Source organism: Ruegeria sp. YTSC230, assembly GCF_059609665.1.
Genome location: NZ_JBXWMC010000013.1, coordinates 1 through 57,671 on the forward strand (window position 1 = coordinate 1; position 57,671 = coordinate 57,671).

Here is a 57,671-nt window from a genome sequence, read left to right on the forward strand (position 1 = left end):
GTTCCGGCGTAGCTCAGCGGTAGAGCAGTTGACTGTTAATCAATTGGTCGTAGGTTCGATCCCTACCGCCGGAGCCATTTCCAACAATATCAGGCGCTTAGCCGATCAAGGCACTCTCGAAGTCTGCGCGCAGGTTGCGCTTTAGGACCTTGCCGGTCGCGTTCAGTGGCAATGCATCCACAAATACTACCTTATCGGGCACCTGCCACTTGGCGATTTTACCGTCGAAGAAAGCTAGCAACTCCGCTTCACTCGGGTCCGCGCCTTCGGCTTTGACAGCCACCAACAAGGGGCGTTCGTCCCATTTGGGATGCGGCACACCAACAACGGCTGCAGTGGCAAGTTGCGGGTGGGCTACGGCGATGTTTTCCAACTCGACCGAGCTGATCCACTCGCCCCCGGATTTGATGATGTCCTTGGACCGGTCGCGGATAGTCATGTACCCGTCGGGGTCCAGCGTTGCCACGTCTCCGGTCGCGAACCATCCGTCCTGCAGTAGGTCTTCATCCTGCATTTGGAAATAGCTGTCCAACACCCAATGACCGCGCACCAGCAGATCGCCCTGCGTAACGCCGTCATGCGGCAGATCATTGCCGTCATCATCGACGATTTTCAACTCGACCCCATAGGGCGGACGACCCTGGCTTTCGCGCAGCTTGTGTTGTTCTTCAGGCGGAAGGTCCAGATGTTTGGCCAGTGGGTTGTTCGTGCTTCCCAGCGGGCTCATCTCGCTCATGCCCCAGGCGTGAACCGTATCGACACCATAGGTCTCGCGGAAAGTTTCGATCATCGAGGGCGGGCACGCAGCACCGCCAATCACAGTGCGGTTCAAGCTGGCCAGTTTGCTACCTGACTTCTCGGCATGTGCCAGCAAGCCTTGCCAGATCGTCGGAACCCCCATTGCCAGCGTCACGCCATATGTATCGACCAGATTCACCAGTGCTTCGCCATGTAGACCCGGCCCGGGCAGCACCATGCGTGAACCCGACATGGCGCAGGCATAGGGCGACCCCCAGGCGTTGACATGGAACATTGGAACCACCGGCATCACGACATCCATAGCAGAAAAGCCTATGACATCTCGCGTGTTCGATCCAAAACTGTGCAGGACTGTGGAACGATGGGAATACAGAACGCCTTTGGGATTGCCCGTCGTGCCCGAGGTGTAACACAGGCTGGACGCTGTGTTTTCATCGAAACTCGGCCACTGAAAATCGCCATCGCCAGTTTCGATCAGGTCATCATAGAACGCGACGCCAGGGATTTGGGCAACGGCGTCTTCATTCCGTGGGCCCATCAAAACGAAATGGCGCACTTCGGTCAGGTGTTCGTGCAGGGCCGCGACCAGAGGGATGAATGTCGCATCAAAGAACAGAACCCGGTCTTTGGCGTGGTTGATAATGTAAGTCAGCTGTTCCGGGAAAAGCCGGGGGTTCACCGTGTGGCACACAAAACCCGCGCCGGAGGTGGCATAGTAGATCTCCAGATGTCGCCGGTTGTTCCAGGCCAACGTGCCAATTCGATCCTGCGGCTCCAACCCCAGCTTGGTCAGCGCTGATCCCAGTTTTCGCGCGTTTTGCGCCACTTGCTCCCATGTGGTTTCGGTGACCGATCCATCGGTTTCGACCGAGTAGATCTCGGTCTGGCCATGATAGCGTTCGGCGTGATCAATCAGCGACGAAATCAGCAAAGGCTGCGTCATCATCTGTCCCAGCATGGACATCCTCCCATTATCAGCGTCGCCTCTATTGGGCAGTGCTGTCTGCTTGCCTGATGCCACTCGCCAGCGTGCGCAAAGCAAAGTGTTCAGGGCGTTCCCTAAGAACAGACCCTGCCAATCATTTAATTGTCTGACAATAAAAGAATGCAGCCTGCCTTCACGGCAGACTGCAAAAAACCGCGTTAATAATCGCGGTGGCGCATTGCATAGGCAACCAGGGCAGCGGTCGAGCCGTCCTTGCCAGTCGCGCTTTCTTCTCCGTCGACGATCGGGCCGAGAGATGTCGCAAGTTCCTTGCCCAGCTCAACGCCCCACTGGTCGAACGAGTTGATGTCCAATAGGACGCCCTCGACAAACACACGATGTTCGTAAAGCGCGATGATCTGGCCCAGAACAAACGGCGTGAGCATTGGATACATCAACGTTGTCGAAGGACGGTTGCCCGGAAAAACACGGTGACGGGCTTGCCGTTCCAGCTCGTCCCCTTCCAGCCCCTTCTCCGCCATCCGTTGCCGTGCTTCACCCAGCGACCGTCCGCGCATCAGAGCTTCGGACTGCGCAAGGCAATTGGCCAACAACAGGCGGTGATGCTGGGTCAATTCCGGTTCGTGCCCTTCGGCCGCAACCATGAACTCACAGGGGATCACGTCGGTGCCTTGGTGGATCAACTGATAGAATGCATGCTGCCCATTGGTGCCCGGCTCACCCCAAACGACGGGACCCGAGGGAATGGTCAGAGTGTTGCCGTCCATGGCAACAGATTTGCCGTTCGATTCCATCTCGAGCTGTTGAAAATACGCTGGCAATCGCAGCAGGCGTTGATCATAAGGCAGCACGGCCCGGCTAGCGTGGCCCAGAACTTGACGATGCCAAATGCCGACCAAAGCCAGCATAACGGGCATATTTTCGACCCAGTCGGCGGCGCGGAAGTGGACGTCCATCGCCTCTCCACCACGCAGGAACGCGTCGAACGCGTTCGATCCGACGGCGATCATTACCGGCAGGCCCACCGGGCCCCAGACCGAATAGCGCCCGCCGACCCAATCGGCAAAACCGAACACACGCTCTTCAGGGATGCCAAAGGCTTGGGTCTTGTCCAACGCACTGGACACGGCGGCAAACTGTCTGGCCGGGTCGCCGCCGCCATCTTCCATCCAAGCTCGCGCGGTTCGGGCATTGGTCATCGTCTCGATGGTCGTGAAAGTTTTGGAGGCAACAATCACCAGTGTCCGCGTTGGATCAAGCTGGCGCAGCGTATCGGCGATATGTGCGCCGTCCACATTCGAGACATAGTGCAGTCTTGGTCCATCATGATACGGGGACAGCGCATGCGTCGCCATCACTGGGCCCAAATCCGAACCACCGATCCCGATATTGACCACATCGGTAAAGGCGCCCCCTGCCCCGGTGACCGCGCCGCCACGCACCTCTTCTGCAAAGACGCGCATCCGTTGCAACGTGTCCAGAACGTCGGGCATGACGTCCAACCCATCAACTTCGACAGGACCACCGTCCAGATTGCGCAGCGCAGTGTGCAAAACCGCGCGACCTTCGGTTTCGTTGATCTTTTCCCCGTCAAACATCGCGGCGCGGCGCGAGGCCAGACCCGCCTCATCACACAACGCGATTAAGGCTTTTCGGACCTCATCTGTGATCTGAGTTTTAGAGTAATCAAACAACAGGTCGCCGGTCGATGCAGAAAAACTCTGCGCGCGGTTCGGATCGGTTTCAAACAGGCCCAGGATGGCTTCGTCCTGAGCATCGGATGCAAGGGTTTTGAGCGGGTTCAATTGCATCTGTGTCACTCCGCCCAATGAACCGTCATGCCGGTCAGCGCGGCGGCGATCGGGGCCTCTTCTGGTGGCAGCGACATGGCCTTTTCCAACGCGTCACGTTTGGCGGCGCCATAGATAATCAGGTGTTTGGACAGCGCGCCGTCCAGCACCGGGCCGGTCAGCGTAATCCGTGCCTCGGGCTGGGTTTCGGGACGGGCAACCGCAAGGATGGGCGCATGGCTGTCCAGCGCGGCCTCAAGCCCCTGCATCCCCGGAAACAGTGACGCGGTGTGCATATCCTCACCCATCCCCAATACCAGAACCGACAATGGCAAAACCGGCGCGATCAGGTTCTCGATTTCCGGCAGGACATCGTCGGGTTCCTTACCCTCAAGATACAGCGGCACATACTGCGCAACCGAGGCTCGGTTCGTCAGCAGGCGCTGCCGGATCAGCCGTTCGTTCGAACGGTCACTGTCACCCGGAACGCAACGTTCGTCGGTAGGCAGTACCCGCACCCGATCCCATGCCAAATCAGCCGCGCAAAGACCATCGAACACCGGCCCAGGGGTCGTACCGCCTGGCACGGCCATTGAGACCGTGTCGTGATGCAGCAAGGCGGCCTCCAACTCTCCGGCCAAGGCGTTTGCGACATCAATGGCCAGCATATCGCGATCAGCATATTCCTGAATCTTCATGGGTTTATTCCTTGCCATCGGCGACCATCTCGTTTCATCAACAGCTCGGCGTCGCCCGGGCCTGTGCTGCCGCTTTCATATGGTTTTGGTACGTCACCGCGCGCGTGCCAGCCCGCGATGATCGGGTCGGTCCAGGCCCATGCGGCCTCGACCTCATCCCCGCGCATGAACAGGGTCTGGTTGCCCCGGATCACGTCCATCACCAGCCGTTCATATGCATCCGGGGGGTCTTGGTTTCCTGACCCTAGCGCCTCGGCGAAACTCATGTCTAAGGGCACATCGACCAGACGCATACCGCCCGGCCCCGGCTCCTTGATCGTCACCTTCAGCGTTATTCCTTCGTTCGGCTGCAGCCGGATCGACAGGACATTCGCGTGGCGTCCAGCCTCTTCGCCGAAAATTGAATGCGGCGCGTCTTTAAACATCACATTGATCACCGATGACCGCGCAACCAGACGTTTGCCCGTGCGTAGATAGAACGGCGTGCCCGCCCAACGCCAATTGCTGATATGCGCCCGCAGCGCCACATAGCTTTCGGTGGTCGAACGTGGGTTGCCTACAATTTCGCGGTATCCTTTTCGGCCGCCGCGGCCATCGAACTGTCCACGCACGATGTGGTGCGGTTCAACTTGATCAAGGGCACGAATAACCTTGAGCTTTTCGTCCCGCACGGCATCCGGATCAAACTTCGCCGGCGGCTCCATCGCGATTAGGCACAGCAACTGCATCAGGTGATTCTGCATCATGTCGCGCATGGCACCTGCGCGCTCATAATACTCTTCCCGCCCGTCGATACCTACGGATTCGGCCACCGTGATCTGGATGTGATCGACGTACTGGCTGTTCCACAGCGGTTCGAACAGCATATTGCCAAAGCGGACGGCCATCAGGTTCTGGACGGTTTCCTTTCCCAGATAGTGATCGATCCGGTAGATCTGGCTTTCCCTAAAATGCTCAGCCAAGGTCGCGTTTAACGCCCGCGCACTCTCCAGATCGTGGCCAAAGGGTTTTTCAACGACGATCCGCGTGCTTGGCGTTGCAAGATCATGCGCTTTGATCCTTTCGGCCAAAGGCCCGAACAGGCGCGGACCGACCGAGAAATAGAACGCGCGCACCCGATCTTGGTTCAGCTTGTCAGAAAGCTGATCCCAGCCCTCATTCGAATATCCGTCGAGGGTCACATAATCGACGCGGTCCAGAAACGCGCGCAATGCGCCCTCGTCCCGGCATTGCGCAGTCGCATGGGTTCGCAGCGATTCGGCGACCATTGCCTGAAACCCCGCGCGGTCGTGGACCGTGCGCGCCGCGCCTATGATTTGCACACCTTCGGCCCACTGCCCTGAGCAAAAGCGCCGAAACAGGGCCGGTAGAATCTTACGTTGCGCCAAATCACCGGTCCCGCCAAAAATGACGAGATCGAACGGATCAACAGGTATGACGCGAGAAACCATGGTTTTTCCTTATCTTGCCCCGCCGGGCATGTCCAATGTTAGCGCAATCGGTCAGCGTAAATCCCCCATTATCAAAACTCTGTCAGGTCGCACTTGCTTGACTTAACTAATCCGAGTCGAGCAGCTACATCAGAAGTAACTTCAAAGAACCGGATACCGGAATGAAAGACAACGCGCCTCAGACCGCCAATATCGGCAAATTTCAGAACAAATTGGTGACAGCAGATGGGCAGACCCGCGCTTCCGTAGCGTTGAAAAACCCCGAGACGTTGTGGTTCAATACCGGCACTCTTTGCAACATCGAATGCGTCAACTGCTACATCGCCAGCAGTCCAACCAACGACGCGCTGATCTATATCACCACCGAAGAGGTGCGCGACTACTTGGACCAGATCGAAGAACGCGACTGGCCGGTGCGTGAGATTGGGTTCACCGGGGGCGAGCCTTTTATGAACCCCGAAATGATCGACATGACTCGTGTCGCGTTGGAACGCGGCTATGAGGTTTTGATCCTTACGAATGCGATGCTGCCGATGATGCGCCGCAAGATGCGCGAGGGGTTGCTGGATCTGAAGCGCAACTATGGAAACAAGCTGACACTTCGCGTTTCCGTGGACCACTATCGCCCCGAACTGCATGACGAGGAACGCGGCAAAGGCAGCTTTGACAAGACGATAACTGGCATGGAGTGGTTGCGCGACAACGGGTTCAATATCGCTATCGCAGGGCGCACGGTCTGGGGTGACAGCGACGCCGACAGCCGCGCCGGGTATGAGGCGTTTTTCAAGCAGCACAGCTTTGACATCAACGCACAGAATCCTAGCCAGACCGTTTTGTTCCCCGAGATGGACGAAACCGTCGAAGTTCCTGAAATCACAACCGCTTGCTGGGGCATTCTGGATAAAGCACCCGAGGCTGTTATGTGTTCGAATGCCCGCATGGTGGTCAAACGCAAAGGCGCAGAACGGCCTGCCGTTCTGGCCTGTACCCTACTGCCGTACGAGCCTGAGTTTGAAATGGGCACCACACTGGCCGAGGCGGAGGCCGACGTGCACCTCAACCACCCACATTGCGCAAAATTTTGCGTTCTGGGTGGAGCCAGCTGCTCGGGCTGATCAGTTCAGCTCGGGCGATTTCCAGTATTTTGTGCCGGACGCCCCAGCCGAGACGCGCCAGCCCTTTTTGCTGAGCACGAAAAACGACCGCCCGTCTGTGAACCTGAGCGTCTCATCGGTGCGCTCATCTCCATACATTGCGCCGGATTCCGCAGTCGCGTCGTAACCGTGCGTGATAAAACTGTCCAAATCCGTCTCCGTTTCAAACAGGATCACGAATTTGGTCTCGAACCCGCCGATGCCGATCGCCGCGCCCACGCCGCCGGTTCCCATATTCATATAGGTGTGCTGACCAGTGTCTTTGTTCACGGCAACACCGCGCCCGTACCCTGCGGACACCGGGAAAACTGTAACCTTGCGGGAATCGAAAACGGCATACCCTGCGCTGACATCATATAGCGCTTGTGCTTGGGGATTTTCGGCAAGCAACTGCGCCAACACATCGACGGCCATGACATCCAGCTTGGCGCGTGTCTCTTCGGGCGTCGCCTCGTTGGACAGCAAATCAGAGGTGGACGTGATGGTTTCGTCAACCGCGTTCGCCCCTTTTTCGAGTGTCTGCCCGACGGTTTCTGCCCCGCGTCCGACAGCATTAGCCGTATTTTCAGCGCCCTTCTTGATTTTATCAAGGACACCTTCGGCCGACACCGGCCCGGCTAGGCAGATGGCAACTGCAATCAATAAAACTCTGGGCATTCCGTGTTTCCGCTTGTGGCCAATGACTTCGCCGCCACGATACCGGATGCACCGGAAATGTATATGGGTTTGGGCCTGATGCGCCCCGGCGTCAATTCACTCGGAATTCGCCTACCACGTTGCGCCATTCCCCAGGCGCGATCATCTTGCGATGTGTAAACCGCACGGAATGCAGCGGTCCTTCAATCTCTCGCTGCCAGAATTCAATAAAATCGAATAGTTTGGGATGATCCGGCGCAAGGTCGTATTCCTGCCAGATAAATGTATTGAGCACGTGAATATAGTCGGGCATGTGATAAAAAAATTCGGCCGTCGTCAGCCCATACCCCTTGAGCATCAGTTCTGTTTCGCTTTGCTCCATGCAGACCTCCAAAATTGTTGCAAGGTCTCTTCAGCATAACACAGAAACCACCTAACCCTTGGTTAACAATATGTTACCCCAGTGTTACGGGTGTTTTTTGCCCAGATTGCGCTGCTTGCTTGCACCTTATGTGCCGGGTCTGATAAGGTACATCCACAAGATATAGACCCAGCACAATAAACGGGCAGGTTACGTGAGCGATACGCCAGAAACCCCAGAAAACATGGATGAAACACCGCCCCAGCGTCCCGTATATGACGGCCCGACGGTATCCATCGAATCCGAGATGCGCACGTCCTACCTGGACTATGCGATGTCGGTCATCGTGTCCCGCGCGATCCCCGATCTGCGGGATGGCTTGAAACCGGTGCACCGGCGCATCCTCTATGCCATGCACGAGACGGGCAACACCCACGACAAGTCATACCGCAAATCGGCCCGTCCGGTTGGCGATGTCATGGGTAAATACCACCCACATGGTGACAGCGCGATCTATGACGCGCTGGTGCGGATGGCGCAGGATTTCTCGATGTCGCTGCCGCTGCTGGATGGTCAGGGCAACTTTGGCTCGATGGATGGCGATAACCCGGCGGCCATGCGCTATACCGAAGTGCGGATGGACAAGCCGGCCGCATCTCTGTTGGCCGATATCGAAAAAGAGACAGTCGATTTTCAGGACAACTACGACGGCAAGGACCGTGAACCGACGGTTCTTCCCGCCCGTTTCCCGAACATGCTGGTCAACGGTGCCGGTGGTATCGCCGTCGGCATGGCAACCAACATCCCGCCGCACAACCTTGGCGAAGTCATCGATGCAACGCTGGCGCTGATCGATGAACCGGATCTGACATCTGAACAGCTGATCGAATATATCCCCGGCCCTGATTTCCCAACCGGTGGTGTGATGTTGGGCCGTTCCGGCGCGCGCAAAGCTTATCTGGAAGGGCGCGGCAGCGTCATAATCCGCTCCAAGACCCGCGTTGAGGAAATCCGCAAGGACCGCTATGCCATCGTCGTGGACGAGATCCCCTATCAGGTGAACAAGGCCTCGATGATCGAAAAGATCGCCGAAGCCGTTCGCGAAAAACGCATCGAAGGCGTCAGCCACGTTCAGGACGAATCCGACCGCAATGGGGTGCGTGTCGTGGTCGAACTCAAACGTGATGCGACGCCCGAAGTTGTTTTGAACCAGCTTTTCCGTTTCTCGCCGATGCAGACCTCGTTTGGCTGCAACATGTTGGCGCTGAATGGTGGCCGGCCCGAGCAGTTGACCCTGCGCCGGTTCCTGACCTCCTTTATTGACTTCCGTGAAGATGTCGTCGCCCGTCGCACTGCGTACGACCTGCGCAAAGCCCGCGAACGCAGCCACATCCTGTGTGGCCTGGCCGTGGCCGTGTCGAACGTTGATGAGGTCGTCGCCACAATCCGGTCATCCGCTGACGCGGCGCAAGCGCGAGAAAAGCTGATGACCCGCCGTTGGCCCGCGGCTGAGATCGAAAGTTATCTGCGCCTGATCGACGATCCTCTGTCCAAGATGAACGACGACGGCACCTATAACCTGACCGAAGTTCAGGCCCGCGCCATCCTCGACCTGCGTCTGCAGCGACTGACTCAGATCGGTGTCAAAGAGGTCACGGACGAACTGGAAGAACTGGCAGGTAAGATCCAAGAATACCTCGATATTCTGTCCTCGCGAGAGCGCATCATGTCGATCATCGGAGATGAGCTGCGCAGCGTTCGTGAACAGTTTGCCGTTCCCCGTCGCACCGAGATCGTCGATTGGTCCGGCGACATGGAAGATGAGGACCTGATCGAGCGTGAGGACATGGTCGTGACCGTCACGTCGGGCGGCTACATCAAGCGTACTCCGCTGGCCGATTTCCGCGCTCAAAAGCGCGGCGGCAAGGGCCTGTCGGGGATGCAGACCAAGGAAGAGGATGTTGTCACCAACCTCTTCGTGGCCAACACACACACGCAGCTGCTGTTCTTCACGACGGATGGCATGGTCTACAAGCTCAAGACCTGGCGTCTGCCGCAGTCGGGGCGCACAGGTAAGGGCAAGGCAATCGTCAACATCCTGCCGATCCCAACCGGTGTTTCCATCGCCGCGATCATGCCGGTGGATGTACCCGATGAAGAATGGGAAAACCTTCAAATCATCTTCGCCACCAGCGCGGGCGACGTGCGTCGTAACCGCTTGTCGGACTTCACCAATGTCCGACGCAACGGCAAGATCGCAATGAAACTGCCCGAAGATGTTGAGCTGGTGAACGCCCGCATCTGCTCGGAAGATGAAGATGTGATGCTGGTCACCAATTCGGGTCGTGCAATCCGCTTCCGCACCACCGATGTACGGGTGTTCAACTCGCGCGAATCCACCGGTGTGCGCGGTATCAGGCTGTCCAATGGAGACCGCGTGGTTTCGATGTCGGTGATCCGCCATTTCGAAGCGACCCCCGAAGATCGTGTGGCTTACCTCAAAATGCGCCGTGCGGTTGCAGGGCTTACCGAAGATGACGCTGGTGACGAAGAAGAAGCCGCGGCAAGCAGTGATTTCAACCAGGAAAAGTATGCCGAGATGTCGGCAGCCGAAAACCTGATCCTGACGATCACAGCAGGCGGCGCGGGCAAGCTGAGCTCCAGCCACGACTACCCAGTCCGCGGACGCGGCGGGATGGGTGTGGCCGCCATGGACAAGGCGATGCGTGGTGGCGAACTCGTCGCCTCGTTCCCGGTCGATATGGAAGATCAGATCATGCTGGCGACGTCCAAAGGCCAATCGATTCGGGTGCCGGTTGATGGGATTTCGTTCCGCTCCCGCTCGGCCGGTGGCGTGAAGGTCTTCAACACCGGCAAAGGCGAAGTGGTCGTCAGTGTTGCCTGGATCGCCGATCAGGGTGACGAGGACGAAGCGGAAGAGTAACCGACTGATCCATAACACTATTCAGGCGCTACACTTTCGGGTGTGGCGCCTTTTTTAAATCAAAAGGTCTTCAACAGCCCAAAGGCGATCCTGTCCCCAGACACTTTCCCCGGCGACGCGGAAACTTGGGACACCCCACAACCCGATCTCTTGCAGACGGTCCTGATTGACCGCTACCCGATCTCTCCAACGATCTGAGCTAACGTTCGGTTTCGCACTCTGCCAATCCAACCCCGCGTTTTTGACGATAATCCGAAGCCCCCGATCGGTTGCAGCATTCAGACCCTCTGACCAGACGCCGCGCAGGAAGGCGGAACAGAACTCAGGCAGTTTTTCCTGCGCTTCGGCGTAATCCAGTAAGGCATAACCACGCTCGATCCCTTTGCCTAAAGGATCACAGATACGCCCAAATGGGATCCCCAACCGCCGCGCTTCGCGCACGCAATCATAAAGGATGTAGGAGGACTTGGGTGGAGGGACGGGTAAGCCTCGCATCAACATAGGCAAAACCGGCCTCAGAACCATTCGTGCGTTGTAATGGCGTGCCAAATCGACAGCTCGGTCAAATGCCAGATACGAATAAGGGCTGCGGAAAGAAAAGAAGAACTCAATCTCCTGATCTTTAGACTTCTCTTGGTCCAGTTGCACTGAAGGCAAAGACACTATCGGTGACGATCCGCTTCCCAGACCCACGTGCAGCAACCGACTTTCGAGGTAATGAAGACGATCAACGCCCCAATACCATTCACCATCGTAGTGAAACGTTCCGCCGAGATAGTGACCCAAAGCTGAAAGTTGTTGGTCACCATCCTCGATCAGCGCAGCCGGTAAGGGGTGATCAGAAGACGAAAAGCCCTTTCCCGACCAAAGATCTTCGCTGATATCTCGGACATTTTTAACAAAGCTCTCATTCGTCAGTTCGGCTGCCATCTGTTTTTCCGCAATTGCAATGAAAGCCTCGTCAGGAACTGCGCCTTCAGGAGGGCTGAGACCAAGCTTTCGGGCCAGCCTTGCCGCATCTTTGATAGCATTTTGCCGATGTGCTGCCGGGTCCGGCAAAGCCTCGGCCGGAGGGCCCGAAATCAGATGCGGGCGTAGCTCGATATCATAGGTGTCTCGAAACTGCTGTAAGACCTGTGCGGAGAGGTGACAGTATGGGTCGGAAACATCATGGAAATAATGGACAACGCGCGGGCAGTTCAGCACGTGATGCTTTGCCTCCAGCACGCGCCTACGCGCCACCAGGCGCGTGTTGCTGGTCAGAATTGAGGCTAAGTGTGGTTTGACATGTGTTGCAAAGAACAAGGTGGTTCCTTTGGTAAAACCGTTCGAACCACCCTACCCTCATTCAAGTCAAAACCAATGCACCTACACGGCAACTTGACGAAACGTTTTCTGACCTCAGAGCCCGTATAATTCGCCAAATTTTTGTTCCAGATACCCAAGTAGCGGGTCAGGTCCGGGTTCCATACCGCTTGCACGCTGAATGGTCTCGCGCGGAGCGTAAAGCCCGCCATGTTGCTGCACATTCTCGTGCAGCCAATCGGTTGCGCCTGACGTGTCACCTGCTGCCAGTTGCGCATCCAGTTCCGGCACAGCGTTCCGCAACGCTTGGTAAAGGCATCCTGCATAGACATTGCCCAGCGAATAGGTTGGGAAATAACCAAACAGACCCACTGACCAGTGCACATCCTGCAGACATCCGTTCGAAGGTTTGTCGACCGCATATCCGAAATCCGCCTTGAAACGGTCGTTCCACGCGGCCTCAAGATCGTCCACTTGGAGGTCACCGGCCATCAGCGCGCGTTCCAGATCAAAGCGCAGCATGATGTGGAGGTTGTATTGCACCTCATCCGCCTCGGTGCGGATATAACCGTTGTGAACACCGTTGACCGTTGCATAGAACGTATCCGCGTCGGTGATGCCAAAATCGCCAAACGCGTCTTTCATTTGGCCAAACAGCCAACCGGTAAAGGCTCGGGATCGGCCCAGTTGGTTCTCGTAAATCCGGCTTTGGCTTTCATGCACACCCATCGACACACCCCGCCCCAAAGGCGTCAGGGCGTAGGCTGGATCAATCCCTTGTTCATAGGCGGCATGGCCGACCTCGTGAATCGTCGAATAGAAACAATTGAACGGATCGGTTTCACTGGTCCGGGTGGTGATCCGAACATCCGAGCCACTGCCCGAGCTGAACGGGTGAACAGCCTTGTCGATGCGGCCTGTATTCAGGTCATACCCGAAAGTGGTTGCCAGTTTTTCCGACAATTGCATCTGTTTCAGCTCATCGAAACTCCCCGTCAAAGCCTGAGGCGCAGATTTTTCCAGAACAGCGGCGCGCAGTGCTACCAGACGCGGGCGCATCTGGTCAAAGATTTCGGCGATTTGCGATCCGGTTGTGTAAGGCTCATAATCCTCGACCATCGCGTCGTAGATATTGCCACCCTGCGCCAGTGCAGCGCCTTCTTCACGCTTTAGCGCCACGACCTCGCCCAAAACGGGCAAGAAAGCGGCGACATCTTCGTCTGCGCGGGCCTGCGCCCAGGTTCCCTGTGCTGCTGACGTCACGCGCGCAATGGCCGTTGCCAAATCGGCAGGCACCTTGACCGTCCGTTCATAGGACCGGCGGATTTCGCGCAATTGCGCCTGACCGACCTGGTCCTGAGGGTCGGCTTGTTCCAGCCATTCAGCCACACGGGAATCGGATCGGCGCGCGTGCAAAACCGCTTCAATCGCTGCCATTTCCTCGGCCCGCTGCGACGCGGCCCCCCGGGGCATCACCGTTTCCTGATCCCAGCCCAAACGCCCGGCAATTTCGCCAAGAGCTGAGGTTTCGCGCTGAAATGCCGTCAAATCGTCATATGCACTCATGGAATTCAGGCTCCGCGCAAAGAGGTTGCTATTGGGTAAGCGGTCAGGAACCGCGCCCGCAGGATAAGGGTCCAGACGACGACGGCCATGAACTGGTGGAAGATGGCGATCTGCCACGGGGCTGCGTAGATCACGGTCGCGATCCCAATCACCACCTGCAGCGAAAGCGCTGCGAAGGCCGCGTTGAAGGCAAAGCGAGTTTGCGGATGTGCACTGGTGCTGCCGCGCCGCCAGACGACGATGCCGAAGATGAACAGCAGATAGCCCGCGCAACGGTGGATGAACTGAACCAGACCCGGGCTTTCAAAGAAGTTGCGCCACATCGGTTCCAGCATCGCCATGTCAGGCGGCAGAAGCTGACCACCGATCAGCGGCCAATCGGTATAAGACCGCCCGGCGTCGATCCCGGCGACAAGCGCACCAATGAGTATTTGCAAAAAGGCGAAATGCATCAACCCGGTGGATAGCGAGAACAATTTCGCCTCTTTCGCGCGTCGGGCCTGCATCAGGTCACGTTCGTCGCGGCCCAGCTCAAAGATGTACCATGCAAGGAAGCCGAGAATTACAAAAGCCAGCCCCAGATGAATCGCCAGACGATAGCTGGCCACAGCAATCATCCCCTCGCCCTGTGTCACGCCCGAGGCGACCATCCACCAACCGACTGCACCCTGAACACCGCCCAAAAGGCCCGGAATCAACAACTTACCGGTCCAGCCGGTTGGTATTTTCCGCGCGATAAGGAAGCCAAAGAAGCCAAGAGCCCAGACCAGCCCAATCACGCGCCCTAGCTGACGATGGCCCCATTCCCACCAGTAGATGGATTTGAAGTCACCCAGCTCCATCCATTGGTTCTGAATGCGCCACTGGTCGATTTGCTTGTATTTGTCGAACTCGGCTTGCCAGTCCGCCTCATTCATCGGCGGGATGGCCCCGGTAATCGGCCGCCACTCGGTGATCGACAACCCGCTGTCAGTCAGGCGGGTCAGCCCGCCCACAACGATCATGACGACCACCAGCGCAAACAGGATCATCAGCCAGGCGCGAATGGCCTTGCGCGCACCCCCGCGACCACGATCGATCATACCCGGTTGAACGGCTTGTTGTTTTTCAGTGTCTGAGACGTCTTCGAAGATGCTGCGCTTACCGCTCATGCTGTCCTCTTGTGCCTTGGATTTTGTCGCAAGCTAGGGTGAAGCGGAACATAGGTCCAGCCTCAGCCTTTGTCTTTCCAGCGGACCATCTGCCGCATGACCCCATGCAGCATCTGCACATCCGCCCGCGTCATGCACATCCGCGACCACAGGTTGCGCAGGTTGGTCTTCATACCCTCAGCCTTTTCGGGTGGATAAAAGAACCCCGCCTCTTCCAGCCGGTCTTCATAGTGTTCGACCAGCTTCTCGACCTCGATACCCGTGGCCCAGTCGCCCTTGCCCAGATCGGTGGCCTCATGAACCACATCGCCGGTTTGGCGCATCCATTCATAGGCGGTCAGAAGCACGCATTGGCCAAGATTCAGCGAGGCGTATTCCGGGTTCACCGGAACCGAGATGATCGCGTTTGCCTTAGCGATGTCTTCGTTTTCAAGCCCTGCGCGTTCCGGGCCAAACAGAACACAGACCTTTTCACCAGCAGCAACCTTTTCGGCAGCCAACTGCATTGCGCGTTCCGGGCTGTAGACCGGCTTGGTCAATCCACGCTGTCGCGCCGTGGTCGCAAAAACAAAAGTGCTGTCGGATAGCGCACCGGCCAGATCGTCGTATAGCTGCGCCTCATCCAACAGACGCCCGGCGCCGCTGGACATCGCCACAGCCTTGGGGTTCGGCCATCCGTCCCGAGGCGCCACAATGCGCATCCGATCCAGCCCGAAATTCCACATCGCCCGCGCGGCGGCACCGATGTTTTCACCCATCTGCGGGCGCACAAGCACGAATGAGGGCTGAGATTTATCGCTGGGCATGGCTGTCTCCGAAGGTTCCGCCTGCTCTAATCTGCGCGCACAGGCAGGGCAAGCCATCCGCGCCTTCATTTGGGCCGGAAACCAGCATAAAAGTTTGCTTCCCCGCCGCAATCCGCTAAACCGCGAAAAAGACTGAAAGCGAAGGACGCGCCAATGGACACCCCCGAGCAGCCGCAGATTTACTTGATTACGCCACCGACCATCGAACTGGGCACCTTTACGAACCGTTTGGCCAGCGTGTTGGACGGGGCAGAGATCGCTTGTATCCGATTGGCGCTGGCTGGTGGAGATGAAGACACGATCGCCCGCGCGGCGGATGCCTGCCGTGAGGTTGCGCATGCGCGCGATGTGGCGCTGGTGATCTCGAACCATGTTCTGCTGGCGCAGCGGTTGGGGCTGGACGGGGTGCATCTGGATGACGCCGCGCGCTCGGTCCGGTTTGCACGAAAGGAATTGGGCGCGGAAGCCATCGTTGGCAGCTTTTGCGGTGCGTCCAGCCATGACGGCATGTCGGCTGGCGAGGCCGGTGCGGACTATGTCGCCTTTGGACCAGTGGGCGCGTCAACGCTGGGTGATGGCACAATCGCCGAAATGGATCTGTTCCAGTGGTGGTCTGAGACGATCGAAGTTCCGGTCGTTGCCGAGGGTGGCCTGAACCCCGACCTGGTTCGCGATCTGACCCCCTGCACCGATTTTTTCGGTATCGGGGACGAGATCTGGTCACAGGATGACCCTCTGGCCGCGCTGAAGGGTCTGACCGACGCGATGCGCTGATCGGTGCGAGCGTTAACGCTTGCACCTACGCCGGGGCTGCGGCATGACGACGACATGACACAAAACAGCGACATCCTTTGTATCGGATCGGTTCTTTGGGACGTGATTGGCCGGTCCGCCAGCGCCATGCGGCAAGGCTCGGACGTGCCGGGACGGATCACCCGCCTACCGGGTGGCGTGGCCATGAACATCGCCATGACACTGGTGCGTTTTGGCATGACCCCCACCCTGCTGACCGCCATCGGGCGCGATCCTGAGGGCGATGAGTTGGCAAATGCCTGTTTCCGACTGGGCATGGTGACGGATCACATTTACCGTTCACAGGATTTGCCGACCGACCGTTACATGGCGGTCGAAGGGGCCAACGGCCTGATTGCGGCCATTGCCGACGCGCATTCGCTTGAGGCCGCGGGTGCCAAAATCCTGCGTCCACTGATGCACGGGCCGCTAGGATACGAAAACGAGCCGTTTGAAGGACCTATCGCGCTGGACGGCAATCTGACACTGAACTTGCTTGAGGAAATCGCCCAAAGCCCCGCCTTTGCGCGCGCCGATCTGCGTGTCGCACCGGCCTCGCCCGGTAAAGCCGAACGCTTGCTGCCGTTCCTGAAACATGCGCGTGCAACGCTGTATGTGAACCTCGAAGAAGCCGGCATCCTGTGTCAGCGTGAATTCAAGGATTCCGAAAGCGCCGCCAAAGGCCTGCTGGATCGCGGCGCGCTGCGGGTGTTGGTCACCGACGGCGGAAGCTCGGCCACGGTTGGTAATGCGGATGAAATCCTGACCCAAACACCCCCGTCCGTTCTGGTTACCCGCGTAACCGGCGCAGGCGACACTTTTATGGCGGCCCACATCGCCTCAGAATCCGACGGAGCATCCAGCGCCGAGGCCCTGACCCGCGCGCTGAACGCCGCCGCAACTTACGTATCCGGAGAAACCCCACTGTGATCGACATTCAATATTCCGCCGAGGTCCGCGCCGCCAAGGACGCAGGCCAGCCCATCGTTGCGCTGGAAAGCACCATCATCACCCACGGGATGCCCTACCCTCAGAACATCGAGGTTGCGGCACAGGTTGAACAGGATATCCGCGACGCGGGTGCAGTTCCAGCAACCATGGCCGTGATCAAAGGCAAACTGCATGTGGGCCTTGAGGCAGATGAGCTGAAAGCGTTGGGTCAGGCGCAGGGCGTCGCCAAGCTGTCCCGCGCAGATATGGCCGCCTGCATGGCAACCGGCGGCACTGGCGCGACCACAGTCGCTGCGACGATGATCGCCGCCCATTATGCCGGGATCGAAGTGTTTGCCACCGGTGGCATCGGCGGCGTGCATCAGGGTGCCGAGACGACCTTTGATATCTCAGCCGATCTGCATGAGCTGGCGCAATCCCCGGTTACGGTTGTCGCTGCAGGCGCAAAGGCCATCCTCGATCTGGCAAAAACGCTCGAGGTTCTGGAAACGCTGGGCGTTCCTGTCATCGCCTACGGGCAGGACGAATTCCCGGCCTTCTGGTCGGCCAAATCTCCTTATGCCGCGCCCCTGCGTATGGACAGCGCCGAAGACATCGCCACGGCCCACGCAACGCGCCGCGCGCTTGGCCTGCCTGGTGGTCAGTTGGTCGCCAACCCAATCCCGACCCCCGATCAGATCCCGGCCGAAGAACTGGCACCCATCATTGCATCGGCACAGGCCGACGCAGACGCGCACCGGATCAGCGGCAAGGGCGTCACGCCGTACCTGCTGCAACGGATTTACGAACAGACCGAAGGGCGTTCGCTGACGGCCAATATTGCCCTGGTTCGTAATAACGCGCGACTGGCGGCCGGAATTGCTCGGGCGCTGTCCGACCGAACCGATTGACATAAGCCTATTGTACCAAGGCACCCAGCTGCTTAACTAATTTGGCAGAAAACCGCTCAGGACCGCAATGAACACGCCATTTGACGAAGAACCACAACGCCGCCCGGGCCTGTTTTCGCGACTGCGCGCGTCTTTCCTGACGGGCATCGTCGTGATTGCGCCGGTTTGGCTGACCATCTGGCTGATCTGGTCCGTGGTCGGCTGGATCGACAGTGCGGTGCTACCCATAATTCCACAACGGTTCCAGCCGCAGGAATACGTGGGCATCAACCTGCGCGGCGTCGGCGTTGTCATCTTCCTGATCTTCACTGTTCTGGTCGGATGGATCGCCAAAGGTATTCTGGGCCGGTCCCTGATCCAAATTGCCGAAAGTCTTGTCAGCCGGATGCCCGTTGTCCGGTCTGTCTATTCCGGGATCAAGCAGATCTCGGAAACGGTTTTTGCGCAGACTGAACGGTCGTTCGAAAAAGCCTGCCTGATCCAATACCCGCGCCGCGGCATCTGGGCGATTGGTTTCGTCTCTACCGCGGCAAAAGGCGAAGTCAGCGAGCGGGCTGAAACCGGGGGTGAACTGCTAGGTGTCTTCGTCCCGACCACGCCCAACCCGACCTCTGGCTTCCTATTGTTCTTCCCGGCCGAGGATGTGATCCTGTTGGATATGACAATCGAGGACGCCGCAAAGCTGGTGATTTCCGCAGGCCTTGTTTATCCCAACGAAAAAGACCCGACGCAGCCGCCCGAGTGATCAGCCAAACATCTCGGGCAGGTCGACGGTGCTGCGTGCGCCAAGATCAGCTTTGTGATCGCCAATGAACCGATGTGCCGCCGCGCGCCCGGCGTCCTTCAGTTTATGCAGTATCACAGGGTTGGGAACCGTCTTGGTTGCCACGGACAAATCGTTCATCAATTCGTCATCCGCGATCATGTGAACAAATACGCGGCTCATCTCTCCGGCCGTCAGCTTGCCGTCCGCCAACAGACGCTGAACAAAATTGATCGCCCGCAGCTCGCGAAACAGGGATGAGTTAAAGCTGATCTCATTGATCCGGTTCTGGATCTGCTGCGGAGTTTTTGGCACCTCATCACGCTCAAGCGGGTTGATGTTCACGACCACGACGTCTTCAGGCAAATCACTGTTAAACAAAGGATAAAGCGCCGGGTTTCCAGTGTAACCACCATCCCAATATGCCTCGGTCCGGCCCGAGCTGGGGTCAAATATCTCGACGGCCTGAAACAGGCTCGGCAGGCAGGCCGAGGCCAAAATGGCATCCGTTGAAATCTCTTCCCCGGTGAACACCCGGATCTTACCGCTGCGTACACAGGTCGCGCAAACAAACAACTGGGGTCCTTGATCCGTGCAAATCTCATCAAAGTTGAACCGATCCACAACCGGTTCCAGAGGATTGCGGTAAAAAGGACCATAGGCATAAGGCGACACCATTCGCGACCAGGCGTCACCAACCGAGAATGGCAGTGAATACTCCATCGACTGGGCAATCTGCGCAGGCTCCAGCGCCTGCATCCAGTTGGCAAGGCGCATATCCCCCACCGCACCCATCCGTGCCCATAGCCCGTCCAGACAAGCCCGCGCGCCGTCGCGTCCGTTGTGCACCATCCCGGATTTGAACGCAGCGCCATTCAGCGCCCCGGCCGAGGTCCCAGTGATGGCTGCGACGTCGATATCCTCTTCGTCCAGCAGCCTGTCCAGAACGCCCCAGGTAAAGGCACCGTGCGCGCCGCCACCCTGCAAAGCCAGATTGATCCGTTTCACCGTCCTGCCCCTTCATCTTTTCCAAAATACTCCGGGGGTACGGGGGCAGCGCCCCCGTCAAAACTCACAACGCTGTCCAACCGCCATCGACCGAGATCGTGGTCCCGGTGATCTGCGCTGCCGCATCTGAGCATAGGAAGATCGCGGTGCCACCCAATTGCTCGACCGTTGCGAATTCTTTCGAAGGTTGCCGTTCAAGCATCACGTTCTTGATCACGTCCTCACGGCTCATGCCGTATTCCTTCATGGTGCCTGGGATCTGTGCCTCGACCAATGGTGTCAGGACGTATCCCGGGCAGATCGCGTTGCATGTGATTGGCTCCTGCGCGGTCTCCAGCGCCACGGTTTTGGTCATACCAACCACGCCGTGCTTTGCCGCGACATAGGCCGCCTTGAACGGAGACGCCGTTAACCCATGAGCCGAGGCGATATTCACAATACGTCCCCACCCGGCCTTGCGCATCATTGGCAAAGCGGCGGCCATCGTATGAAAAGTCGAGTTCATATTGATCGCGATGATCGCATCCCACTTTTCGACCGGAAATTGATCAACCGGCGCAACATGCTGAATGCCCGCGTTGTTCACCAGAATATCACATGCCCCCGCCTTTTCGATCAGCGCGCGGCATTCTTCACCCTTAGACATGTCCGCCTTGATATAGCGTGCGCTGGTCCCGGTCTCTTTCGAAATCTCAGCGGCCAGCGCATGATCTTCGTCGCGGTCGGTAAATGAATTCAGCACCACGTTAGCCCCGGCCTTCGCCAGCTCGCGCGCGACGCCTAATCCGATCCCTGAATTCGATCCGGTGATAATGGCTGTTTTTCCCGAAAGGCTCATGGCCGAACTCCCACAAAGTCAACTTTGGCGACACAGTGCCATGCTGCAGCTGCAAAGAAAACGGGGAAACATTCGGGCGACGCATCCTACGTCAGATCCGGACAAAAAAAACGCCCGCACGAAGCGGGCGTTAAGTTATTGAGGCAGGTTTCATACAGGCAAGAAACCTATCGAGCAGTGCATCCTTTATAAGCAATTTCTTGTGTTCGTCCAAGCTAAAAGTTTGAAAACAAGAAAAATCATAGCTACGATGAATCCCAACAAAATAAGGCCAGAGCAGGATTGTTTCCAAAATGAGCCCCGATTTTCTACGCCCCGTTCGCCCATTGATCGCGGGAATCACTGCACTTTTGAGCACGTCAATTGCTTATGCAGAATCGACCCATGGCATAGCTATGTATGGTGACCCCGCCTTACCACCGGATTTTGTGTCCCTGCCCTACGCAAATCCGGACGCGCCAAAAGGCGGAAAAGTCGTGTTCGGAAATACGGGCGGCTATAACAGTTTGAACCCGTTCGTGCAAAAAGGCAGCTCGCCCTGGCAATTGCGATTTTGGACCCATGAGGGCCTGATGGGTCGATCCTGGGACGAACCTTTCACTCTTTACGGGCTGTTAGCCGAATCAGTTGAGACAGCGCCGGACCGGTCCTGGGTCGAATTCACCCTGCGTGAGAACGCCGAATTCTCGGATGGTACACCAGTCACAGTGGATGATGTCATCTGGTCGTATGAGACTTTAGGCACCGAAGGCCACCTGCGATATCGCGGGTTGTGGGGCAAGATAGACAGTATCGAACAGACCGGTCCCCGCACGGTGCGCATCACCTTCAACGAGCCCGACCGCGAGCTTGCCCTGATTGCAGGCCTGCGCCCGATCCTGCAGAAAGCCCAGTGGGAAGGTAAAGATTTTGCCAATGCCGGGTTGCATGACATTCCGGTCGGAACCGGGCCCTACATCGTCGACAGCTATGAGGCCGGTAGATACGTGAACCTCAAGCGGAACCCGGATTATTGGGGCACTGATATTCCCTTCCGTAAAGGCACCATGAATTTGGACGAAATGCGGATCGAGTTTTACGGCGACGGCACAGTTCTGTTTGAGGCCTTCAAAGCCGGTGAACTGACTGCGGTACGTGAATTCAATGCCGACAAATGGGCGAACCAATACAATTTCCCGGCCGTCCAGCGTGGAGATGTGGTCAAGACCGAGATCCCACACGGCAAGCCTTCGGGCATGACCGGGTTTGTCATGAACACCCGCAAAGCGCCGTTTGCCGACTGGCGTGTCCGCGAGGCGCTGACACTGGCATTCAATTTCGAGTTCATCAACGACACGATTACCGGTAACGCGCAGCCGCGTATCTCATCCTATTTCTCGGGCTCGGACCTTGCGATGCAGCCCGGCCCGGCAAGTGATCGCGTCGAAGAGCTGCTATTGGAGTTCAAGGACGACCTGCCCCCCGGAACGCTTGAAGGCTATACCCTGCCGGAAAGTGACGGATCGGCCCGCAATCGTTCGAACATCCGCGCTGCAACCAAACTGTTGGCTGAGGCTGGTTGGACCATCCAGGACGGCGTGCTGCGTAACGAAAACGGCGATGCTTTTACGCTGACCGTATTGCTGCAACAGGGCGACACCGAAAGCGAAACAGCAATCGAGATCTACACGCGCGCGCTGGAACGTCTTGGCATCGCTGTGAACACCGAACAGGTCGACAGCGCCCAGTTTACAAGCCGAACGTCGGCGCTGGATTTCGACATGACCTATTTCCGTCGCGCATTGTCCCTGTCACCCGGTAACGAGCAGCGCCTGTATTGGGGCAGCGAAAACGCGGACACTCCAGGCACGCGCAACTTGATGGGGGTGGCTTCACCCGCTGTGGACGGAATGATTGACGCCATGTTGGCATCGGAAAGTCATGAGGATTTCGTCGCTGCAACGCGCGCGCTTGATCGTGTGTTGACCGCCGGGCGCTATGTCATTCCGATTTGGAACTTTGATGTAGGCCGGATCGCCCACGCCAAGGAACTCAAGCAGCCGGAAAACTTGCCGATCTATGGCGATGGGCCCGAGTACATGCCGCAGGTTTGGTGGTACGAAGAGTAACCGGTCACGCGCGGCTCCAAAAGGACGTAGGCGGAAAACGGCACACAGCCATATGGCACCGCATATTGCGGGTCGAATTTCCGCCGCGCCGACATGTTGCAACTGTCCCTACGTTAAGTGTTCCCTAAAAAAACTCACACAAAAAGCTTTACTGAACGGGCTTTGGCGATATAGCTTGTACATATACTGCAGTGCGCTGCACGAATTGATTATTGCTTTGAAATTCAAAACGTAACTCTTCGTCCGGTGCGCAGCACATCGAATCTACGGACCGGCCTCCACTCACTCAAAAATCAGGTCCGTCTGCCCGTTGCGGATAGGCTGCAACGGGCACTTTCGACCCCGCCAAAAATCTTTCCGCCATCCGACCCCGGGTGCGACATTTTGTCATGCCCGAACGCCCCCATCACATACGTACGCTGGTTCTGGGGACGAGCGGTTTGAAACCATGAATACGGAAAGCTGTCTAATGTTGAAATGGACCGATCTGACGCAAGACTGGAGTGCAATGTATACCCGCGCCAAACGGCGCTTTCCAAACCTGCGGGATCAGGACATGGTGCGGTTAAGCCAAGACCGCAAATGTTTCGAAGCGTATCTGGCTGAACGCCATCAACTGACCATGAACGAAGCCCACGAAGAGCTTGAGGACTTTTTGTTCACGGAAGGTTTGAACCGGGAATTCAGCCGGTCGTTAAGTAAGTGATGTCACCCACAGGATCATTGCATCTTCGTCGCTGACCGAGATTACATTGTGACCCATGCTCCCGTCGTAATAGGCGCTGTCGCCGCGGCGCATTTCGACTGGTTCATAAAACTCGGTATAAAGGCGCACAACACCCGTCAGGACATACAAGAACTCTTCTCCGTCGTGGCGGACCCAGCCGTCGAACTCATCCATTGACCGCGCGCGGACACGGGCCCGATAGGGCAACATCTGCTTTTTTGTCAGCGTTTCGGCCAGCAGTTCATGTTCATAGGTGGTTGTGGGATGGGCAGACCCTTCGCCCATGCGCGTCACGGCCATCCGGCCGATCACCTGGTCCCGCTGTGGCGCCGTAAACAGCTGCGGCACCGAAATCTCAAGACCGGTCGCAAGCTTTTTCAGCGCGTCATAGGTGGGCGACATCTGACCGTTTTCGATCTTGCTGAGCGTTGAACGCGCCAAACCGGCTTGTGTGGCCGCCTGTTCAAGCGTCCATTTCCGCGCTTTCCGCAGCTCGCGCACTCGCGCGCCGAGGTCCAGTGGTTCAACTTCCGTATGTTCGCCGGAGTCCCGGGCAATGCGGATCAGTGATGTCTGGTCTTGGGTGCTCATGCGTCATTCTATAGGCGCAGCCCGTCGCGCTTGCAACGCAGCAGTGGTCGCGCTAGCCAGTTGCCATGCTTTCAATTTTTGATCAGGGGCCGCCGCCGGCCTGCCCGTCTCCGTTCAATCTGGCAGCGCATGTACTGCGCTGTGCGGACAGGCTTGCGGATAAGACCGCCCTGTCCGTCGTGGGTTCCACGGATGCCCGGAATTGGACGTTTTGCGAGTTGCAGCAGGCCATTCTGGGCACTGGCACAGGGTTGTTGAATGCCGGTTTGAAGCCCGGCGATATCGCGTTGATGCGGCTTGGGAACACGGTCGATTTCCCGATTGCCTATCTCGGAGCGATTGCTGTCGGCATCATCCCGGTCCCAACATCATCGCAGCTGACCGAGCCGGAAACAGAACGCATGATCAAGGACCTCAGGCCTGCCATCATTCTGCGTGACCCACAAGTTGCGTGCGCCGCGCACCCGGTTCAGATTGACCTGTCCAATTTGGCCGGAATGCGTGATCTGCCTGCTGCTGAGTTTCAATTGGGTGACCCGGAACGGATGGCCTATGTCGTCTATACTTCGGGCACATCGGGAAAACCGAGGGCTGTGGCCCACGCCCATCGTGCCATCTGGGCGCGTCAGATGATGGTGGATGGCTGGTACGGGCTGCGTGAAACCGATCGCCTGTGTCACGCAGGCGCGTTCAACTGGACCTATACCTTGGGCACCGGTCTGATGGATCCGTGGACCATTGGCGCAACGGCTCTTATCCCCGCGCCTAGCACCGATCTGGACGCACTACCTGCCCTGCTACGCCATCATCAAGTCACCATCTTTGCTGCAGCACCGGGCGTATTCCGTAAGGTGGTGAGCTCAACAGACGACCTCGACCTGCCGGAATTGCGGCATGGGTTATGCGCCGGAGAAAAACTGTCACGGCATCTGCATGAACAGTGGGCGCAAGCGACCGGCACTGAACTCTACGAAGCTTATGGCATGTCCGAGTGTTCGACTTTCATTTCGTCCAGCCCGGCGCATCCAGCGCGGTCCGATGCATTGGGCCAGCCGCAGCCTGGCCGCCGTGTGGCCATTCTGGGACCTGATGGTCCTGTACCTCAGGGTCAGGAAGGCACCATTGCCGTACACAGGTCCGACCCCGGCCTGATGCTGACCTATCTTAACGCCCCGGACGAGGCCGAAGCCCGGATGCAGGACGACTGGTTCCTTACCGGCGATCAAGGGGCCATGGCCGTGGATGGCCAGATCACCTATCTGGGCCGCGATGACGATATGATGAATGCAGGCGGCTATAGGGTGTCACCGGTTGAGGTCGAGGCCGCGCTGTCCCGATATCCCGGCATCGCGCAGGTCGGGGCTGCGGCAGTCGAGGTTAAACAGGACACATTTGTGATAGCAGCCTTCTATACAGGACCGGAAAAGCTGGACGACGACGCCCTGCGCACCTATGTCGAGGCAAATCTGGCGCGCTATAAGCAACCGCGCGCCTTCATCCATCTGCCTGAACTGCCCACCGGCGGGAACGGGAAACTTCTGCGCCGGGCGCTGCCGGCCTATTTCAAGGCGACCAACCCATGACCGAGACCGTCAAGCTTGATATCATGTCCGACCCGATCTGCCCTTGGTGCTATATCGGCAAAACCCATCTGGACAAGGCGCTGGCGGCGATCCCGGACCATCCGTTTGTGATCGAATGGCATCCATTCCAATTAAACCCCGACATGCCGGATGCCGGGATGGATCGCCGCGAATATCTCGAACGCAAGTTCGGGGGCAAGGACGGTGCTGTGCGGGCCTATGCACCGGTTGTTGATCATGCCGAGAACGCAGGCCTTAAGATCGACTTCGAAGGTATGAAGCGCACGCCCAACACTCTGGACGCGCACCGCCTGATCCATTGGGCAGGGATTGAAGGCAAACAGAACGCCGTGGTCGATGCACTGTTCGATGCCTATTTCGTACAGGCCCGCGATATCGGCGATCATGAGGTTCTGGCGGATATTGCCGACAATGCGGGCATGGACGCCGCAGTCGTTCTAAAACTGCTGAAATCCGATGCCGATCGCGAGGATATCAGCAACCGTGACAGCCATTCCAGGCAAATGGGCGTCAGCTCTGTCCCGACGTTCATCGTTGCCAATCAACATGCCGTCCCCGGGGCGCAACCCCCTGAAATGTGGGAAAAAGTGATTGCTGAAATCATGTCTCAACTTGAGGCTTCCCCTGCAAATTAGCACAGACCTCTGTGCAATTTGACACCTAGCGTCAACTGATTTGCCGTGATAGCGCGAACAGATCAGGAGGGCGTTATGGCCAATCGCATGTCACGGGGTGAGTTCGTAGCACTTGTCGCAATGATGTTTGCGACAATCGCGTTTTCGATCGATTCCATGTTGCCTGCACTGCCAAATATCGGCGCGCAACTCAGCCCCAACGACGTCAACAAAGCCCAGCTGATCCTGACTTCGTTTGTGTTGGGCATGGGGATTGGCACGTTTTTCACCGGTCCGCTGTCGGACGCCTTTGGCCGCAAACCAGTGATTTACGTCGGATCGGCACTGTATATCATCGCTGCGGCAGCTGCCTGGGCCAGTTCATCACTCGAAATGCTATTGGTCGCCCGTGTCTTCCAGGGGATCGGATGTGCGGCCCCGCGCGTGGTGGCCATGGCAATTATTCGCGACCTGTATTCGGGCCGCGAGATGGCGCGGATTGTATCGATTGCAATGATGATCTTCACCCTGGTACCGGCGATTGCGCCAATGCTTGGTGCCGGCGTGATCGCACTGACCGGATGGCGGGGTATCTTTGCCTCATTCATCCTGTTCTCACTGATCACCATCGTCTGGATGGGCCTGCGCCTTCCGGAACCTCTGTCGGCCGAAAACCGTCGCCCGCTGCGCCTGCCCCTTATACTGGACGCCGCGCGCCAGATGTTCACACACCCAACTGTCCGACTGTCGATCTTGGTTCAGACACTGTGTCTGGGCATGTTGTTCACCATGCTGACGATGGTTCAACCGGTCTACGATGTCATCCACGACAGTGCCGACAGTTTTCCGTTCTGGTTCGGGTTCGTGGCGTTGATGGCGGGCTCAGCCAGCCTGTTAAACGCCGCACTCGTTATCAAATTGGGCATGCGCCGGATCGTGACATGGGCGTTGGGTGCGCAGGTCCTCTTTACCACAGCTGTCATCGCCCTGAATGCGGCAGACCTGTCGCCCACGCTGTCCTTCGCCATTTTCGTAAGCTGGCAAACTGCGGTCTTCTTTATGGCAGGCATGACCATGGGCAACCTGAATGCCATCGCGATGGAACCGATGGGCCATATCGCGGGTATGGCGGCTTCGGTGATCGGAGCGATCTCGACCGTGTTTGCTGCCGCGATTGCGGCGCCTATCGGGCAGATGTTCGACGGGTCAATCACCCCGCTGGCTGTCGGTATCCTGGCCATGAGCGCCGCGGGCTTCGGCCTGATGCTGCATATGGGGCGGATCGAAAACAGGCTGCCAGCCTGATCTGTGCGACGGAAAAAAAGTACGCTAAACTTCCCTGGAATTATGGGGCACCAATGGCGAAGAACTTCCATCATCCCAACCCTAGGTCACGCAAACCAAGTGAGTTTGCGGGCACTTGGAAGGGTCGTGCTTACCGGCGCGGTGTCGCCAGAGCCCTATTGATAAACCTGTTGGTGTTTTTTGCGGTGTTCACGTTGGCAGTCTATGTCGTACAGGTCCGGGAAAATGCACGGCAAAATCCCAAGGTTTGGACTTTAGGAACCCATTGAAGGGGGGATCAATGAGCGACTATTACGATCTTGGCGCATATTCCTGTCCGATAACGACGGCCTCAACAGACGCACAGCTTTGGTTCGACCGGGGGCTGAATTGGACCTACGGCTACAACCACGACGAAGCTGTTGTGTGTTTTCAGCGCGCGCTTGAATTTGACCCTGACTGCGCGATGGCCCACTGGGGCGTGGCTTATGCCGCGGGCCCGAATTACAACCTGCCTTGGAACCTGCTGGATGACCGTGGACGGCGAAAGGCGCTGGCGCTGGCCTATGATGCCACGCAGAAAGCCGTGGCTTTGGCCGAAGGGTGCAGCCCGACGGAACAGGCGCTGATCCGCGCCCTACCCGCACGGTATCCACAGCGCGATCCTGTCGACGACATGCATAGCTGGGATCACGATTTTGCCGCCGCGATGCGCGTGGCCTTTGCAGAGCAGTCGGATCACCTCGATCTGCGCACCATCTATGTTGAGGCGCTGCTCAACCTGACCCCCTGGCAGATGTGGGATCTGAAAACCGGTAATCCCGCTGAGGGCGCCGCGACTCTGGAAGCGCAAAAAGCCCTGGAAGACGCGATGGCAGACGATCCGGCGGCGATGTCGCATCCGGGTCTGTTGCACCTCTATGTTCATCTGATGGAGATGTCGCCAACACCGGAAAAGGCGCTGAAGGCCGGGGATATCCTGCGTACTTTGGTCCCGGATGCGGGGCATTTGGTGCATATGCCAACCCATATCGACGTGTTGTGCGGGCACTATCAGAACGTCGTTCACTGGAATGAAAAGGCGACCGAGGCTGATCTGAAGTATTATGAGCGCGAAGGTGCGTTCAACATCTACACAGGCTATCGCCAGCACGACTATCATTTTGCCATCTACGGCGCGCTGTTCCTTGGCCAGATGGAACCCGCGCTGCGCGCCAATCAGGGCATCAGGGACACCACCCCCGAAGAGATGCTGCGCACCGAAAGCCCGCCCATGGCGGATTTTTTCGAAAGCTACATGTCGATGGGGCCGCATATCCTGATCCGGTTTGGCCGATGGGAAGAAGCAAAGGCCCTGCCCTTGCCCAAGGATCAGGACCTCTACCGTACTGTCACCGCAACCACCCATTACGCACGTGCAATCGCCTATGCGGCCACAGGTCAGGTGGCCGAAGCAGAGGCCGAAGAGCAACTGTTCCTTGCCGCTAAGGATCGGGTTCCGGAAACCCGGCTGCTGCACAACAACCGCGTGATCGACTTGCTGGACATCGCCCGCGAAATGCTGCGCGGAGAGATTGAGTATCGCAAAAGCAACTATGACGCCGCATTCGCCCATCTTAGGCGCTCGGTCGAATTGGACGACACGTTGCCCTACGACGAGCCATGGGGGTGGATGCAACCCGCGCGTCACGCGCTTGGTGCATTGTTGTACGAACAGGGCCACGTGCCCGAGGCCGAAGCAGTGTATCGCGAAGATCTAGGGCTTGGCGGCACTCTGAGCCGCGCCTCAATCCACCCAGACAATGTCTGGAGTTTGAAGGGCCTGCATGATTGTCTGAAAGCACGCGGTGAGACAGTCGAGATCAAACTGATCAAACAACGTCTTGATCTGGCGCTTGCCCGCGCTGACCGGGCCGTCGGGGCCTCGTGTTTTTGCGCGCAGGCAGCAATGAAGGCCGCAGAATGATCCGCGCATTTATGTTGTCACTGTTGGTCTGCGGCCCGGCTCTGGCTGACCGCCAGTCTTTTCCGCCGGTCGATGAAGCAGATCGCGATCCTACTCTCGTGGCCTTTCGGGAGAGTTTGTTGGCGAGCGTGGCCGCACGTGATACCGAGACCGTGATCGCAGCTGCTTGCCCGGACATCTACCTCAGCCATGGCGGAAATGGCGGGCCCGGGGAATTTCTTGAGTACCTCGCCCCGGAAACCAGCGACTCTCAAGAAGATCAGATCCGCCAAGCCTATTGGAGCGATCTGGAAACCACCCTGTCCCAACCGGGCTATTTCGACGACGAGGGCGAGTTTTGGATGCCGCATCAATGGCAGATCACTTTGCCTGCCTCACTGGACCCTTACGTGGCCTACTTTGTGACCGGTGAGGACGTGACCCTTCGGCAAGCTGCCGAGCCGGGCTCCCCAGCGCTGAGCCTCATCAGCTATGAGATCGTCATCGTCCCGAACTATCGCGACGGTGCCGACTATCAACCGGTGATGCTGACCGACGGCACGCGGGGATTCATGCACGGCGACTTTCTCTGGCCCATGACAGGCCACCGTGCCGCATTCGTAAAATCGGACGCGGGCGAATGGCAATTGTGCACTTTCGTCAGCGGAGACTAGGCTTTCGCCTTTTTCTTCTTCGCTGCCATGACCTTTTCCGCCAGATCGCGGGCGATGGCGAATGCGCCTTTAATCTTGTCGCTGTCCTTCTTCCAATCGCGTCTGACGACGATCTTGTTGTCCTTGACCTTGGCCAAACCGCGCTGGTTCTGAATGAACTCTACCAAACCCTCCGGCGAGGCGAACTTGTCGTTGTGAAACTGGATTGTCGCGCCCTTCGGCCCGCCATCCAGCTTGGCGATCCCTGCCCGCTTGCACATCGCCTTGATACGCACGACCAGCATCAGGGTGTTCACCTCTTTCGGTAGCGTTCCGAACCGGTCAATCAGTTCTGCGGCAAAACCTTCCAGCTCGACCTTGGTCGAAAGCGATGACAGGCGACGATAAAGCCCAAGGCGCACATCCAGATCGGGCACGTAATCTTCGGGGATCAGAACCGGCACGCCCAGATTGATCTGTGGCGCCCATTGGTCGTCTGCCTCCGACAGCCCTTCCATCTCACCGGCTTTGATTTTGGCAATCGCCTCTTCCAGCATCGATTGATACAGCTCATAGCCGACATCGCGCATCTGACCTGATTGTTCCTCGCCCAGCAAGTTGCCCGCACCGCGAATGTCCAGGTCCTGCGATGCCAGCGTGAACCCGGCCCCCAATGTATCCAGCGAGCCCAGAACCCGCAGGCGCTTTTCGGCTGTCGCCGTCAGTTTCTGACGCGGCTTGGTGGTCAGGTACGCATAGGCACGGGTTTTAGACCGCCCTACCCGACCACGGATCTGATAGAGCTGCGCCAGGCCGAACATATCCGCCCGGTGCACGACCATCGTGTTCGCGGTCGGAATATCCAGCCCGCTCTCGACAATCGTCGTAGCCAACAGCACGTCGTATTTTCCGTCATAAAAGGCGTTCATACGATCATCGAGTTCACCCGCCGCCATTTGCCCATGTGCCACCATATAAGTCAGCTCGGGCAGCTGTTCTTTCAGGAACTCTTCAATCTCTGGCAGGTCGGAGATACGGGGAACAACGTAAAAGCTCTGCCCGCCACGATAGTGTTCGCGCAGCAGCGCCTCGCGGACAGTGACCACGTCGAACTCGCTGACATAGGTGCGGATAGCCAGACGGTCGATCGGCGGTGTGCCGATGATCGACAGATCGCGCACCCCTGTCAGTGACAATTGCAGTGTCCGAGGGATCGGCGTGGCGGTCAGGGTCAGAACGTGAATGTCGCTGCGCAGCTGTTTCAGACGTTCCTTGTGACCGACGCCAAAATGCTGTTCTTCGTCGATGATCAACAGGCCCAGATTGTTGAACCGGATACCCTTGGCCAGCAACGCATGGGTGCCGATCACGATGTCGACGGTCCCGCGCGCCATACCATCACGGGTCTGCTGGGCATCTTTCGCGGACACAAACCGCGACAGCTGCCGCACCTCCAACGGAAAGCCACGGAACCGTTCCTTGAAGCTGGCTGCATGCTGACGGGCCAGCAAGGTGGTCGGTGCGATCACGGCCACCTGAACACCGGACATCGCGGCAACAAAGGCCGCGCGCATGGCAACCTCGGTTTTGCCAAAGCCCACGTCACCACAAATCAACCGATCCATCGGCGCGCCGGAATGCATGTCCTCCATCACCTCGGAAATCGCGCGCAACTGATCATCGGTTTCCTGATATGGAAAGCGCGCGCTGAACTCCTCCCACGCATGGGGCGGCGGATCCATGACCGGAGCTTTGCGCAAAGCGCGTTCGGCTGCGATACGGATCAGCTTGTCCGCCATCTCGCGAATGCGCTCTTTCAGCTTGGCTTTCTTTGCCTGCCACGCACCTCCACCCAAGCGGTCCAGCAGACCTTCGTCATGGCCGTATTTGGACAACAATTCGATGTTCTCGACCGGCAGATACAGCTTGGACTGTTCGGCATATTCCAGCAGCAGGCATTCGTGCGCAGCGCCGGCCGCCGTGACCACTTCCATCCCTATGTACCGCCCGATCCCGTGGTCGACATGCACCACCAGATCACCGGGGCTGAGCGATTGGGTTTCGGTCAGGAAGTTCTCGGCCTTGCGGCGCTTCTTGGGCTGACGGATGAGGCGGTCACCTAGCACGTCCTGCTCGGCGATCACGGTCAGACCGGGCGTTTCAAACCCGTGCTCAAGCGCCCAGACAGCCAGATGCAATCCGCGTTTGCCAATCCGGGTGCCATCGGTGACAGGGACGGCTTCGGCCAGGCCTTCATCCTCGATCAAGCCTGTTAGACGCTCTCGCGCCCCTTCAGAATACGACGCAATCAAGACGGGGCCCTTGGCCATCTTGTCGGTGATATGGCTTGCCAAAGCACCAAACAGGCTGATGTTTTCCTGCTGCCGCTCTGGTGCGAAATTGCGGCCGATCCGCCCGCCTGCATCGATCACACCGGGACCGCTGGCCTGAGGCAGCGGGCTGAACTGCATCACCCGCCGGTCCCCGACCGCCTGCTCCCACGCGGCATCGTCTAGATAGAGCAATCCGGGAGGTGTAGGCTTATACACCGTATCCATGCGCGAACGGTTTTCCAGCGCCAGACGCCGCGTTTCATACTGATCGGCTATTGTATCCCAGCGGGCAAGCCGCGTGGGTGTCACCTGATCATCCACAGTGATCGTCGCATCCGGCAGATAATCAAAAAGGGTTTCCAGCTTTTCGTGGAAGAACGGCAGCCAGTGTTCGATGCCCTGATGCTTGCGGCCCGCACTGATCGCCTCATACAGCGGATCATCGGTGCCCGCCGCGCCAAATTCGATGCGATAGTTTTGGCGGAACCGCGTGATGGCGGCGTCATCCAGAATGACCTCGGAAACCGGAGCCAATTCGACAACATCCAGCTTTTCGGTCGTGCGTTGCGAAACCGGATCGAACCGGCGCGCGCCGTCCAGCACGTCTCCGAACAGATCCAGACGTACGGGACCGGATTCGCCCGGGGGAAAAATGTCGATGATACCGCCGCGAACCGCGTAATCACCCGGCTCCATCACCGTCGGACTTTGGGTGAACCCCATGCGCACAAGGAAGTTCCGCAGCGCCGTTTCGTCGACGCGGTGATTCACGCGAGCAGTAAAGGCCGCCTCGCGCAGCACATCTCGCGCAGGCACACGCTGGGTCGCGGCGTTCAGCGTGGTCAGCAGGACAAACCGTTCCGGCATCTGATGCACCAATGCCGCCAAAGTCGCCACACGCGCCGCTGCTATGTCGGCGTTGGGCGACACCCGGTCATATGGCAGACAATCCCACCCCGGAAACACAAAGACCGGCATATCGGGGGCGAAGAAAGCCAGTGCGGCCCGCATCGCCTCCATCCGTTTATCGTCACGCGCAACGTGGCAGACCGGCCCGCCAACGCGCGTGATCTCATTCAGAACAAGCTGTGCGTCAAACCCTTCGGGAGCGCCGCCAACCGTCACATGGTTCGGAGCTGTCATCGCCTTGCCTTTCTGATTTTCATCCCCCGAGAACGCCGATCGAGACGTTCTGGTACATACCCCAAAGTGACGTGATGACAATTGAGATCATGCCGATGATCTGGGTGTAAATCCTGCAGCGCACAAGGATCTTGGACACGCTTCCAAGCACCGGCTCGATGCCTTGCAACTTGCGCGCGGCGCGAATGTTGATCAGCATTACTAAACTCACCGGGAACAGCAACAAAAACACGGCCTGTGCAAATTCAACGCCATAATAGAAACCCAGCATCGCAAGCCCGGTAAAAAAGAAACAGCTCAAGGCAAGAATAACCAGGCCTGACATATCAACGATGTACAGCATCCTGTTACGGTTGATCCTTACGATATCCAGCAGGTCCTGCTCGGACTGACCGCCAACACGACGGGCACGCACAAGCAGATCGTAGGGAACCCCCATCGCCCAGTGGCTGGCCGACGACCAGAGCACCGCCAACACAATCCAGTACCACAGATTCGAAAAGCTGCGCATGTCGATGAGTTCGAAAATCGAAGAGTGCAAATCCACGCATCAGCCCTTTGTTCATTGTCCTTGGGGCGTTCTTCGCGCAGGCGCGTCCAATGTTACCCTTGAGACCATCGGGAATTCATGCCACCCAATGCACGATTATTCAAGGAGAGCGCGACATGAAACCGACCATCGCCCCCTACCCCCTTACGCGATTTCGCCGGGCGCGCCAATCCAACGCCATTCGTGGGTTGGTGCGGGAAAACGCGCTGACGACAGACGATCTGATCTGGCCGGTTTTTGTGCGCGATGGCGAAGGCATTGAAGAACCCGTTCCTTCAATGCCCGGCGTTGTGCGGCGCTCGGTCGATCTGATTGCCAAAGCCGCAGTCGAGGCACAGGCTATGGACATCCCGGCGATCTGTATCTTTCCTTATACTGATCCCAGCCTGAAAACCGAAGATTGCGCCGAGGCGTGGAACCCAGACAATCTGTCGAACCGGGCCATTCGGGCGATCAAATCTGCGGCCCCCGATATCGCCGTGATGACCGACGTGGCGCTGGATCCATATAACATCAATGGCCATGACGGCTATGTCGTGGATGGCGAGATCGTGAACGATCAGACCGTCGAGGCGCTGGTCAAAATGACACTGGCGCAGGCTGAGGCCGGGGCCGACATCATTGGACCCTCAGACATGATGGATGGCCGCATCGGCGCAATGCGCCGCGCGCTTGAGGGTGCCGGGCACCACAACGTGATGATCCTCAGCTATGCCGCTAAATATGCCAGCGCATTCTACGGCCCCTTCCGCGATGCAGTGGGCGCGTCCGGTGCGCTGACCGGAGACAAGAAGACCTACCAGATGGACCCGGCCAATTCGAACGAGGCCCTGCGCCTGATCGAACGTGATCTGACAGAAGGCGCAGACATGGTGATGATCAAACCAGGCATGCCCTATCTGGATATCTGTCGCCGCGTGAAAGACACGTTTGGCGCGCCAACCTATGCCTATCAGGTGTCCGGTGAATACGCGATGATACAGGCAGCTGCGCAGAACGGCTGGATTGATGGTGAGAAGGTCATGCTGGAAAGCCTGCTGGCCTTCAAACGTGCGGGTTGCGACGGAATCCTGACCTACTTTGCACCGCAGGTTGCTCGCGTTCTTCAAGGCTAAAACCCCGGGCGGTCGCGATTTTTCGCCGATTGTGAACGCTGTTGGGCCAGCTTTCCCGTGACACACAGGCGCAATCGGCGTATTCTTGCACACAAGATCGGGAACACCCGACACTTCAGGCAGTTTATACAGAGAAAAAAACATGAGCAGTTCCAACTCTCCCCGACTAAACCGTCGTGGCTTTGCGTTTGGCATGGCCGGGCTCACACTGACCGCTGCATGCGGAAACGGTGTAGGCAATTCCAATGCGGCCCAGATCGACGCCCGTGTGAACGTGACGCTGAACGAAATGTTCAGCAAGTACCCCAACACCGTCGAGATCGCCGAAAAAGCCGACGGCATGCTGGTGATGCCGTTGATCACCGAGGCCGGTTTCATCTTTGGCGGTGCCTATGGCCAGGGCGCGCTGCGCATCAACGGAGCAACGGTAGACTATTACTCGGCCCTATCCGGCAGTGCTGGTCTGCAGATCGGCGCGCAACAATATGCGCATGTCCTGTTCTTTATGACGCAGGACGCCCTAGATGACTTCCGCCGCTCCAGCGGTTGGACCGCAGGTGCGGATATCGGCTACGTCGTCGATGCCACCGGCGACTCGCTCTCAACCGACACAACCCAATTGCGCAAACCGGTACTTGCCGCCGTTTTCGGACAGGCCGGTTTGAAATTCGGCGCGACCGTCGAAGGCACCAAGTACACGCGCATTATCCCCTGATACCGAATACCACCCCCCCTTTGCCACGGACCCCGCCACATGTTCAAAACCATGTGGCGGGGTTTTTCATCTCAACATGTTAACTCAACGTTCGCGCGGCGTTCCTCTTTCGGTTGCCCGGTCCTTCCAGTAGGGTTCAGCCAATAATTTCTTATGGGGATATGGGGCGTTCATGGGTCTTGTCTTTCGCTGGCTGGTTCGGATTGCTTCGGGCCTGATCCTGTTGGCCGTTGCGGCTGTGGGTCTTGTCTACTTCCTGGCCAGCCAGTCCCTGCCGGATTATGACCAGACCGTCGAAGTCAGCGGGCTGCGTGCGCCGGTCGAGATCGTGCGTGACACCGCCAATGTTCCGCATATTCTGGCCGAAAGCGACCCGGACGTGTTCTTTGGCCTGGGCTATGCCCATGCGCAGGATCGCCTGTGGCAGATGACCGTGATGCGACGCACTGCACAGGGCCGTTTATCCGAAGTGTTTGGCAAGCGCACAGTCACCATCGACAAGCTCTTGCGCCGTTTTGACCTGTACAGTCTGGCCCACCGCTCGGTCGAGGTGCAGGACGATTACACCAAAGCTGCGCTGCGCGCTTATTCTGCAGGCGTCAATGCCCGGCTGGATGAGATCAATGAGAACGCATTGGGACGCGGCGCGCCCGAGATGTTTCTGTTCAACGCATCTGTTTCGCCGTGGCAGCCCGGCGACAGCATTGCGATCATCAAACTGATGAGCCTGCAACTGTCCGGCCATTTGAAAGATGAGGTCCTGCGCGCCCGCACATCCCTGATGCTGAACGATCCTCAGCGGCTTGTCGATATCCTGCCAGACGTACCGGGTGCGGGTATCGCGGCGCTGCCGGAATATGCGTCTTTGTTCCCAGAACTGCCGCGCTATGCCGAAGGCACCCCGATGCCAGACTCGCCTCTGTCACCATTCCCTAAACGCGGCTTGGCCGGGGCGTCGAACGCGTGGTCGGCTGCGCCTTCGCGTTCCGCGATCGGGGGCACCCTGCTGGCCAACGACCCCCATCTGGGCCTGACCGCACCCGGCATTTGGTACCTGGCACGGCTTGAGCTGGCCAAAGGCGGTGTCATCGGTGCGACCATTCCGGGCGTTCCAGCGATCATGACGGGCCGCAGTGACCGGCTAGGCTGGGGTCTGACGTCGTCTTACCTGGACGATCAGGATGTTCACATCGAACAGCTGAACCCGGAAAACCCAGAAGAATACCTGTCGCCTGATGGTTTCAAACGGTTTCGCTCGCGCCCCTCGATCATCGAGATCAAAGACGAAGCTCCCATCACCCTGACTCTGCGCTGGACCGAGAACGGACCCGTCTTGCCCGGTAGCCATTACGATCTGGAAACGATCACCCCGCCCGGGCACGTTGCCTCATTGGCCTGGACCGCACTTAGCCCGCGCGACACGTCGATGACGGCTTCGATGGCATTAATGAATTCGGACAGTGTGCGCGAAGCCATCGACGTGGCCGAACTGTTCATTGCGCCGTCGCAAAACCTGTCGCTGGTCGACAAGGACACGATCGGCATGAAGCTGATCGGCGCAATGCCTGGCCGAGACATTCGCAACCAAAGCCGCGGCCGTATCCCAACGCCCGGTTGGTTGGCCGAGAACCTGTGGCAAGGCCGCTTGCCTTATGCAAACAACCCCGAATTCGTGACGCCAGCAGGCGGGATTCTGGGCAATACAAACAACAAGATCATCGACCGCCCCTTTCCCAACCACGTCTCATACGAATGGGGCGACACCCAAAGGGTGCACCGTTGGGAACGCCTGATGCAATCGCGCGAGGTTCACACCCGCGACAGCTTTATCGAAGCGCAACTTGATACAGTCAGCTTTACCGCCCGTTCACTTCTGCCGCTAATCGGCGCCGATCTTTGGTTTACCGGAGCCTCTGCGCCCGAGGGCACACCGGAACGCCAGCGTCAGGTCGCGCTGGCCCTGCTGGCCGAGTGGAACGGTGAGATGAACGAGCACCTGCCTGAACCGCTGATCTATGCCGCATGGTTGCGCGCGCTGCAAATCCGGCTGATCTCGGACGAGCTGGGGCCGCTGGCGGCCGAATACAAACATGTTGAGCCGCTGTTCATCGAACGGGTGTACCGCGATATCGACGGCGCGTCGGTCTGGTGCGACGTGCGTCAGAGCGCACCCGTGGAAACCTGTACCGACATGGCACGACTGGCGCTGGACGATGCGCTGATCTGGATCAGCGAGAAATACGGTGGTTCGCTGGAATCCCTGCGCTGGGGAGACGCCCATCAGGCCACGCATGACCACCCGGTTCTGGGCACGGTTCCCGTTCTGCGGTTCTTCGTCAACATCCGCCAATCCACCAGCGGCGGCGACAACACCCTGCTGCGCGGGCGGACATCGGGCGAAGGGCCCAACCCTTTCCAAAACGTCCACGGTGCGGGATATCGCGGTGTCTATGATTTTGCCGACCCCAACAGTTCGGTCTTTATCACGGCCACAGGTCAGTCGGGGCATTTCCTGTCGCGCTACTACGACGATCAGGCTCAGCTTTGGCGGCGAGGTGAGTATATCCCCATGTCACTGGACATGGATCTGGCCCGCGCGGCAGCGGTCGGCGTAACCAACCTGACCCCGCGCTGATTTCACTGCTTCGGCAGGACCTTGCCCCTTTTGCAAGCTGCCGTGGACGCGCGCAGGTGTTTTCGCCTACGATCTGCAAGCCGACAATTCGGGACCTTGGGGGTACAGATGGCCAGTATTCGGGATATGATGAACAATCTCGCGCGCGATTACGCAATCGCGTGGAGCTCGGGCGACCCAGAGGCCGTTGCCGGCTTTTTTGCACCCGACGGGCAGATCACGATCAACCGGGGTGAACCAATTGTCGGCCGTGCCGCCGTCGCAGACATGGCGCGCGGATTCTACGCCGACTTCCCGGATCTGGAAGTGCGCTGCGACATGCTGCGTTGGGCCGGATCACACGCGATTTTTGTCTGGACGCTGGAAGGCCATCACTCAGAGACCGGCAACCACGTCGTCACGCGTGGTTGGGAAGAATGGGAATTGACCGCTGACAACAAGGTGCAAACGTCGCTGGGTTGGTTCGATGCTGACGACTATCAGCGCCAGATAGACGGGCAGTAGCGGACGCCCCGCCTAAACGCGCGTGATCTGGTAGTCGCGCGGAATGCCTTCTGTCACCTTGAACCAAGTCGAGGCTTTGGTTCGCGCCTGATGGGCGTCAAAGGCCGCTTGGTTTTCAAAAATTTCGTGTACGTCGAACCGACCGGGAATATCCGCGTTTTCTTTAACGTCGAATGTGATGCAACCCGGTTCGGCCCGAGTCAGGGCGATGTGGTCCGGCAACGCCTCCCGCACCTGTGTGACACGGTCGGCAGGCACCGAAATATGACCACGCAGAACCACCTTAACTTTTGCCATCGTGACCTCGCTTGTCGATCAAAGCGCGGCGAACTGCGCCGCTTGCTTGTCGGTCCACAATACGGTGATCTGAAATCCGTCATCCGTCTGCTCTTCGGATTGAACGACATCCTGACGGAACAGCCACGCACGCTTGTTGCCTTCGGCAAACGCCAGCGTCAGAACTGTCTCGTGCCGAACCCCTTGCAAATTAACCGCGATCTCGGCCAGCAATGGTTCGATGCCTTCGCCCGTCACGGCGGAAATGGCAAAGATCGACGGGTCGCGGTCGGCCCGGGCAAACGTGGCCTCGCGCTCATCTTCGTTCAACAGGTCGATTTTGTTCCAGACCTCAAGCCGGGGCCGTTCATCATCAACGCCCAACGAGGTCAAAATGGTTTCGACATCCCGGGCTTGCGCCTCGGTGTCTTCATGGCTGATATCGCGCACATGCACGACGATATCTGCGCCCAGAACCTCTTCGAGTGTGGCGCGGAAGGCCGCGACCAGTTCGGTTGGCAAGTTCGAAATGAACCCCACCGTGTCCGACAGAATCACCTCGGGACCATCGGGCAGTTCAACCCGCCGCATAGTAGGGTCTAGCGTGGCAAACAGCATGTCCTTTGCCATTACTTCGGCCCCGGTCAGGCGATTGAACAAAGTGGACTTACCGGCGTTCGTATAGCCCACCAGCGCAACAATCGGATATGGCACCTTGGCCCGAGCAGCTCGGTGCAAGGTCCGGGTCTTGATTACCTTCTGCAATTGACGGCGCAGGCGCACAAGCTGATCGTCGATCGCCCTTCGGTCAGCCTCGATCTGGGTTTCACCGGGACCACCGACAAACCCCAATCCACCCCGCTGACGTTCAAGGTGGGTCCAGGCGCGAACCAGACGCGTACGCTGATAGCTGAGTGCGGCCATCTCGACCTGCAGCACACCTTCACGGGTGCGAGCGCGGTCGCTGAAAATCTCCAAAATCAACCCGGTCCTATCGAGGATTTTAACTTTCCAAGCCTTTTCCAGATTGCGCTGCTGAACTGGGGTCACGGGACCATCGATCAGAACCAGCTCGACCTCGGCGTCATGAAACCGTTCGCCCAGCTCCTCGATCTTGCCAGTCCCGAACAACAGCCCCGGCTGGGCACGTGGCAGACGCACAATATCGGACCCGATCACATCCAGATCGGGCAAAGCGGCAGCCAGCGCCACCGCCTCTTCCAGCGCCGGTCCAGGGACACGGCGCTGTTCATCTGATTTGATTTCCGGATGCAGCACCCAAGCCCAGGTGCGCGTCCTGTCGTGTTCCATCAAGAGGCGTCTTCGCCCTCATACAGGTTGATCGGCTGCGACGGCATGATCGTTGAAATTGCGTGTTTGTAGACCAGCTGCGACTGTCCGTCGCGGCGCAACAATACGCAGAAATTGTCGAACCAGGTGATGACACCCTGCAATTTCACACCGTTGATCAGGAAAATTGTGACCGGGACCTTTGCTTTCCGTACATTATTCAGGAACGCGTCCTGCAGATTCTGTCTGTCCGAAGCCATATTATTATAATCTCGCCATTGTTCTTGCTACGCGCTGCGGACCAACGCGCTCCCTCTGGCAGAGTATGGAGTGTCGTTAACCGATATTCCAGATGAAAAATAAGGTGTCGGCAAAGGTGAGGATTCTTAGTCTCGCCAGAGGGTTGGCGTAATCAGCGCAATGATCGCCAATGTTTCCAACCGTCCGATCACCATCGCCGCACACATGGTCAGCTTTGCGCCCCAGGGCAAATCGACCAGACGGATGGGAACATCGGTGGCCAATTCAATCAACGGCCCGGTGGTGCTGAGCGCCGCGACGCTGAGGACCATCGCCTGTTCAAACCCCGACCCCATCGCGGCCAGCAGCAGATTGAACAGTGCTGCGGTCAAGGCGAACATCATCAGGAATATCCAGGCGATAAAGGCCCCGTCGCTTTGAATGCGACGGTTACCGCCGCCAATGCCACTAACGGATGAGGGATAGATCAACCGATCAATCTCGCGCGCGCCATTGAGGTACAGGGCAAAGACCCGCAACAGTTTGACCCCACCCGCCGTTGTGGCCACCCCTCCTCCGATCAGGGCGAGGCCCATCAGGATCAGCCCGGGGGTGCCAAGGCCGGACAATTGCTGCGCATCGTTCCAGTTTGCGCTTTCGAATCCGGCTGTGGTCAGGAAAGACAACGCCGTAAAGGTCATGCCCCAGATCACGCTAAGTGCCTGAAGCGGTTCCAACTGATTGCCGATTTCCAGAACGCCGGCCCAGACGCGCGCGAACAACAGTGCCGCGACGACACCCACAATCATCAGGCCAATCCGGAATTCGGGGTCTTGGTCCAGCCGGGAATAGCCTGTGGTTGCCGTATCGGTCGAAAAGGTCAGCCGCGACAAGGCGAAGAACAGGAATAGAAACAGGATCGCCTCGCCCGTTATTCCGGCCTGCGCCCCCTCCAGCCCGCCGACCGGAGATATCCCCGACGTGGCCATGGTTGACATGGCGTGACACACGGCAGTCAGGCCGTTTTCTCCGGCGATCAGCAGCAGGATCCATATGGTTGCGGTCAGACCGGTATAGACTGGTGTCAAGGTCCGGGTCACACGGATCAGACGGCCGCGGGGGTCGACCTCTTCGCTTTGTGCGACGCCCGATACAGGGCGACCGGGCTGGCCGCGCGCCGTAATCTCGAACCCACCCAGCGACAAGGGCGCCAGAATTGCAGCGGCAGCAATCCACATCAGCAAGCCGCCCATCCAGCCGACCAAAGCACGCCACAGGTGCAGCGGTGCGGTCAGGCGATCCGGGTCCGGAAACAGATCTGCACCGGTGGTAGTCACAGCACTGACCATATCAAAATACGCATTCAAAAAGGTGGTGGTGCCCAAGGCATCATGCAGCGGAATCGCCAGAAACAGCGGCAAAACAGTAAAACACCCCAACAACACGGCCAGTTGCCCCAGCGTCCCACGTCGTGGCACCCGGTTTGATGCTGCCACAGCGATCGTGGATACCACGAACAGTCCCAGAAGGCCGGAGTAGAAAAAGGATCGCGACGTGTCGTGATCATCCAAGGCCAGCGCGTAAATCGCCGGAACCCACATCGACAGCGCGGCGATTCCCCAGATCAACAGAAACAGCGGCAACCGCTGTATCAAAGTGATCTGTTGTCTCAGAGCGCGCGCCATCAGAAGAAATCGATTGAAACCTGCATAAGGCGCTCGACCTCGGGCACGTCCTTGGCCATCGCAAAGATCGCCACCACGTCCTTTTCATCGATCCGCAGGCTGCCTGTCGGGCGCAAAAGCTCATCGCCTTTTCGTACGGCACCTACCAGAACACCTTCGGGAAAATCGATATCCCGCAGCTTCTGCCCGGCCATGGGCGAGGTCGACAGCACCTCGGCCTCGATCACTTCTGCCTCGGCATCCCCGATAGAATACACCTGCCGCACCCGCCCGTGGCGAATATGGCGCAGGATCGAGCTGACAGTGGTTGCACGCGGGTTGATATAGGCGTCGATCCCCAGTGGGCCCATCAGGGCAACCATGCTGGGATCATTGATCAAGGCAATTGCCAAGGCACAACCTTCGGCCTTGGCCCGTACCGCAGCCAGCATGTTGGCGCGGTCGTCATCGGTGACCGCCAGCATCGCGTCGGCGCGTTCGATCCCGGCCTCGCGCAACAAGGCGGCATCAAGCCCGTCGCCATTCAGGACAATCGTCCGCTCCAGTGTTTCGGCGGCTATTTCAGCGCTTTGGCGATCACGCTCGATCACCTTGGCACGCACACGGCTTTCACGTTCTTCCAGCGTTCGGGCAACTTCCAGACCGACATTGCCGCCGCCCACAATTACCACGCGGTCCTGCTTTTTGTGGGTCTTGCCGAAAACCTCCATCGTGCGGTCCACGTCTTTGACATTGGTAAAGACATAGCATTCGTCGCCGACAAACAGCTGATCTTCGGATTCAGGCGCAAACAGCGTGCCATCGCGCCGAACTCCGACAACGATTGAGCTGAGCGTCGAAAACAGGTCCGTGAGCTGCCGCAGAGGTGTGTTCACGATGGGGCAATCTTCGTCGATACGGATGCCCAGAAGCTGCGCCTGTCCATCCATGAACATCTCAGTATCAAAGGCGGACGGGGCCGAAAGGCGGCGCATGGCAGCGGCTGCGACTTCGCGTTCAGGGCTAATCACGACGTCGATGGGCAAGTGGTCACGACGGAACAGATCCGAATGGATCGCCTGCAAATACGATTTCGCCCGCAACCGCGCGATCTTGCGCTGGATGGAAAAGATCGAATGCGCCATCTGACAGGTGACCATATTCACCTCGTCCGAATGGGTCGCTGCGATGATCATATCGGCATCACGCGCGCCTGCACGCTCAAGCACGTCAGGATAGCTTGCAAACCCAGCAATCCCCTGAACATCCAGCGTTTCCGTTGCCCGACGCACCAGATCGGGATTGTTGTCCACCACCGTTACGTCATTCAGTTCGCCCGACAAGTGACGTGCGATCTGCCAGCCGACCTGACCGGCACCGCATATGATGACCTTCATGTTTCTGGCCCTTCTGCCTGAAATCCTTGAATGACAGATGCCCCTATAGCGGTCAATTGAATTGTCATTCAGACAAAGCTGGGGCAAGATAACCCTATGAAATCAGTGCTTCACTTACTAATTCCGCTGACTATCCTGTCCGCTTGCAGCGGCCCACTTTCACTGTATTACCGCGAAGGTGAAAGCGTGTCGCGCGCGCAGTCCGAGACCACGCAATGTCAGGTTAAGGCGGTAAATGACGTTCCCGTGGCTAATCAGGTGCGGCAAAGCCCGCCCACATACTGGCCGGGACGCACTTATTGCGACAACCGTGGGCACTGCTATCGCTCGCCTGGTTGGTGGGAACCCGGGCGCGTGTATACGGTCGACGTGAATGCCGGTCTGCGCAATCAGGTCGAGGCCCAATGCATGGCTAAAAAAGGCTTTCGTCCGATCAGCTTGCCACCCTGCAAACAGAGCGTAAAGTCTCAGGTTCCACCTGCGCGCACAACGAAACTGCCGCCGCTGGGAACCCAATCCTGCTATGTGAAATTCGACGACGGCTCATTTCAGATCATCACCCCGGGTCAGGCAGGGTAAAGCCCCGGCGGATTATTCCGCCGGTTCCGGTTCGTCGATTTGCGCCACCCGCGCCCCGGATTTGTTCGAGGTCACAACACCAAGCGATTTCAGCTTACGGTGCAACGCGCTGCGCTCCATGCCAACAAAGCTGGCGGTTCGGCTGATATTGCCACCGAAACGGTTGATCTGGGTCAACAGGTATTCGCGTTCGAACGCCTCGCGCGCTTCGCGCAGCGGCAGGGTTGCCAGTGCCCCAGACAAAACCACGCGACCCGAGTCGTCGGTTTTCTCTTCTTCGGTTGGCAATTCGCGGGCTTCGATTGGACCTGTTCCATCGCCCAGGATCAGGACGCGCTCGATCAGGTTCTTCAGCTGACGCACATTGCCGGGCCAGGTCATGGTCTGCAACAATGCCACCGCCTCTTCCGAGATCTCGCGAATTGGCAAGCCTTGGGATTCGTTGCACATTTCAATGAAATGCTGTGCCAGAACCGGAATATCCTCGCGCCGGTCCTCCATCGAAGGCACGGCGATCGGTACGACGTTCAGGCGGTGATACAGCTCTTCACGGAACCGGTCGGCTTCGATTTCGGCATCAAGATCGCGATTAGTCGACGAGATGACTCTCAGATCCACACGCACCTTGTCAGACCCGCCTACCCGCTGGAATTGCTGGTCGACCAGGACCCGCAGAATCTTGGATTGCGTACCCAAGGGCATGTCCGCCACTTCGTCAAAGTAGATCACCCCGCCATGGGCCTCTTCCAGCAAGCCGGATTCGATCCCGCGTTCCGATGACTCGCGCCCGAATAGCACCTCTTCGACGCGTTCAGGCTCAATCCCTGCGCAGTTAACGGTGACGAAAGGAGCGTTGGCGCGGTTGGAATGGGCGTGAATATAGCGGGCGGCAATCTCTTTGCCCGACCCAGCTGGCCCGCTCAACATCACGCGGCCGTTCGACTTGGTGACCTTGTCCAACTGGCTCTGCATCGCCCGGAACGAGGCCGACTTACCGATCATGTCCGAGTTGGTGACCTCACGCCGCTTGAGCGAAGCATTCTCACGGCGCAAGCGCGAGGTCTCCATGGCGCGGCGGATCACGACCATCAACTGATCAATGTTGAACGGCTTTTCGATAAAATCGTAAGCGCCCTGCTTGATGGCGGCCACAGCAATTTCGATGTTGCCGTGACCGGAAATGATCACCACCGGCACGTCGGGGTTGTCGCGTTTGACCGACTTCAGGATATCGATCCCGTCCATACGGCTGTCTTTCAGCCAGATATCAAGGATCAACAGACCCGGTGGCTCGGAATTGATCGACGACATACACTCGTCCGAGTTTGCCGCCAGCCGGGTTGAATAGCCTTCGTCCTCCAGAATGTCGGACACCAGTTCGCGAATATCGCGTTCGTCATCTACGATCAGAATGTCGCTCATCTTTGGCCTGCTTTCAGTTTGTTAGTATGAATTGCCTGCTTTTGTGGCGCTGCAGTCTGGGAAATTTTGCCCCCCGGCAAACGGATCACGGCCATCGCACCGAAATGGTCCTGTCCGTCAAAAACGGGCGCGTCTTCCAGGGTCAGCGCTCCGCCATGTTCTTCTATGATTTTCTTGACTATGGGCAGGCCCAGACCCGTGCCCTCGTCGCGTGTAGTGACATAGGGTTCAAACAACCGCGCCCGATCTTCCGGCAGCCCTATGCCATTGTCCGCTATTGTAATGACCGTCCCCGCATCATCGTTGGAAATGTCCACTTTGATCTGTGGCTTCAAATTTTCTGGCGGGTCTTTTTTCTTAAGTGTTTCAATGGCCTCGCCCGCGTTCTTTATCAAATTCGTCAGCGCTTGGTTCAACATCGTCGCGTCTACATCCGCTAGGATGGGCTTGTCCGGTAGGGTCGCGTCGATCTGCACATCCGGCTGTCCGGCTTGCTGCAACAGAACAGCTTCGCGCACCAAGCCGACGACGTCTTCCTCACGCCGATCGGGTTCAGGCATCCGCGCGAATTTTGAGAATTCGTCCACGATCCGCCGCAGATCGTTGGTTTGCCGCACGATCACATCGGTCATGGATACAAGGCTGTCACAATCCTCTTCGTCCAGTTTGCGCGAGAATTTGCGCTTGATCCGTTCCGCGCTAAGCTGGATGGGCGTCAACGGGTTCTTGATCTCATGGGCAATACGGCGGGCCACATCGCCCCAGGCCGCCATACGCTGTGCACTGACCAGATCGGTCACATCATCGAAGGCCACCACGTAGCCCTCCAGCCCTCCATCCTCGCCGCGCCGGATCGCCATTCGCACCAGTAAGTTTTCCAACCGCCCTTTACGCGTGACCTTAACCTCACCCTGCACGGCCTCTTGACCGCTGCCTTTCAGATTTTCGAATAAGGGAAGGAATTCGGGGACCGCGATGCCGATGGCCAATTGTTCTTCACCGCGCGACCAATCCAGAAGACGCTCGGCTGAACGGTTCACGAATGTGACACATCCATCTGAATCGACGCCGACCACACCAGACGTCACCGAACTAAGCACCGAATCGAACAGGCGGCGGCGGCGTTCGATCTGACGCGTATTTTCCAATAACGTGTCGCGCTGCCCTTTAAGTTGCCGCGTCATCTGATTGAAATAACGACCTAACATGGCGATTTCGTCATCGCTGGCCTCTTCGATGACCTGAACGCTCAGATCCCCGGCGCCGACCCTTTGTGCGGCTGTAGTCAGACGGCCAACCGGGCGCGACAGGCGTTCAGCGAACCACATCCCCAACGACATCGCGGCAAGGATCAGGATGACCGCAAAGCCCAGGTACAGGAGCCCGAACTCGAAAAGAACCCGGCCCCTTTCACTTTCAAGCTGTTGGTAGAACTGAACCGTTTCCTTGGTGTCATCCAGCAATTTCAGCAGTTCGCCATCCACCTCGCGGCTAACATACAGATATCGGTCCAGATAGGCCTGCAACGGCGCCAGCGCGCGGAACTCGTTGTTTTGCCAATCTGCAATGATCAGAAGGCCGCTGTCGGTTGCTTCAACCATCTGCTCCGGTGTCGGCGGTTCATAGTTGAACAGGTAAGACCGGTCGCCACGGGATTTGATTTCTCCACTGCCATCAATGACATAGGCCTCGCGCAAGCCCCGCTGAATCTGCGATTGTCCCTGTGCCAGAACCTCGCGCAGTTCTGCATCCGAGATGTAGAAGTCCAGCGTTCGCGCATTGTCGAGGAATCGGGAAAGAACGATGGCGTCCTGTGTCAGGCCGCTGCGGTGTTCAAGCTCATAGGCTTCGGCCGCCGACAGGGATGATCCGACAACCTGACGGACCCGATCCGAAAACCATCCCTCAAGCCCGATATTCACCGTAAGGCCGGCAAAGATCGCGACGGTCACTGTCGGCACTAGGGCCAGCAAGGTGAACGCACCGATCAGCCGCAGGTGCAGACGAGACCCGGCAGATTTTGCCCGGCGTGCAGCGATCAGGCTGAACACTTGCCCCAGAACAAGTGCTGCAACGACCAGCACATAAACCAGATCCGCCAGCAGAATCAGCCGCAGCGTGGGCGCTGCCGAACCCAAATCAAACGGACCGATGACCAAATATGTGGCCAACGCCAGAAGCGGTCCCAAAAGGACCAGCCCCAAGGTGCTAAAATTGCGCAGCTTTCGGGATTTTCGCCACCGATCAATCGATAGGATCAGCCCGCTCTGTGCTCGGGTTGCCACCGTCTGCCCTCATCCTGATGTGCCGCTTACGCGGCGTACCGCCATATCTCGTGGTCGTTGCCGGGCTTGTACCCGGATGCCACGCTTTGTGTGGCGATATTACATCAGTTTGCGTCGTCGTGTCACCTGAATATCGAGATCGGTGATTTTTTTGCGCAGCGTATTCCTGTTGATCCCCAGCAAATCCGCACATTTCGCCTGATTTCCGCCGGTTGCGTCCAGTGCCTGCTCGATCAAGGGGCCCTCAACCTCGCGTAGGATGCGCTGATACAGGCCCGGAGGTGGCAACAAATTGCCGTGCAGATCGAAATAGCGACGCAAATGACGAGCCACAGAGGCCGAGAGTTTTTCTCTTTCGCCGTCACCAAGAATCGGTTCCGCTTCGGGCTGACTGCCCAAAACCATCTCAACCTCGGCTTTCGATATTTCTTCGGCCCGGCTGGTCAGACTCAGACGTCGGATCGCGTTTTCCAGTTGTCGCACATTGCCGGGCCAGGAATACCGCCGCACCAGCTCTACCGCCTCGGGGCTGAGCCATCGCTTTGTGCCATGTTCCCGTTCCTCGCGGGCAAGGAAGTGATCAACAAGCAAGGTGATATCATCCACTCGCTCGCGCAGCGCAGGCACATGGATCGTCGCGCCGCACAGTCGATAATACAGATCCTGACGCACCCGCCCACTTTCCATCGCTTCGGTCAGATCCGATTGGCTGGTCGCCATAAAACGCGGAAGATGATCGCCGGGCGTGTCCATCATCCGGACAATACGTGCCTGGACCTCATCTTCGATATCAGCGATTTCATCAATCAACAGAGTACCGCCCCGCACCCTGGCCATAATGCGCGCAGGCCCTTCGAGGTCACGCAGATCACCGGCAGTCGCAGTGACGAAGGGCAGCGTGCGTCGGTCCGAGAAATCATGAATAGCGCGTGCTATCAATGACTTGCCGGTGCCACTTTCACCGGAAATCATGACCGAAAGATCGGTATTCATCACGCGTGCCACAAGGCGATACAGCGCCTGCATCCCCGGAGTGCGCCCAACCAGAGGCAGCTCCTCAGGACGGTCTTCGGCCGGTACGACCGCATCCGCCTGCACGCGTTGCTTTTGCTCCAAGGCCCGTGCGGTCCGCTTCATCAGGTCCGGCAGGTCAAAAGGCTTGGGCAGATAGTCATATGCGTCCGCCTCGGCCGCCTGAATGGCGGTCATGATCGTGTTCTGCGCCGAAATCACGATGACCGGCAAACCCGGACGGTCCTGCGCGATCTTGGGCAACATCTCGAGCCCGTTGCCATCCGGCATAACCACGTCCGAGATTACAACATCCCCTTTGCCCTCGCCGACCCAGCGCATCAGAGTGGTCAGCGAGGATGTCGCATGCACCTTGCACCCGGCCCGCGTCAGGGCCTGAGTCAGTACGGTTCGGATTGTGCGATCGTCATCTGCGACCAGTACTGTGCCATCCATCAGGTGCTCTCCTTACTATCTCTGCCCGGTTGTCCATCTCAGGTCGCGTCGCGCGGCGCGCGTCTGAGGGACAGGCGGAATACGGTATGTCCCGGAACCGACTCGGCCAAAATCCAGCCGTCGTGGTCCGAGATGATTTTGCTGACCAGCGCCAGCCCAAGACCGGTGCCGTTTTCCCTGCCCGACACGAACGGATCGAAAATGTCGCTGCGGATCTTGTCCGGCAACCCCGGACCGTCGTCGATGATTTCAATCTGCAGGGGCAAAGAATGCCCCGAACCGTCGCTGCGGCGCAGGCGGAAGGAATGTTCGAAATACGTCCGCAGGCGGATCGTGCCGCCGTTGGGGGACGCCTCGGATGCATTTTTGAGCAGATTCAGCACCACCTGCAAAAGTTGATCCGGGTCACCGTAGGCCAGCGGCAACGAGGGGTCGTAATCTTCAATAATCGTCATATGCGCGCCAAAGCCCAACAGCGCCGAGCGCCGCGCACGGTCCAGAACGTCGTGGATATTGACCGGTTTGAAATCTGGCTGGGTCAGGTTCCCAAATTGCTCGACCTGCTCTAACAGCTTCACTATTCGGCGGCTTTCAGCAACGATAAGATCTGTAAGTTCAAGGTCTTGTTGGCTGATATTCATGCTCAGAAGCTGCGCGGCACCGGTGATCCCCGCCAACGGGTTCTTGATTTCATGCGCCAGCATTTCGGCCATGCCAATCGCCGATTGCGCAGCAGATTTTACCGTGTTGCCCCGCGTCATCCGCCCCGCCAGTTCGCGTGGGGACATGGTCATGATCATTGACCCCGGATGCCCAAGCAGCGGCGCAATTTGCAAAGCGCATTGCAGCGGCGCCCGATTACCTGACCCCACATCGACATCATTCACGAAAAGCGGTGTGCCCTGTTGGCGCGCACGCAAAAACGCTTCTTCCAGTGGGGCATCCACGGCGATCTGGTCCCAGACCGGGTGACCGATCACTGCATTGCGGGAGGCGTTCAGGAACCCCTCTCCGGCGGAATTCACATCGGTGATCCTGTCATCGGCATCAATGATGAACGCCGGAACCGGCAGCGAGGCCCAGATGTTCTGGTCCGAGGTCATGCTGCTGCCTCTGCGTCGCCGTGCAGGGCATCGCCCAACAGGCGCAGCACCTCGGTGGTATCCCGCGAGGTTAGAACCGCACGGCGCAAGGTTGCCGGGGTCGCGGCCTCATCCATGTACCAGCCGAGATGTTTACGCGCCACGCGCAGACCCAGATCGGTGCCGTAAAAGTCCAGCATCGCCTCATAATGACCGCGCACCATGTCGATCAAGTCGCCATTGGCGGGGATGACCGGCGCTTGTGCGCCATATAAATCGTGGCACATCTGGGCCAGAAGCCATGGCTTACCCTGTGCCCCGCGTCCAACCATGACGCCATCGGCGCCTGAGTGGTCCAAAGCCGTGCGCGCTGCATCAGTATCTACGATATCCCCGTTCGCGATGACGGGGATCGAGACCGACTCTTTCACCGCACGGATCGCTTGCCAGTCCGCGCGTCCTTTGTAGAACTGGCATCGCGTACGCCCGTGGATCGTGATCAGTTGGATGCCTGCACCTTGCGCCCGGTGCGCCACATCCGGCGCGTTCAGCAGGTTGTCGTCCCAGCCCAAACGAGTTTTCAGAGTAACCGGAATGTCGACAGCGTCGATCACGGCCTCAATCAGCGTCAGTGCGTGATCCGGCGTCTTAAGCAGCGCCGAACCAGAATAGCCATTCGTGACCTTCTTTGCCGGGCACCCCATGTTGATATCGATCACCCGGGCGCCGCGATCGGCCACCTGACGCGCAGCCTCAGCCATCCAATGCGCCTCACGCCCGGCCAGTTGAACAGCGGTGTTTTCAACGTCAGCAGACAGCTCGGCCCGTTCCCGCACGCCCGGTTTGGCCTGCACCATTTCCTGACTAGCGACCATTTCGCTGACGACCATGCCCGCGCCAAAGCGCATCACCAGATCGCGGAATGGTCGATCGGTGATCCCGGCCATCGGGGCCAGCATGACCGGCGGATTTAAGGTTTTGTCGGCGAGGTGCAGGGTCAACGTGCTTAATCCTTGGGCAGTTGCGTCTTAGATATCGAATTCGGCGCATATGAACAACAAAACGGCAGGAAACAAGCTTGCAAAATCACCACTTGCCTATTTTTTAAGCAACTTGACGCGGGTGATTGCCTCTACATTCACCGCAGCTTAAACACTGCGCTCAAATCATCGGAGAATTCGCCCAATGACCACCGCCGCCATCATCGTCGCCGCAGGACGCGGATTGCGCGCCGGAGGCGGCATTCCCAAGCAATGGCGACCATTGGCCGGACGCAGAGTTGCGGATTGGACCATCGACCGGTTTCGCCATCAGGTCGATCATATTGTTCTGGTGCTGTCCGAGGATGATCAAAACGCTTGGGATGAGTTTTTAGGCTCTGATCTGCTGCTGGCAAAAGGTGGCAGCGATCGTGCCGGGTCGGTACGGAACGGGCTGGATGCATTAGATGGGCTGGGGATCGAACATGTCCTGATTCACGACGTCGCCCGCCCCTGCTTAAGCAGCCAGACTATTGCGGACGTCCTGACCGCCCTGAGCAAGCATGAGGCTGCAGCACCCGGTCTGGCCGTTACAGATGCGCTCTGGACCGGTGACGAAGCCAATGTGACCGGAACGCAGGACCGGACGGGTCTTTTTGCGGCGCAGACCCCACAGGGTTTTCGCTATGACGCGATTGTCGCGGCGCACGCGGCCCATTCTGGCGGCGCGGCGGACGATGTCGAGGTCGCCCGTGCCGCTGGCATGAACGTGGTGATCGTGCCAGGCGATGCCGATAACATCAAAATCACAAGACCCGAGGATTTTGCCCGGGCGGAACGCGTATTGGGGACAGACATGGATGTGAGACTGGGCAACGGCTATGACGTGCATCGCTTTGGCGACGGGGATCACGTAATCCTGTGCGGCGTCAAAATTCCCCATGACCGGGGGCTACAGGGCCATTCGGATGCGGATGTCAGCATGCACGCGGTTACTGATGCAATCTATGGCGCGCTGGCGCAGGGCGATATCGGTCAACACTTCCCGCCAACGGACCCGCAATGGAAAGGCGCGGCAAGCGAGATCTTCCTGCGCCACGCGGTCGAGCTGGCTGGGCAGATGGGGTACAGCATCTCGAATGTGGATTGCACACTGGTTTGCGAGTTTCCCAAAATAGGACCGCACGCGCCTGCAATGCGCGCGGAAATGGCCCGGCTCATGGGGTTGCGGGCAGATCAGGTCTCGGTGAAGGCGACCACGTCTGAACGTCTGGGCTTTACCGGGCGCAGCGAAGGCATCGCCTCGCTGGCCACAGCTTGTCTGGTGAAATCATGAACGCGGCGCGCTTGATCGGAACTGTTTGCGGCGTGGGTTACTTGCGCCCTGCACCCGGAACATGGGGATCTCTGGCCGCCCTGCCCCTGGCCTGGGTTCTGCATACGTTGGGTGGTTTTCCCTTGTTGGTCATCGCCACTGTGGCCGTTTTTGTCGGTGGCCTGTGGGCAACCAAAGTGATGACTGCTGGGCAGGAAGATCACGACCCGTCCGAAATCGTCATCGACGAAGTAGCCGGGCAGTTCATCGCGCTTTGGGCCATTTCCTACCCATCTTGGGCGCATGGAATTGATATCACAGCCCTTTGGCCCGGCTGGATCGCAGGTTTCCTTCTGTTTCGCCTGTTCGACATCACGAAACTCGGCCCGGTGGGTTGGGCTGACCGCAAAGGTGACGCGATGGGTGTGATGCTGGACGATGTGATCGCCGGCGTCTTTGCCGGGATCGGCGTTCTGGTTCTTGCCGGCATCTCGCACGGTGTTCTGGGCCTATGAGTGTCGCCGCTTTGCTTGACCGCGCCAAGGCGCAAGGCGTGATGATCGCGACAGCCGAAAGCTGTACCGGCGGCATGGTCGCTGCTGCGCTGACGGATATCCCGGGCAGCTCGGCCGTGGTGGATCGCGGGTTTGTCACCTACACCAATGACGCCAAGCAGCAGATGCTGGGCGTAAATGCCCAGACTCTGGAAACCCATGGGGCTGTGTCCGAAGAAGTCGCACTGGAGATGGCAGAAGGTGCATTGAAGAACTCGCAAGCACAACTGACCGTTTCGATCACCGGCATCGCAGGCCCTGGCGGATCAGAATTCAAGCCGGAAGGCCGCGTTTGCTTTGGGCTCGCTGCCGACGGACAGAAGACAAAGACCGAAACGGTCGAATTTGGGCCGTTGGGACGTGATAAGGTCCGCATTGCGGCCCGCGATCATGCTCTGAACCTTCTGTCGCACGGCGTTTCGTTGTTCGCTCAATAATAAAGCACTCTGTACCTTTTGACGCCTATTTTATCATCGGTTGATAAAAGGCCCTTAAAACAGGCACCCAAAACCCCGTCCGCCTCTTTTTTCCCCGTCCTCTCTCCGCTTCAACGCCAGCCACGCAAGCTGAAGACGCCACAGAGGAGACCGGCTGATGAACGGAGCCGATACCGCCTGGATCATAGTTGCAACTGCACTGGTCCTATTCATGACATTGCCGGGCCTCGCCCTGTTCTATGGCGGCCTCGTGCGCGCCCGCAACGTGCTGAGCGTTTTCATGCACTGCTTCTCAATCGCCTGTTTGATGAGCATCCTTTGGTTGGTCGCCGGATACTCGATCGCATTTGGTGACGGTGGGTCGGGCCTGTGGGGCGGTCTGGGCAAAGCCTTCCTGAACGGAGTTGATGTCGACAGCCTGTCGGGCACCCTGCCCGAGGTTCTGTTCTTTGCCTTCCAGATGACATTCGCAATCATCACCCCCGCCCTCATCATCGGCGCTTATGTCGAGCGTGTGGGTTACGGGTTTGTCATGATCTTCTCAGGCCTGTGGATGCTGCTGTGCTACGCACCCGTCGTTCACTGGATCTGGGGCGGCGGTATTCTGACCGATGGCGGCATTCTGGGCGAGATCGGCGTGCGTGACTTTGCCGGTGGCATTGTGGTGCATGAAACGGCAGGTCTGGCCGCGCTGATCATCGCCGTGGTCCTTGGCCCGCGCCGCAACCGCACAACCCCGCCACACAACCCTGGCTACGTCATGATCGGTGCCGCGATGCTTTGGGTTGGCTGGTTTGGCTTCAACGGCGGTTCACAATTGGCGGCAGATGGCGGTGCCGCTATGGCGATAACAGTCACGCATATCTCGGCCGCAACCGCATCGCTGACATGGGCGCTGTATGAACGCATCAAATACGGCAAAGCCTCGATGGTGGGCCTGGTTACAGGTACGATTGCGGGTCTGGCCTCTATCACCCCAGCCTCGGGATATGTCGATCCGGTACAGGCGCTGATCATCGGTGCCGTAGCAGGCGTGTTGTGTCAGGAGGCCGTGAACATCATCCGTAACAAGCTGAACATCGACGACACTCTGGACGTGTTCGCGGTGCACGGCGTAGGCGGCATCTTTGGCACCATCATGATCGCTGTGTTCGGCCTGGGTGCCTGGACCGCGCAGTTGGGCGGGCTGGTCATCGTAGGTGTCTTTACGGCAGTTGTCACATTTGTGTTGATCAAGGTGGTTGCGCTGATCACCCCGCTTCGCGTAGATGCAGAAACCGAGACAAACGGGCTCGATCTTTCGGTACACGGCGAGCGTGCCTATGACATGAGCAGCTAAGCCCACCTTGGCTGCCTCTTGCCCGCAAGGGCCAAAGCGGGCCTCTTCGTGAGGTCCGCTTTTCTTTTGCGCACACCCCTCTCGACTCTGGGACGGGGGACAGGCTATCAGCCCGCAACGTCATTTTGTCCCGAGGTTGCACCATGATCCCCAGCTCTTTCCCCGATAGCACCGAAATCGCCCGCCTGACCGCGCGGATGCTGCTGGAGATCAAGGCCGTCCATTTCAATTCGCGTAAGCCGTTCACACTGGCCAGCGGCTTGCCCAGCCCGACCTATATCGACTGCCGCAAGCTGATCTCGTATCCGCGCATACGGTCGACCCTGATGGATTTCCTGACGGTCACCGTGATGCGAGATGCCGGGTTTGAGGCATTCGACAATATCGCTGGCGGTGAGACCGCGGGCATCCCATTCGCCGCTATGGTCGCCGAACGTATGGCGCTGCCGATGACCTATGTGCGCAAAAAGCCCAAGGGTTATGGCCGCAATGCCCGTATCGAAGGCGCGATGAGCGAAGGTGAGCGCGTTCTGCTGGTCGAGGATCTGACCACCGATGGCGGGTCCAAGCTGTCCTTCGTGGATGCGATCCGCGAAACTGGTGCCACTTGTGGGCACACGGCGGTCATTTTCTACTATGGCATCTTCCCCGAGACCGAAAAAACCTTGGGCGACCACGGCATCCAACTGCATCACCTGTGCACATGGTGGGATGTTCTGGCCGAGGCCAAAGCGCAGAAAGCCTTTGATCAGGAAACACTTGACGGTGTCGAAGCCTTCCTGAAAGACCCGCGTGGCTGGCAGGAAGCAAATAAATCCACGTGAACCTCTTGTGGACAGATTGGGGATAAGCCCAGAAGAATCGGTCGACCGGCCACGATATCTGGTGACTTTTTCCCCAATTCCTACATAATAAGCTACGCATACACAGGTATCCAAACTGTCAGGAAAGTTATCCCAAGGCTTTATCCATAGTTAGCCACAGGTATTTCCAGATAGCCGACACGCCAAAATAGCGTGTAGAAAGCGCCGCAGGGCAGCGGGGACAAAATGAACGAGATAAGCAGCATCGAGCAGGCAGCAGCTCGGATTCAGAACGCCGAAACCATGCCGCATTCCATTGAGGCCGAACAGCAGCTTCTGGGTGCGATCCTGACCAATAACGATCTTTATGATCGGGTCGCTTCAATCATCGGGGCCGAGCATTTCTATGACCCGGTTCACTCCCGGATTTATGAGGTCGCCTCGACCCGGATTGCTAAGAATGCACTGGCCTCGCCGGTGACACTAAAATCCTTCATGGCCGAGGATGAGGGCCTGCAGGAACTGGGTGGCCCGGCCTATCTGGTCAAACTGGCAGGCGCATCGATCAGCGCCTTTGCGGTGCATGACTATGCCCAGATGATTTATGATCTGGCCATCCGGCGCGAGCTGATCCGCCTGGGCCGCGATATCTCGGACAAGGCAGCGCGGGTCGACATCAGCAGCGAACCAAAAGAACAAATCGTCGAAGCCGAGCAACAGCTTTATCAGTTATCCGAGCAGGGCCAGACCGAACAGGGATTTCAATCCTTCCTCAAGGCGGTCACAGAAGCCGTCAACGTCACCAACGAAGCGTACCAGCGCGGTGGTGGCATGGCAGGGATTTCCACCGGTCTGGCCGACTTGGACAAACAACTGGGTGGCTTGCATCCGTCTGACCTGATCATTCTTGCCGGTCGTCCGTCGATGGGAAAAACCTCTCTGGCGACCAACGTGGCATTCAATGTCGCCAAGGCGTACAAACGTGGGCTGAAACCGGATGGCTCAGAGGGCGCGGTTGACGGCGGTGTCGTTGGCTTTTTCTCATTGGAAATGAGTGCCGAACAGTTGGCCGGTCGGGTTCTGGCTGAAGCCTCCGAAATCTCATCCCATAAGATCCGCCAAGGTGACATGACCGAGTCCGAGTTCCGCCGCTTTGTCGACGCGGCCAAGGAACTGGAAGCCTGCCCGCTTTTCATTGACGACACGCCCGC

Annotated in this window: 49 protein-coding genes and 1 tRNA gene (1 of these 50 running past the window's edge); 25 read left to right on the forward strand and 25 right to left on the reverse strand. The window is 58.2% G+C overall.

Annotated features, from left to right (window positions below):
• Positions 1 to 2 precede the first annotated feature (2 nt).
• Positions 3 to 77 (forward strand) — tRNA-Asn (locus tag AC2FD9_RS20795).
• Between the two features lie 20 nt (positions 78 to 97).
• Here AC2FD9_RS20795 and AC2FD9_RS20800 read toward each other — a convergent pair.
• From AC2FD9_RS20800 to zwf, 4 genes are all read right to left on the reverse strand, one after another.
• Positions 98 to 1,717 (reverse strand): long-chain-fatty-acid--CoA ligase, encoded by a 1,620-nt coding sequence (locus AC2FD9_RS20800; protein ID WP_496754199.1) that lies wholly within the window; start codon positions 1,715 to 1,717, stop codon positions 98 to 100.
• A gap of 185 nt (positions 1,718 to 1,902) precedes the next feature.
• The gene (gene pgi, locus AC2FD9_RS20805) at positions 1,903 to 3,516 is read right to left on the reverse strand and encodes a glucose-6-phosphate isomerase (protein WP_496838689.1); all 1,614 of its coding nucleotides are present in this window, start codon (positions 3,514 to 3,516) and stop codon (positions 1,903 to 1,905) included.
• A gap of 5 nt (positions 3,517 to 3,521) precedes the next feature.
• Entirely contained in the window at positions 3,522 to 4,193 is a 672-nt protein-coding gene (pgl, locus tag AC2FD9_RS20810; protein ID WP_496838690.1) for a 6-phosphogluconolactonase, read from the reverse strand.
• The gene (zwf, locus tag AC2FD9_RS20815) at positions 4,190 to 5,644 is read right to left on the reverse strand and encodes a glucose-6-phosphate dehydrogenase (protein ID WP_496838691.1); all 1,455 of its coding nucleotides are present in this window, start codon (positions 5,642 to 5,644) and stop codon (positions 4,190 to 4,192) included. The genes pgl and zwf overlap by 4 nt, the downstream gene beginning before the upstream one ends.
• A 161-nt stretch (positions 5,645 to 5,805) precedes the next feature.
• Between zwf and AC2FD9_RS20820 the strand changes: the two genes are divergently transcribed.
• Positions 5,806 to 6,759: a radical SAM protein gene (locus AC2FD9_RS20820; protein ID WP_496721719.1), complete on the forward strand. Its 954-nt coding sequence runs from the start codon at positions 5,806 to 5,808 to the stop codon at positions 6,757 to 6,759.
• On the opposite strand, the gene AC2FD9_RS20825 is transcribed toward AC2FD9_RS20820, so the two are convergent.
• Positions 6,760 to 7,455 (reverse strand): lipid-binding SYLF domain-containing protein, encoded by a 696-nt coding sequence (locus tag AC2FD9_RS20825; RefSeq protein WP_496838693.1) that lies wholly within the window; start codon positions 7,453 to 7,455, stop codon positions 6,760 to 6,762. It abuts the gene before it with no gap.
• 91 nt (positions 7,456 to 7,546) lie between these two features.
• Positions 7,547 to 7,816 carry an usg protein gene (locus AC2FD9_RS20830; RefSeq protein ID WP_058271768.1) on the reverse strand — a complete coding sequence of 90 codons (270 nt, stop codon included), beginning with the start codon at positions 7,814 to 7,816 and terminating at the stop codon, positions 7,547 to 7,549.
• A 193-nt stretch (positions 7,817 to 8,009) separates the two neighbouring features.
• On the opposite strand from AC2FD9_RS20830, the gene gyrA reads away from it, so the two are divergent.
• The gene (gene gyrA / locus AC2FD9_RS20835) at positions 8,010 to 10,739 is read left to right on the forward strand and encodes a DNA gyrase subunit A (protein ID WP_496705394.1); all 2,730 of its coding nucleotides are present in this window, start codon (positions 8,010 to 8,012) and stop codon (positions 10,737 to 10,739) included.
• Between the two features lie 54 nt (positions 10,740 to 10,793).
• Here the strand turns inward: gyrA and AC2FD9_RS20840 are convergent, their stop codons facing one another.
• The 4 genes from AC2FD9_RS20840 to AC2FD9_RS20855 all read right to left on the reverse strand — a co-directional run bounded on the left by AC2FD9_RS20840 (position 10,794) and on the right by AC2FD9_RS20855 (position 15,567).
• Positions 10,794 to 11,981, reverse strand: a complete 1,188-nt coding sequence (locus tag AC2FD9_RS20840) for a DsbA family protein (protein WP_496838695.1) — start codon at positions 11,979 to 11,981, stop codon at positions 10,794 to 10,796.
• A gap of 159 nt (positions 11,982 to 12,140) precedes the next feature.
• Entirely contained in the window at positions 12,141 to 13,610 is a 1,470-nt protein-coding gene (locus AC2FD9_RS20845) for a carboxypeptidase M32 (protein WP_496838699.1), read from the reverse strand.
• Positions 13,611 to 13,615: 5 nt separating this feature from the next.
• Complete coding sequence (gene ctaA, locus AC2FD9_RS20850; RefSeq protein WP_496838701.1) at positions 13,616 to 14,761, reverse strand: heme A synthase; 1,146 nt, start codon at positions 14,759 to 14,761, stop codon at positions 13,616 to 13,618.
• A 62-nt stretch (positions 14,762 to 14,823) separates the two neighbouring features.
• Positions 14,824 to 15,567, reverse strand: coding sequence for an RNA methyltransferase (locus tag AC2FD9_RS20855; RefSeq protein ID WP_496838703.1), 744 nt, complete (start codon positions 15,565 to 15,567; stop codon positions 14,824 to 14,826).
• A gap of 153 nt (positions 15,568 to 15,720) precedes the next feature.
• On the opposite strand from AC2FD9_RS20855, the gene AC2FD9_RS20860 reads away from it, so the two are divergent.
• The 4 genes from AC2FD9_RS20860 to AC2FD9_RS20875 all read left to right on the forward strand — a co-directional run bounded on the left by AC2FD9_RS20860 (position 15,721) and on the right by AC2FD9_RS20875 (position 18,945).
• Positions 15,721 to 16,341 carry a thiamine phosphate synthase gene (locus AC2FD9_RS20860; RefSeq protein ID WP_496838705.1) on the forward strand — a complete coding sequence of 207 codons (621 nt, stop codon included), beginning with the start codon at positions 15,721 to 15,723 and terminating at the stop codon, positions 16,339 to 16,341.
• Between the two features lie 54 nt (positions 16,342 to 16,395).
• Positions 16,396 to 17,289, forward strand: coding sequence for a PfkB family carbohydrate kinase (locus AC2FD9_RS20865; RefSeq protein ID WP_496838707.1), 894 nt, complete (start codon positions 16,396 to 16,398; stop codon positions 17,287 to 17,289).
• Positions 17,286 to 18,200 carry a pseudouridine-5'-phosphate glycosidase gene (locus tag AC2FD9_RS20870; RefSeq protein WP_496838708.1) on the forward strand — a complete coding sequence of 305 codons (915 nt, stop codon included), beginning with the start codon at positions 17,286 to 17,288 and terminating at the stop codon, positions 18,198 to 18,200. Before AC2FD9_RS20865 ends, AC2FD9_RS20870 begins: the two co-directional genes overlap by 4 nt.
• Positions 18,201 to 18,267: 67 nt before the next feature.
• Complete coding sequence (locus tag AC2FD9_RS20875; protein WP_113790156.1) at positions 18,268 to 18,945, forward strand: DUF502 domain-containing protein; 678 nt, start codon at positions 18,268 to 18,270, stop codon at positions 18,943 to 18,945.
• Here the strand turns inward: AC2FD9_RS20875 and AC2FD9_RS20880 are convergent, their stop codons facing one another.
• Together AC2FD9_RS20880 and AC2FD9_RS20885 are read right to left on the reverse strand one after the other, a co-directional pair.
• Positions 18,946 to 19,971, reverse strand: a complete 1,026-nt coding sequence (locus AC2FD9_RS20880; protein ID WP_496838710.1) for a patatin-like phospholipase family protein — start codon at positions 19,969 to 19,971, stop codon at positions 18,946 to 18,948.
• Positions 19,972 to 20,035: 64 nt separating this feature from the next.
• Positions 20,036 to 20,809, reverse strand: coding sequence for a 3-hydroxybutyrate dehydrogenase (locus AC2FD9_RS20885; RefSeq protein ID WP_282118313.1), 774 nt, complete (start codon positions 20,807 to 20,809; stop codon positions 20,036 to 20,038).
• Positions 20,810 to 21,102: 293 nt separating this feature from the next.
• On the opposite strand from AC2FD9_RS20885, the gene AC2FD9_RS20890 reads away from it, so the two are divergent.
• Both AC2FD9_RS20890 and AC2FD9_RS20895 read left to right on the forward strand, forming a co-directional pair.
• Positions 21,103 to 22,917: an extracellular solute-binding protein gene (locus AC2FD9_RS20890; protein WP_282118312.1), complete on the forward strand. Its 1,815-nt coding sequence runs from the start codon at positions 21,103 to 21,105 to the stop codon at positions 22,915 to 22,917.
• A 469-nt stretch (positions 22,918 to 23,386) separates the two neighbouring features.
• A complete protein-coding gene (locus tag AC2FD9_RS20895; protein ID WP_058271932.1) occupies positions 23,387 to 23,623 on the forward strand; it encodes a hypothetical protein in 237 nt (78 codons plus the stop codon).
• Here the strand turns inward: AC2FD9_RS20895 and AC2FD9_RS20900 are convergent.
• Positions 23,612 to 24,235, reverse strand: coding sequence for a helix-turn-helix domain-containing protein (locus tag AC2FD9_RS20900; protein ID WP_058271780.1), 624 nt, complete (start codon positions 24,233 to 24,235; stop codon positions 23,612 to 23,614). The two genes, AC2FD9_RS20895 and AC2FD9_RS20900, sit on opposite strands and share 12 nt — an antisense overlap.
• A 65-nt stretch (positions 24,236 to 24,300) precedes the next feature.
• Here AC2FD9_RS20900 and AC2FD9_RS20905 point away from each other — a divergent pair, with 65 nt between their 5' ends.
• The 5 genes from AC2FD9_RS20905 to AC2FD9_RS20925 all read left to right on the forward strand — a co-directional run bounded on the left by AC2FD9_RS20905 (position 24,301) and on the right by AC2FD9_RS20925 (position 30,356).
• Complete coding sequence (locus tag AC2FD9_RS20905; RefSeq protein ID WP_496838711.1) at positions 24,301 to 25,818, forward strand: class I adenylate-forming enzyme family protein; 1,518 nt, start codon at positions 24,301 to 24,303, stop codon at positions 25,816 to 25,818.
• A complete protein-coding gene (locus tag AC2FD9_RS20910) occupies positions 25,815 to 26,474 on the forward strand; it encodes a DsbA family oxidoreductase (protein WP_058271782.1) in 660 nt (219 codons plus the stop codon). The genes AC2FD9_RS20905 and AC2FD9_RS20910 overlap by 4 nt, the downstream gene beginning before the upstream one ends.
• A 75-nt stretch (positions 26,475 to 26,549) precedes the next feature.
• Positions 26,550 to 27,758: an MFS transporter gene (locus AC2FD9_RS20915; protein ID WP_282168204.1), complete on the forward strand. Its 1,209-nt coding sequence runs from the start codon at positions 26,550 to 26,552 to the stop codon at positions 27,756 to 27,758.
• Positions 27,759 to 28,038: 280 nt separating this feature from the next.
• Positions 28,039 to 29,703, forward strand: a complete 1,665-nt coding sequence (locus tag AC2FD9_RS20920; protein ID WP_496838714.1) for a tetratricopeptide repeat protein — start codon at positions 28,039 to 28,041, stop codon at positions 29,701 to 29,703.
• On the forward strand, positions 29,700 to 30,356 hold the full coding sequence (locus AC2FD9_RS20925; RefSeq protein ID WP_496838716.1) for an SH3 domain-containing protein: 657 nt from the start codon (positions 29,700 to 29,702) through the stop codon (positions 30,354 to 30,356). Before AC2FD9_RS20920 ends, AC2FD9_RS20925 begins: the two co-directional genes overlap by 4 nt.
• Here the strand turns inward: AC2FD9_RS20925 and mfd are convergent.
• Together mfd and AC2FD9_RS20935 are read right to left on the reverse strand one after the other, a co-directional pair.
• On the reverse strand, positions 30,353 to 33,811 hold the full coding sequence (gene mfd / locus AC2FD9_RS20930; protein WP_496838718.1) for a transcription-repair coupling factor: 3,459 nt from the start codon (positions 33,809 to 33,811) through the stop codon (positions 30,353 to 30,355). The two genes, AC2FD9_RS20925 and mfd, sit on opposite strands and share 4 nt — an antisense overlap.
• A gap of 19 nt (positions 33,812 to 33,830) precedes the next feature.
• The gene (locus tag AC2FD9_RS20935; protein ID WP_109311775.1) at positions 33,831 to 34,358 is read right to left on the reverse strand and encodes a component of SufBCD complex; all 528 of its coding nucleotides are present in this window, start codon (positions 34,356 to 34,358) and stop codon (positions 33,831 to 33,833) included.
• 119 nt (positions 34,359 to 34,477) lie between these two features.
• Between AC2FD9_RS20935 and hemB the strand changes: the two genes are divergently transcribed.
• The 4 genes from hemB (at position 34,478) to AC2FD9_RS20955 (ending at position 39,330) form a co-directional block, all read left to right on the forward strand.
• Entirely contained in the window at positions 34,478 to 35,476 is a 999-nt protein-coding gene (hemB, locus tag AC2FD9_RS20940; RefSeq protein WP_496838720.1) for a porphobilinogen synthase, read from the forward strand.
• 142 nt (positions 35,477 to 35,618) lie between these two features.
• A complete protein-coding gene (locus AC2FD9_RS20945; protein WP_496696562.1) occupies positions 35,619 to 36,191 on the forward strand; it encodes a lipid-binding SYLF domain-containing protein in 573 nt (190 codons plus the stop codon).
• A gap of 172 nt (positions 36,192 to 36,363) precedes the next feature.
• Positions 36,364 to 38,826, forward strand: a complete 2,463-nt coding sequence (locus AC2FD9_RS20950) for a penicillin acylase family protein (RefSeq protein WP_496838722.1) — start codon at positions 36,364 to 36,366, stop codon at positions 38,824 to 38,826.
• 108 nt (positions 38,827 to 38,934) lie between these two features.
• The gene (locus tag AC2FD9_RS20955; RefSeq protein ID WP_108858471.1) at positions 38,935 to 39,330 is read left to right on the forward strand and encodes a nuclear transport factor 2 family protein; all 396 of its coding nucleotides are present in this window, start codon (positions 38,935 to 38,937) and stop codon (positions 39,328 to 39,330) included.
• 12 nt (positions 39,331 to 39,342) lie between these two features.
• Here the strand turns inward: AC2FD9_RS20955 and AC2FD9_RS20960 are convergent, their stop codons facing one another.
• From AC2FD9_RS20960 to trkA, 5 genes are all read right to left on the reverse strand, one after another.
• A complete protein-coding gene (locus AC2FD9_RS20960; RefSeq protein ID WP_496838724.1) occupies positions 39,343 to 39,627 on the reverse strand; it encodes a putative quinol monooxygenase in 285 nt (94 codons plus the stop codon).
• 18 nt (positions 39,628 to 39,645) lie between these two features.
• Positions 39,646 to 40,917 (reverse strand): GTPase HflX, encoded by a 1,272-nt coding sequence (gene hflX, locus AC2FD9_RS20965; RefSeq protein WP_496838726.1) that lies wholly within the window; start codon positions 40,915 to 40,917, stop codon positions 39,646 to 39,648.
• On the reverse strand, positions 40,917 to 41,156 hold the full coding sequence (gene hfq, locus AC2FD9_RS20970) for an RNA chaperone Hfq (RefSeq protein ID WP_005982826.1): 240 nt from the start codon (positions 41,154 to 41,156) through the stop codon (positions 40,917 to 40,919). Before hfq ends, hflX begins: the two co-directional genes overlap by 1 nt.
• 126 nt (positions 41,157 to 41,282) lie before the next feature.
• A complete protein-coding gene (locus tag AC2FD9_RS20975) occupies positions 41,283 to 42,821 on the reverse strand; it encodes a TrkH family potassium uptake protein (RefSeq protein ID WP_496838728.1) in 1,539 nt (512 codons plus the stop codon).
• Positions 42,821 to 44,197 (reverse strand): Trk system potassium transporter TrkA, encoded by a 1,377-nt coding sequence (trkA, locus tag AC2FD9_RS20980; protein WP_109311769.1) that lies wholly within the window; start codon positions 44,195 to 44,197, stop codon positions 42,821 to 42,823. Before trkA ends, AC2FD9_RS20975 begins: the two co-directional genes overlap by 1 nt.
• Positions 44,198 to 44,293: 96 nt before the next feature.
• On the opposite strand from trkA, the gene AC2FD9_RS20985 reads away from it, so the two are divergent.
• Complete coding sequence (locus AC2FD9_RS20985) at positions 44,294 to 44,776, forward strand: hypothetical protein (protein WP_109311768.1); 483 nt, start codon at positions 44,294 to 44,296, stop codon at positions 44,774 to 44,776.
• A 12-nt stretch (positions 44,777 to 44,788) separates the two neighbouring features.
• Here AC2FD9_RS20985 and ntrX read toward each other — a convergent pair whose 3' ends face one another.
• The 5 genes from ntrX to dusB all read right to left on the reverse strand — a co-directional run bounded on the left by ntrX (position 44,789) and on the right by dusB (position 52,033).
• Positions 44,789 to 46,198 (reverse strand): nitrogen assimilation response regulator NtrX, encoded by a 1,410-nt coding sequence (gene ntrX, locus AC2FD9_RS20990; protein WP_282118298.1) that lies wholly within the window; start codon positions 46,196 to 46,198, stop codon positions 44,789 to 44,791.
• Positions 46,195 to 48,483: a sensor histidine kinase NtrY-like gene (locus AC2FD9_RS20995; protein WP_282118297.1), complete on the reverse strand. Its 2,289-nt coding sequence runs from the start codon at positions 48,481 to 48,483 to the stop codon at positions 46,195 to 46,197. Before AC2FD9_RS20995 ends, ntrX begins: the two co-directional genes overlap by 4 nt.
• 99 nt (positions 48,484 to 48,582) lie before the next feature.
• Positions 48,583 to 49,950 carry a response regulator gene (locus tag AC2FD9_RS21000; RefSeq protein WP_113790137.1) on the reverse strand — a complete coding sequence of 456 codons (1,368 nt, stop codon included), beginning with the start codon at positions 49,948 to 49,950 and terminating at the stop codon, positions 48,583 to 48,585.
• 38 nt (positions 49,951 to 49,988) lie between these two features.
• Positions 49,989 to 51,053, reverse strand: a complete 1,065-nt coding sequence (locus AC2FD9_RS21005) for a two-component system sensor histidine kinase NtrB (RefSeq protein WP_282168193.1) — start codon at positions 51,051 to 51,053, stop codon at positions 49,989 to 49,991.
• Positions 51,050 to 52,033 carry a tRNA dihydrouridine synthase DusB gene (gene dusB / locus AC2FD9_RS21010; RefSeq protein WP_496838732.1) on the reverse strand — a complete coding sequence of 328 codons (984 nt, stop codon included), beginning with the start codon at positions 52,031 to 52,033 and terminating at the stop codon, positions 51,050 to 51,052. Before dusB ends, AC2FD9_RS21005 begins: the two co-directional genes overlap by 4 nt.
• A 184-nt stretch (positions 52,034 to 52,217) precedes the next feature.
• Between dusB and AC2FD9_RS21015 the strand changes: the two genes are divergently transcribed.
• The 6 genes from AC2FD9_RS21015 to AC2FD9_RS21040 all read left to right on the forward strand — a co-directional run.
• Entirely contained in the window at positions 52,218 to 53,348 is a 1,131-nt protein-coding gene (locus AC2FD9_RS21015) for a bifunctional 2-C-methyl-D-erythritol 4-phosphate cytidylyltransferase/2-C-methyl-D-erythritol 2,4-cyclodiphosphate synthase (RefSeq protein WP_496838734.1), read from the forward strand.
• Positions 53,345 to 53,842 (forward strand): phosphatidylglycerophosphatase A family protein, encoded by a 498-nt coding sequence (locus tag AC2FD9_RS21020; protein ID WP_472723883.1) that lies wholly within the window; start codon positions 53,345 to 53,347, stop codon positions 53,840 to 53,842. Before AC2FD9_RS21015 ends, AC2FD9_RS21020 begins: the two co-directional genes overlap by 4 nt.
• A complete protein-coding gene (locus AC2FD9_RS21025) occupies positions 53,839 to 54,318 on the forward strand; it encodes a CinA family protein (RefSeq protein WP_496838735.1) in 480 nt (159 codons plus the stop codon). The genes AC2FD9_RS21020 and AC2FD9_RS21025 overlap by 4 nt, the downstream gene beginning before the upstream one ends.
• A gap of 157 nt (positions 54,319 to 54,475) precedes the next feature.
• Positions 54,476 to 55,657 (forward strand): ammonium transporter, encoded by a 1,182-nt coding sequence (locus AC2FD9_RS21030; RefSeq protein WP_109311760.1) that lies wholly within the window; start codon positions 54,476 to 54,478, stop codon positions 55,655 to 55,657.
• A 143-nt stretch (positions 55,658 to 55,800) separates the two neighbouring features.
• Positions 55,801 to 56,481 carry an orotate phosphoribosyltransferase gene (locus tag AC2FD9_RS21035; protein ID WP_058271805.1) on the forward strand — a complete coding sequence of 227 codons (681 nt, stop codon included), beginning with the start codon at positions 55,801 to 55,803 and terminating at the stop codon, positions 56,479 to 56,481.
• Between the two features lie 225 nt (positions 56,482 to 56,706).
• On the forward strand, positions 56,707 to 57,671 hold the 5' portion of the coding sequence (locus AC2FD9_RS21040; protein ID WP_058278098.1) for a replicative DNA helicase. Its footprint extends 526 nt past the window's final position; the window shows 965 of its 1,491 coding nt (coding positions 1-965); the start codon lies at positions 56,707 to 56,709; the stop codon falls past the right edge of the window.

What these genes read in the sequence shown, in the direction of transcription:
- AC2FD9_RS20915 (WP_282168204.1), top strand. Translation starts at nt 26,550, where the DNA reads ATGGCCAATCGCATGTCACGGGGTGAGTTCGTAGCACTTGTCGCAATG.
- ctaA (WP_496838701.1), bottom strand. Translation starts at nt 14,761, where the DNA reads ATGAGCGGTAAGCGCAGCATCTTCGAAGACGTCTCAGACACTGAAAAA.
- trkA (WP_109311769.1), bottom strand. Translation starts at nt 44,197, where the DNA reads ATGAAGGTCATCATATGCGGTGCCGGTCAGGTCGGCTGGCAGATCGCA.
- AC2FD9_RS21025 (WP_496838735.1), top strand. Translation starts at nt 53,839, where the DNA reads ATGAGTGTCGCCGCTTTGCTTGACCGCGCCAAGGCGCAAGGCGTGATG.
- AC2FD9_RS20925 (WP_496838716.1), top strand. Translation starts at nt 29,700, where the DNA reads ATGATCCGCGCATTTATGTTGTCACTGTTGGTCTGCGGCCCGGCTCTG.
- AC2FD9_RS21035 (WP_058271805.1), top strand. Translation starts at nt 55,801, where the DNA reads ATGATCCCCAGCTCTTTCCCCGATAGCACCGAAATCGCCCGCCTGACC.
- AC2FD9_RS20875 (WP_113790156.1), top strand. Translation starts at nt 18,268, where the DNA reads ATGAACACGCCATTTGACGAAGAACCACAACGCCGCCCGGGCCTGTTT.
- AC2FD9_RS20800 (WP_496754199.1), bottom strand. Translation starts at nt 1,717, where the DNA reads ATGCTGGGACAGATGATGACGCAGCCTTTGCTGATTTCGTCGCTGATT.
- AC2FD9_RS20975 (WP_496838728.1), bottom strand. Translation starts at nt 42,821, where the DNA reads ATGGCGCGCGCTCTGAGACAACAGATCACTTTGATACAGCGGTTGCCG.
- hemB (WP_496838720.1), top strand. Translation starts at nt 34,478, where the DNA reads ATGAAACCGACCATCGCCCCCTACCCCCTTACGCGATTTCGCCGGGCG.
- pgi (WP_496838689.1), bottom strand. Translation starts at nt 3,516, where the DNA reads ATGCAATTGAACCCGCTCAAAACCCTTGCATCCGATGCTCAGGACGAA.
- AC2FD9_RS21030 (WP_109311760.1), top strand. Translation starts at nt 54,476, where the DNA reads ATGAACGGAGCCGATACCGCCTGGATCATAGTTGCAACTGCACTGGTC.
- AC2FD9_RS20830 (WP_058271768.1), bottom strand. Translation starts at nt 7,816, where the DNA reads ATGGAGCAAAGCGAAACAGAACTGATGCTCAAGGGGTATGGGCTGACG.
- AC2FD9_RS20865 (WP_496838707.1), top strand. Translation starts at nt 16,396, where the DNA reads ATGACACAAAACAGCGACATCCTTTGTATCGGATCGGTTCTTTGGGAC.
- AC2FD9_RS20950 (WP_496838722.1), top strand. Translation starts at nt 36,364, where the DNA reads ATGGGTCTTGTCTTTCGCTGGCTGGTTCGGATTGCTTCGGGCCTGATC.
- AC2FD9_RS20900 (WP_058271780.1), bottom strand. Translation starts at nt 24,235, where the DNA reads ATGAGCACCCAAGACCAGACATCACTGATCCGCATTGCCCGGGACTCC.
- AC2FD9_RS20910 (WP_058271782.1), top strand. Translation starts at nt 25,815, where the DNA reads ATGACCGAGACCGTCAAGCTTGATATCATGTCCGACCCGATCTGCCCT.
- AC2FD9_RS20905 (WP_496838711.1), top strand. Translation starts at nt 24,301, where the DNA reads ATGCTTTCAATTTTTGATCAGGGGCCGCCGCCGGCCTGCCCGTCTCCG.
- hfq (WP_005982826.1), bottom strand. Translation starts at nt 41,156, where the DNA reads ATGGCTTCGGACAGACAGAATCTGCAGGACGCGTTCCTGAATAATGTA.
- AC2FD9_RS20945 (WP_496696562.1), top strand. Translation starts at nt 35,619, where the DNA reads ATGAGCAGTTCCAACTCTCCCCGACTAAACCGTCGTGGCTTTGCGTTT.
- AC2FD9_RS20885 (WP_282118313.1), bottom strand. Translation starts at nt 20,809, where the DNA reads ATGAGCCTTTCGGGAAAAACAGCCATTATCACCGGATCGAATTCAGGG.
- AC2FD9_RS20895 (WP_058271932.1), top strand. Translation starts at nt 23,387, where the DNA reads ATGTTGAAATGGACCGATCTGACGCAAGACTGGAGTGCAATGTATACC.
- zwf (WP_496838691.1), bottom strand. Translation starts at nt 5,644, where the DNA reads ATGGTTTCTCGCGTCATACCTGTTGATCCGTTCGATCTCGTCATTTTT.
- AC2FD9_RS20920 (WP_496838714.1), top strand. Translation starts at nt 28,039, where the DNA reads ATGAGCGACTATTACGATCTTGGCGCATATTCCTGTCCGATAACGACG.
- AC2FD9_RS20960 (WP_496838724.1), bottom strand. Translation starts at nt 39,627, where the DNA reads ATGGCAAAAGTTAAGGTGGTTCTGCGTGGTCATATTTCGGTGCCTGCC.
- AC2FD9_RS20985 (WP_109311768.1), top strand. Translation starts at nt 44,294, where the DNA reads ATGAAATCAGTGCTTCACTTACTAATTCCGCTGACTATCCTGTCCGCT.
- AC2FD9_RS20855 (WP_496838703.1), bottom strand. Translation starts at nt 15,567, where the DNA reads ATGCCCAGCGATAAATCTCAGCCCTCATTCGTGCTTGTGCGCCCGCAG.
- AC2FD9_RS21005 (WP_282168193.1), bottom strand. Translation starts at nt 51,053, where the DNA reads ATGACCTCGGACCAGAACATCTGGGCCTCGCTGCCGGTTCCGGCGTTC.
- AC2FD9_RS20845 (WP_496838699.1), bottom strand. Translation starts at nt 13,610, where the DNA reads ATGAGTGCATATGACGATTTGACGGCATTTCAGCGCGAAACCTCAGCT.
- hflX (WP_496838726.1), bottom strand. Translation starts at nt 40,917, where the DNA reads ATGGAACACGACAGGACGCGCACCTGGGCTTGGGTGCTGCATCCGGAA.
- AC2FD9_RS20955 (WP_108858471.1), top strand. Translation starts at nt 38,935, where the DNA reads ATGGCCAGTATTCGGGATATGATGAACAATCTCGCGCGCGATTACGCA.
- AC2FD9_RS21000 (WP_113790137.1), bottom strand. Translation starts at nt 49,950, where the DNA reads ATGGATGGCACAGTACTGGTCGCAGATGACGATCGCACAATCCGAACC.
- AC2FD9_RS21020 (WP_472723883.1), top strand. Translation starts at nt 53,345, where the DNA reads ATGAACGCGGCGCGCTTGATCGGAACTGTTTGCGGCGTGGGTTACTTG.
- AC2FD9_RS20860 (WP_496838705.1), top strand. Translation starts at nt 15,721, where the DNA reads ATGGACACCCCCGAGCAGCCGCAGATTTACTTGATTACGCCACCGACC.
- pgl (WP_496838690.1), bottom strand. Translation starts at nt 4,193, where the DNA reads ATGAAGATTCAGGAATATGCTGATCGCGATATGCTGGCCATTGATGTC.
- AC2FD9_RS20890 (WP_282118312.1), top strand. Translation starts at nt 21,103, where the DNA reads ATGAGCCCCGATTTTCTACGCCCCGTTCGCCCATTGATCGCGGGAATC.
- ntrX (WP_282118298.1), bottom strand. Translation starts at nt 46,198, where the DNA reads ATGAGCGACATTCTGATCGTAGATGACGAACGCGATATTCGCGAACTG.
- AC2FD9_RS20820 (WP_496721719.1), top strand. Translation starts at nt 5,806, where the DNA reads ATGAAAGACAACGCGCCTCAGACCGCCAATATCGGCAAATTTCAGAAC.
- AC2FD9_RS21015 (WP_496838734.1), top strand. Translation starts at nt 52,218, where the DNA reads ATGACCACCGCCGCCATCATCGTCGCCGCAGGACGCGGATTGCGCGCC.
- AC2FD9_RS20825 (WP_496838693.1), bottom strand. Translation starts at nt 7,455, where the DNA reads ATGCCCAGAGTTTTATTGATTGCAGTTGCCATCTGCCTAGCCGGGCCG.
- mfd (WP_496838718.1), bottom strand. Translation starts at nt 33,811, where the DNA reads ATGACAGCTCCGAACCATGTGACGGTTGGCGGCGCTCCCGAAGGGTTT.